The sequence below is a fragment of the Nocardiopsis xinjiangensis YIM 90004 genome, from assembly GCF_000341145.1.
Taxonomy (GTDB): Bacteria; Actinomycetota; Actinomycetes; order Streptosporangiales; family Streptosporangiaceae; genus Nocardiopsis; species Nocardiopsis xinjiangensis.
In genome coordinates, this window is sequence record NZ_ANBE01000043.1 from 1 (window position 1) to 57,671 (window position 57,671).

General features: G+C 70.1%; 45 protein-coding genes and 4 pseudogenes (1 of these 49 running past the window's edge). 14 read left to right on the plus strand and 35 right to left on the minus strand.

Translation table 11 applies throughout. The features are described from left to right. From D473_RS0118900 to D473_RS0118915, 4 genes are all read right to left on the minus strand, one after another. Positions 1–1,122, minus strand: a 1,122-nt coding sequence (locus D473_RS0118900) for a S8 family peptidase (RefSeq protein WP_017610614.1), incomplete at its 3' end; no start/stop codon positions are given. A gap of 388 nt (positions 1,123–1,510) precedes the next feature. Continuing rightward, positions 1,511–2,779 (minus strand): sulfate adenylyltransferase subunit CysN, encoded by a 1,269-nt coding sequence (gene cysN / locus D473_RS0118905; RefSeq protein WP_017610615.1) that lies wholly within the window; start codon positions 2,777–2,779, stop codon positions 1,511–1,513. Positions 2,780–3,000: 221 nt separating this feature from the next. Then, entirely contained in the window at positions 3,001–3,933 is a 933-nt protein-coding gene (gene cysD, locus D473_RS0118910; protein ID WP_017610616.1) for a sulfate adenylyltransferase subunit CysD, read from the minus strand. Between the two features lie 50 nt (positions 3,934–3,983). Further along, the gene (locus tag D473_RS0118915; RefSeq protein WP_026127100.1) at positions 3,984–4,775 is read right to left on the minus strand and encodes a 3'(2'),5'-bisphosphate nucleotidase CysQ; all 792 of its coding nucleotides are present in this window, start codon (positions 4,773–4,775) and stop codon (positions 3,984–3,986) included. A gap of 385 nt (positions 4,776–5,160) precedes the next feature. Here D473_RS0118915 and D473_RS25835 point away from each other — a divergent pair, with 385 nt between their 5' ends. Further along, positions 5,161–6,264 carry an endo-1,4-beta-xylanase gene (locus D473_RS25835; RefSeq protein ID WP_017610618.1) on the plus strand — a complete coding sequence of 368 codons (1,104 nt, stop codon included), beginning with the start codon at positions 5,161–5,163 and terminating at the stop codon, positions 6,262–6,264. Between the two features lie 51 nt (positions 6,265–6,315). Here the strand turns inward: D473_RS25835 and pth are convergent, their stop codons facing one another. From pth to glmU, 4 genes are all read right to left on the minus strand, one after another. Further along, a complete protein-coding gene (gene pth / locus D473_RS0118925; protein WP_017610619.1) occupies positions 6,316–6,936 on the minus strand; it encodes an aminoacyl-tRNA hydrolase in 621 nt (206 codons plus the stop codon). Positions 6,937–7,011: 75 nt separating this feature from the next. Then, positions 7,012–7,653 carry a 50S ribosomal protein L25/general stress protein Ctc gene (locus D473_RS0118930; protein WP_017610620.1) on the minus strand — a complete coding sequence of 214 codons (642 nt, stop codon included), beginning with the start codon at positions 7,651–7,653 and terminating at the stop codon, positions 7,012–7,014. 363 nt (positions 7,654–8,016) lie between these two features. Further along, positions 8,017–8,985, minus strand: coding sequence for a ribose-phosphate diphosphokinase (locus D473_RS0118935; protein WP_026127101.1), 969 nt, complete (start codon positions 8,983–8,985; stop codon positions 8,017–8,019). Positions 8,986–9,000: 15 nt separating this feature from the next. Beyond that, entirely contained in the window at positions 9,001–10,464 is a 1,464-nt protein-coding gene (gene glmU, locus D473_RS0118940; RefSeq protein ID WP_026127102.1) for a bifunctional UDP-N-acetylglucosamine diphosphorylase/glucosamine-1-phosphate N-acetyltransferase GlmU, read from the minus strand. Between the two features lie 532 nt (positions 10,465–10,996). Between glmU and D473_RS0118945 the strand changes: the two genes are divergently transcribed. The 4 genes from D473_RS0118945 to D473_RS0118960 all read left to right on the plus strand — a co-directional run bounded on the left by D473_RS0118945 (position 10,997) and on the right by D473_RS0118960 (position 14,269). Then, positions 10,997–11,959 carry an acyl-CoA desaturase gene (locus D473_RS0118945; protein WP_017610623.1) on the plus strand — a complete coding sequence of 321 codons (963 nt, stop codon included), beginning with the start codon at positions 10,997–10,999 and terminating at the stop codon, positions 11,957–11,959. Positions 11,960–11,973: 14 nt separating this feature from the next. Next, positions 11,974–12,633: a TetR/AcrR family transcriptional regulator gene (locus D473_RS0118950; protein ID WP_017610624.1), complete on the plus strand. Its 660-nt coding sequence runs from the start codon at positions 11,974–11,976 to the stop codon at positions 12,631–12,633. A gap of 86 nt (positions 12,634–12,719) precedes the next feature. Further along, positions 12,720–13,229, plus strand: coding sequence for a MarR family winged helix-turn-helix transcriptional regulator (locus D473_RS0118955; protein WP_026127103.1), 510 nt, complete (start codon positions 12,720–12,722; stop codon positions 13,227–13,229). Between the two features lie 89 nt (positions 13,230–13,318). After that, a complete protein-coding gene (locus tag D473_RS0118960; protein ID WP_017610626.1) occupies positions 13,319–14,269 on the plus strand; it encodes a GDSL-type esterase/lipase family protein in 951 nt (316 codons plus the stop codon). Between the two features lie 40 nt (positions 14,270–14,309). Here D473_RS0118960 and D473_RS0118965 read toward each other — a convergent pair whose 3' ends face one another. Continuing rightward, positions 14,310–15,275, minus strand: coding sequence for an NAD(P)/FAD-dependent oxidoreductase (locus tag D473_RS0118965; RefSeq protein WP_017610627.1), 966 nt, complete (start codon positions 15,273–15,275; stop codon positions 14,310–14,312). A gap of 80 nt (positions 15,276–15,355) precedes the next feature. Between D473_RS0118965 and D473_RS0118970 the strand changes: the two genes are divergently transcribed. Continuing rightward, positions 15,356–15,946 carry a helix-turn-helix domain-containing protein gene (locus D473_RS0118970; protein ID WP_017610628.1) on the plus strand — a complete coding sequence of 197 codons (591 nt, stop codon included), beginning with the start codon at positions 15,356–15,358 and terminating at the stop codon, positions 15,944–15,946. A 75-nt stretch (positions 15,947–16,021) separates the two neighbouring features. Here the strand turns inward: D473_RS0118970 and D473_RS26745 are convergent. From D473_RS26745 to D473_RS0118995, 6 genes and pseudogenes are all read right to left on the minus strand, one after another. Beyond that, positions 16,022–16,164 (minus strand): annotated as a pseudogene (locus tag D473_RS26745) (helix-turn-helix domain-containing protein); the annotation flags it as partial. Between the two features lie 139 nt (positions 16,165–16,303). After that, positions 16,304–18,067, minus strand: coding sequence for an ABC-F family ATP-binding cassette domain-containing protein (locus D473_RS0118975; RefSeq protein WP_017610629.1), 1,764 nt, complete (start codon positions 18,065–18,067; stop codon positions 16,304–16,306). Then, positions 18,067–18,849 carry a VanZ family protein gene (locus D473_RS0118980; protein ID WP_017610630.1) on the minus strand — a complete coding sequence of 261 codons (783 nt, stop codon included), beginning with the start codon at positions 18,847–18,849 and terminating at the stop codon, positions 18,067–18,069. Before D473_RS0118980 ends, D473_RS0118975 begins: the two co-directional genes overlap by 1 nt. A gap of 316 nt (positions 18,850–19,165) precedes the next feature. Beyond that, positions 19,166–20,065, minus strand: coding sequence for a transketolase family protein (locus tag D473_RS0118985; RefSeq protein ID WP_026127105.1), 900 nt, complete (start codon positions 20,063–20,065; stop codon positions 19,166–19,168). A 79-nt stretch (positions 20,066–20,144) separates the two neighbouring features. After that, a complete protein-coding gene (locus D473_RS0118990) occupies positions 20,145–20,855 on the minus strand; it encodes a thiamine pyrophosphate-dependent enzyme (RefSeq protein ID WP_017610632.1) in 711 nt (236 codons plus the stop codon). A gap of 47 nt (positions 20,856–20,902) precedes the next feature. Then, positions 20,903–21,895, minus strand: coding sequence for a sugar-binding transcriptional regulator (locus tag D473_RS0118995; protein ID WP_051043140.1), 993 nt, complete (start codon positions 21,893–21,895; stop codon positions 20,903–20,905). A 201-nt stretch (positions 21,896–22,096) separates the two neighbouring features. On the opposite strand from D473_RS0118995, the gene D473_RS0119000 reads away from it, so the two are divergent. The 4 genes from D473_RS0119000 to D473_RS0119015 are packed head-to-tail and all read left to right on the plus strand — an operon-like array spanning position 22,097 to position 26,332. Next, positions 22,097–23,107, plus strand: coding sequence for a zinc-dependent alcohol dehydrogenase family protein (locus D473_RS0119000; protein WP_017610634.1), 1,011 nt, complete (start codon positions 22,097–22,099; stop codon positions 23,105–23,107). A gap of 17 nt (positions 23,108–23,124) precedes the next feature. Continuing rightward, the gene (locus D473_RS0119005; RefSeq protein ID WP_026127106.1) at positions 23,125–24,483 is read left to right on the plus strand and encodes an ABC transporter substrate-binding protein; all 1,359 of its coding nucleotides are present in this window, start codon (positions 23,125–23,127) and stop codon (positions 24,481–24,483) included. Next, positions 24,480–25,442 carry a carbohydrate ABC transporter permease gene (locus tag D473_RS0119010; protein ID WP_017610636.1) on the plus strand — a complete coding sequence of 321 codons (963 nt, stop codon included), beginning with the start codon at positions 24,480–24,482 and terminating at the stop codon, positions 25,440–25,442. Before D473_RS0119005 ends, D473_RS0119010 begins: the two co-directional genes overlap by 4 nt. Next, on the plus strand, positions 25,439–26,332 hold the full coding sequence (locus tag D473_RS0119015) for a carbohydrate ABC transporter permease (protein ID WP_017610637.1): 894 nt from the start codon (positions 25,439–25,441) through the stop codon (positions 26,330–26,332). The genes D473_RS0119010 and D473_RS0119015 overlap by 4 nt, the downstream gene beginning before the upstream one ends. Before the next feature lie 64 nt (positions 26,333–26,396). Here the strand turns inward: D473_RS0119015 and D473_RS0119020 are convergent, their stop codons facing one another. Further along, on the minus strand, positions 26,397–27,347 hold the full coding sequence (locus D473_RS0119020; protein ID WP_083918037.1) for a 4-(cytidine 5'-diphospho)-2-C-methyl-D-erythritol kinase: 951 nt from the start codon (positions 27,345–27,347) through the stop codon (positions 26,397–26,399). 259 nt (positions 27,348–27,606) lie between these two features. On the opposite strand from D473_RS0119020, the gene D473_RS0119025 reads away from it, so the two are divergent. Next, positions 27,607–29,568, plus strand: coding sequence for a serine/threonine-protein kinase (locus tag D473_RS0119025; protein WP_017610639.1), 1,962 nt, complete (start codon positions 27,607–27,609; stop codon positions 29,566–29,568). A gap of 69 nt (positions 29,569–29,637) precedes the next feature. Here the strand turns inward: D473_RS0119025 and guaA are convergent, their stop codons facing one another. Then, a complete protein-coding gene (gene guaA, locus D473_RS0119030; protein WP_017610640.1) occupies positions 29,638–31,218 on the minus strand; it encodes a glutamine-hydrolyzing GMP synthase in 1,581 nt (526 codons plus the stop codon). Between the two features lie 92 nt (positions 31,219–31,310). Further along, positions 31,311–32,339: a UDP-glucose 4-epimerase GalE gene (gene galE, locus D473_RS0119035; protein WP_017610641.1), complete on the minus strand. Its 1,029-nt coding sequence runs from the start codon at positions 32,337–32,339 to the stop codon at positions 31,311–31,313. Positions 32,340–32,643: 304 nt separating this feature from the next. Between galE and D473_RS25840 the strand changes: the two are divergent. Beyond that, positions 32,644–33,335, plus strand: a pseudogene (locus D473_RS25840) (spermidine synthase). Positions 33,336–33,343: 8 nt separating this feature from the next. Here D473_RS25840 and D473_RS0119045 read toward each other — a convergent pair. The 8 genes and pseudogenes from D473_RS0119045 to D473_RS0119080 all read right to left on the minus strand — a co-directional run bounded on the left by D473_RS0119045 (position 33,344) and on the right by D473_RS0119080 (position 45,929). After that, on the minus strand, positions 33,344–35,245 hold the full coding sequence (locus D473_RS0119045; protein ID WP_017610644.1) for an endonuclease/exonuclease/phosphatase family protein: 1,902 nt from the start codon (positions 35,243–35,245) through the stop codon (positions 33,344–33,346). A 238-nt stretch (positions 35,246–35,483) separates the two neighbouring features. Further along, the gene (locus D473_RS0119050; RefSeq protein ID WP_017610645.1) at positions 35,484–36,269 is read right to left on the minus strand and encodes an SAM-dependent methyltransferase; all 786 of its coding nucleotides are present in this window, start codon (positions 36,267–36,269) and stop codon (positions 35,484–35,486) included. Positions 36,270–36,701: 432 nt separating this feature from the next. Further along, positions 36,702–39,247: pseudogene (locus tag D473_RS25845) on the minus strand (polynucleotide kinase-phosphatase). Beyond that, positions 39,244–40,662: a 3' terminal RNA ribose 2'-O-methyltransferase Hen1 gene (locus tag D473_RS0119060; protein ID WP_026127107.1), complete on the minus strand. Its 1,419-nt coding sequence runs from the start codon at positions 40,660–40,662 to the stop codon at positions 39,244–39,246. Before D473_RS0119060 ends, D473_RS25845 begins: the two are co-directional and overlap by 4 nt. A 93-nt stretch (positions 40,663–40,755) precedes the next feature. After that, positions 40,756–41,793 (minus strand): hypothetical protein, encoded by a 1,038-nt coding sequence (locus tag D473_RS26960; protein WP_051043138.1) that lies wholly within the window; start codon positions 41,791–41,793, stop codon positions 40,756–40,758. Positions 41,794–42,239: 446 nt separating this feature from the next. Continuing rightward, a complete protein-coding gene (locus tag D473_RS0119070) occupies positions 42,240–44,354 on the minus strand; it encodes a TRAP transporter permease (RefSeq protein WP_017610648.1) in 2,115 nt (704 codons plus the stop codon). Between the two features lie 43 nt (positions 44,355–44,397). After that, positions 44,398–44,928: a DUF1850 domain-containing protein gene (locus D473_RS0119075; protein ID WP_017610649.1), complete on the minus strand. Its 531-nt coding sequence runs from the start codon at positions 44,926–44,928 to the stop codon at positions 44,398–44,400. Beyond that, on the minus strand, positions 44,928–45,929 hold the full coding sequence (locus D473_RS0119080) for a TAXI family TRAP transporter solute-binding subunit (protein WP_017610650.1): 1,002 nt from the start codon (positions 45,927–45,929) through the stop codon (positions 44,928–44,930). The genes D473_RS0119075 and D473_RS0119080 overlap by 1 nt, the downstream gene beginning before the upstream one ends. A 199-nt stretch (positions 45,930–46,128) precedes the next feature. Here D473_RS0119080 and D473_RS28560 point away from each other — a divergent pair. Together D473_RS28560 and D473_RS25850 are read left to right on the plus strand one after the other, a co-directional pair. Then, positions 46,129–46,383 (plus strand): annotated as a pseudogene (locus tag D473_RS28560) (TAXI family TRAP transporter solute-binding subunit); the annotation flags it as partial. 79 nt (positions 46,384–46,462) lie between these two features. Continuing rightward, positions 46,463–47,101 (plus strand): TAXI family TRAP transporter solute-binding subunit, encoded by a 639-nt coding sequence (locus D473_RS25850; protein ID WP_017610652.1) that lies wholly within the window; start codon positions 46,463–46,465, stop codon positions 47,099–47,101. Here the strand turns inward: D473_RS25850 and D473_RS0119090 are convergent. The 9 genes from D473_RS0119090 to groES form a co-directional block, all read right to left on the minus strand. Next, the gene (locus tag D473_RS0119090; protein WP_033353634.1) at positions 47,052–48,455 is read right to left on the minus strand and encodes a sensor histidine kinase; all 1,404 of its coding nucleotides are present in this window, start codon (positions 48,453–48,455) and stop codon (positions 47,052–47,054) included. The two genes, D473_RS25850 and D473_RS0119090, sit on opposite strands and share 50 nt — an antisense overlap. A gap of 5 nt (positions 48,456–48,460) precedes the next feature. Beyond that, the gene (locus D473_RS0119095) at positions 48,461–49,147 is read right to left on the minus strand and encodes a response regulator transcription factor (protein WP_017610654.1); all 687 of its coding nucleotides are present in this window, start codon (positions 49,145–49,147) and stop codon (positions 48,461–48,463) included. 114 nt (positions 49,148–49,261) lie between these two features. Further along, the gene (locus tag D473_RS0119100) at positions 49,262–50,989 is read right to left on the minus strand and encodes a glycerol-3-phosphate dehydrogenase/oxidase (RefSeq protein WP_017610655.1); all 1,728 of its coding nucleotides are present in this window, start codon (positions 50,987–50,989) and stop codon (positions 49,262–49,264) included. Between the two features lie 222 nt (positions 50,990–51,211). Beyond that, entirely contained in the window at positions 51,212–52,060 is an 849-nt protein-coding gene (locus D473_RS0119105) for a lytic transglycosylase domain-containing protein (protein ID WP_017610656.1), read from the minus strand. 48 nt (positions 52,061–52,108) lie between these two features. Further along, entirely contained in the window at positions 52,109–53,215 is a 1,107-nt protein-coding gene (locus D473_RS0119110) for a GuaB3 family IMP dehydrogenase-related protein (protein ID WP_017610657.1), read from the minus strand. A gap of 117 nt (positions 53,216–53,332) precedes the next feature. Then, positions 53,333–54,823, minus strand: coding sequence for an IMP dehydrogenase (gene guaB / locus D473_RS0119115; protein ID WP_017610658.1), 1,491 nt, complete (start codon positions 54,821–54,823; stop codon positions 53,333–53,335). A 190-nt stretch (positions 54,824–55,013) separates the two neighbouring features. Continuing rightward, positions 55,014–55,568, minus strand: coding sequence for a sigma-70 family RNA polymerase sigma factor (locus tag D473_RS0119120; RefSeq protein WP_026127108.1), 555 nt, complete (start codon positions 55,566–55,568; stop codon positions 55,014–55,016). A 265-nt stretch (positions 55,569–55,833) separates the two neighbouring features. Beyond that, positions 55,834–57,429, minus strand: coding sequence for a chaperonin GroEL (groL, locus tag D473_RS0119125; protein WP_017610660.1), 1,596 nt, complete (start codon positions 57,427–57,429; stop codon positions 55,834–55,836). Positions 57,430–57,549: 120 nt separating this feature from the next. Next, positions 57,550–57,671, minus strand: partial view of a co-chaperone GroES gene (gene groES / locus D473_RS0119130; RefSeq protein ID WP_017610661.1) — the final stretch only. Its footprint extends 187 nt past the window's final position; the window shows 122 of its 309 coding nt (coding positions 188–309); the start codon falls outside the window, past its right edge — the gene reads right to left on this strand; it ends in the stop codon at positions 57,550–57,552.

Below are 57,671 nucleotides of genomic sequence, written 5' to 3' on the forward strand. Positions count from 1 at the left end.
GGCGGGAACGCTGCCGAGCTTGTCCGAACCGCCGTTCTCGAGGAGCCAGTTCAGGACGGTGTCCTGGTCGGCGGAGCCGTTGGCGTCCTGGTAGAGCGCCGCGGCACCGGCGACGTGCGGGCTGGCCATGGAGGTACCGGACAAGGTGTCGGTACCGCCGCCGGGCACGGTGGACTCGATGTCCTGGCCGGGTGCGTAGATGTCCACGGCGCTGCCGTAGTTGGTGAAGTAGGTCGAGGTGTCGCTCTCGTCGGAGGCGGCGACGGTCACGACGCCCTCGGCACCGCCCGGGGAGACGTTGTTGGCGTCCTGGCCCTCGTTGCCCGCGGCGACCGCGACGAACACGCCGGAGTCGGCGAGGGCGTTCACGGCCTCGTCCAGGGCGGGCGAGGCGGGGCCGCCGAGCGACATGTTGGCGACGGAGCCTCCGTCGGCGTTGTCGGCCACCCACTCGACACCGGCGATGATGTCGTCGTAGCTGCCCGAACCGGAGTCGTCGAGGACCTTCACGCCGACCAGATCGGTGCCGGGAGCGACACCGTAGCTGTCGGCACCGATGGTGCCGGCGACGTGGGTGCCGTGGCCCTGCACGTCCTCGCCGTCACCGCCGCCGGCGTCCCAGCCGGCCTCGGCACGGTCACCGAACTCGGGGTGATCGACGTCGATGCCGGTGTCCAGGATGTAGGACGTCGTCCCGGAACCGTCGGCCTGGGTGGAGTACTCACCGTCGAGCGGCAGGTCCTCCTGATCGATACGGTCCAGGCCCCACGGGGCCAGGGCCTCGGCCGCGCCGACCTGCTCGACGTAGGCGACACCGGAGTCCGCACGCAAGTCCTGCACCTCGGCCTCGTTCAGGGAGGCCGAGTAGCCGTTGAGCACTTCGTCGTAGGAGTGGTTGACCTGCTCCGCGGAGATCCCGAGGGAGGACGGGGTCACCGAGGAGGTGCTGACCACGTCCTCCAGGACCACGAAGTACTCACCGGCCACCGCGTCCGCACTCGTGTGCAGGGGTGCCATGTCGTCAGCGCCGGCGGCGGCAGCGCCCCCGAGGGCGAAGGGGACGGAGAGAGCGCCTGCCGCGACGAAACCGACCACGGCCTTGCGGGTTTGGTGCTTCTTCAAGGTGTTTCTCCTTGAGGGGGTTAGCGGGGATATAGCACACCTCCGGCACTACTGTGCGTATTCACACAGATGCACCTTTAGTGCAGTTCGACACTTTAGTAAGAAGGTCGGCAGATTGCCATAGTTTGGACAGCTTTTTTGATTCAAGATCGAACTGGGTGTTCAGCCCCGCGCCCTCGGAAGGCCGGTCACGCCTGGCACCCGCCCCCTCGCAGAGACCCTGTGAACACGTTTCGGGGCCGCCCGCGAACATGAACGTGCGAGCGACCCCGAAATGGAACAAGGTCCCACAACCAGAGGACTGTACCTATCAGAGAAATCCGCGATAAACACAACCCCGGAAGAAGCTATAATTTTCTCACGCGTGAGGATGTTTAGCGCGGCCTCATCATTCTGCGTTCACCACCATCCCCGCTCCGACCGTGGCATTGGTGGCTTCGTCGATGAGGATGAAGCCGCCGGTCTGCCGGTTCCGGGCGTACTCGTCCACGAACAGCGGCTGGGTCGAGCGCAGCCTCACCCGGCCGATCTCGTTCAACGCCAGGTCGTCGGCGCCCTCGTCCCGGTGCAGGGAGTTGACGTCCAACCGGTAGTAGAGGTCCTTGACCATCACCTTCGCCGTACGCGTCGTGTGCTTGACGAGGAGCCGCGAACGCGGAGTGAGCTTGCGGCTGTCGGTCATCCAGCACACCATCGCGTCGATGTCCTGGGCGGACTCTGGACGATTGTCCACCCGCGTGATCATGTCGCCGCGTGAGATGTCGATGTCGTCCTCCAGCAGGAGCGTCACCGACATCGGTGGGAAGGCCTCCTCGAGCTCACCGTCGGAGGTGAGGATCTTGGCCACCCGGCTCGTGTACCCGGACGGCAGGTGCACGACCTCGTCCCCGGGCCGGAACACACCGCCGGCCAGTTGCCCGGCGTAGCCCCGGTAGTCGTGCAGCTCCGGGTCGGCGGACTTCTGCGGACGGATCACGTACTGCACCGGGAAACGTGCGTCGGCGAGGTTGTCGTCGGAGGCGATGCGCACGTTCTCCAAGTGGTGCAGCAACGAGGAGCCCTCGTACCAGGGCATGTTCTCGGAGGTGGTGACCACGTTGTCGCCGTGCAGGGCAGAGACCGGCACGAACGTGATGTCGCGGGTGCCGAGCTCGGCGGCGAACTCGGAGAACTCCCGCCGGATCTCCTCGAACCGCTCCTCGGAGTAGTCGACCAGGTCCATCTTGTTGACCGCCAGGACCAGGTGCGGAACCTGGAGCAGGCTCGCCAGGAACGCGTGCCGGCGGCTCTGCTCCTGCAGGCCCTTGCGTGCGTCCACGAGGATGACCGCGAGGTCGGAGGTCGATGCGCCGGTGACCATGTTCCGGGTGTACTGCACATGCCCGGGGGTGTCGGCGATGATGAAGGTCCGTTCGGGGGTGGCGAAGTAGCGGTAGGCCACGTCGATGGTGATGCCCTGCTCCCGCTCGGCCCGCAGGCCGTCGGTGAGCAGCGCCAGGTTGGCCCGTTCCTCACCGCGTGCGGCGCTGGTGCGCTCCACCGCGTCGAGCTGGTCCTCGAAGATGGACTTGGAGTCGTACAGCAACCGCCCGATCAGGGTGCTCTTGCCATCGTCGACGGAGCCCGCCGTGGCGAACCTCAGAATGTCGTTGTTCATTGCTTGACCGGTCCTGTGTGCGAAGGGATCTGGTGGTGGGCCGCCCGAGGCGGGCCGGGCACTCGGGATACCGAGGGCCGGTAGAGCTCCTCCCGGACCCCACTCGCCCGAGGGGTCGCGTGCGGGCGCCGGCACCCGCACCGAAGGCGGCCGGTGAAGGCCGACTGCGGGTGGCGCGGGCTGAGCGGAGCAAGGCCCGGAGAGAGCGCAGTCAGGAGCAGCTAGAAGTAGCCCTCGCGCTTGCGGTCCTCCATGGCGGCCTCGCTCGCGCGGTCATCGGCCCTGGTCTGCCCGCGTTCGGTGAGGCGGGTCGCGGCGATCTCGGTGATGATGTCGTCCAGCTCCACCGCATGGGACTTGACCGCACCGGTGCAGGTGAGGTCGCCGACGGTGCGGTAGCGGACGGTCTCGGTGAACACGTCCTCGCCCTCGTCCCGGTTCATGACGGGCGAATCGGAGAGCAGGATGCCGTCGCGCTCGAAGACCTCGCGTTCGTGTGCGAAGTAGATGGAAGGCAGCTCCAGGCCTTCACGCTTGACGTAGGCCCACACGTCCAGCTCGGTCCAGTTGGAGATGGGGAAGACCCTGATGTGTTCGTCGCGCTCGATTCGGGTGTTGAACACGTTCCACAGCTCCGGGCGCTGGCTCTTGGGGTCCCACTGGCCGAACTCGTCCCGGAAGGAGAAGACCCGCTCCTTGGCGCGGGCCTTCTCCTCGTCGCGGCGCGCACCGCCGAACGCGGCGTCGAAGCCGTTCTCCTCGACCGCTTCCAGCAGCGCGGAGGTCTGGAGGCGGTTGCGGCCGGCCCAGCGGCCCTTGGGCTCGCTGACCTTGCCGGCATCGATCTGTTCCTGTACGGAGGCCACGACCAGGCGCACCCCCGCTTCCGCGACGCGGCGGTCGCGGAACTCGATGACCTCGGGGAAGTTGTGCCCGGTGTCGACGTGCATGACCGGGAACGGGACCGCCCCGGGCCAGAAGGCCTTCTCCGCGAGCCGGAGCATCACGACGGAGTCCTTGCCCCCGGAGAAGAGCAGCACGGGTCGCTCGAACTCGGCAGCGACCTCGCGCATGATGAAGATGGCTTCGGCTTCCAGGACGTCCAGTTGGGAGAGCTGGTGACGCCCAGGTGCCTGCTGACTCGCCTGACCCATGAAACCGCCTTCGTTGACCGACTCGGCCGACGGCGGTGGGGCGTACGGAGTCAACCCCCCGCGTGCGGCCCGGCATTGTCCAGATCCGCCCCGTCGCGGATGCTCGCCAACAACATACCCGACAATTCCGGTCGGGATACAAGGATATCGGGAAGACGGGGGTCGGCCTCGTTGTAACTCAGCTCGGAACCGTCGAGACGCGAGACATGCAGACCGGCCGCGCGGGCCACTGCCACGGGGGCAGCGCTGTCCCACTCGTACTGCCCGCCGGCATGCACGTAGATGTCGGCCACACCCAGCAGCACCGCGCAGATCTTGGCCCCCGCAGACCCCATCGGCACCACTTCGGCCCCCATCTGCGTGGCCATGCGCTGCACGAACTCCGGCGCCCGGGTCCGGCTCGCGGTGATACGCAGCCGCTGGTCGGAGGGGCGCTCCTCGGGCAGCCACGGCGGGTCGACCGTGGACAGCGTGCTGCCCTGCGCGGGCAGCGCGACCGCACCGGCGACCAGCTCGCCGTTCTCCCACAGGGCCACGTGCACGGCCCAGTCGGTGCGGCCCGGCTCGGCGAACTCACGGGTGCCGTCCAGCGGGTCGATGATCCACACCCGCCTGGCGTTCAACCGCGCCTGGTCGTCCACGCCCTCCTCCGACAGCACCGCATCGCTCGGGCGCAGTCGCCCGAGAGCGGAGAAGAGGAGCTCGTGCGATGTGCGGTCCCCCAGCGTCCGCAGCACCTCGGGCTCGTCGAAGCCGTGCCGAGCGCGCAGACGCAGCAACAACTGGCCTGTCTCGCCCGCGAGATCACGGGCCACCTCATGATCGTTCCGGATGCTCTTCACCGACTCGTATGCTCCCGCTTCACGGATCGTCGCCTCCGTCCACGTCATCCACTCGTGGAGGCCTGACGTCGGCGACCAGTTTTCCACGTACGCGGGCCGGGACGGCCCGGTTCCCCAACAGGGTCCGGAACCTCCGCCGGCCCACACGCACTCTGACGCGCCCGTTCCGGGCTCCATCGTACGGAACCCGCAGCCGGGCCACAGGGAGCAGCCCCAGGGCACGGCCCGACCCGAGCCGAAGAATAGTAACTGCAAGTAGTTGCAAAATCGCAGAAAGTTCCGGCCTGTTGATCGGACAGAACGTGCATCAGGGAGGAACGTGGCGAGATCGACATCTCAGGATCCGGCCGGTTCGACCGACGGACACACGATTCGGGAGGCATCCATGTCGATGCGACGCTTCTCCATCCCGCTCACCGCCGCCACCGCACTTGCGCTCGCACTGCTGCCCGGGGCCGCCGGGGCCGCAGGGGAGGCCGTCCTCCCCCTGACGGACAGCGCACCCGAGGGTTTCCTCATCGGGAGCTCGGTCGCCGGCGGCGGCCACCACGAGGCCGAGTCCTACCCCGATCCCTTCGCCGAGGACAGGGCCTACACCGCCCTCCTCGGTCAGGAGTTCGGCTCCCTCACCCCGGAGAACCGGATGAAGTGGGCCGACCTGCGCCCCTCCGAGGACACCTACGACTTCTCCATCGCCGACGAGATCGTCGACTTCGCCGAACGCAACGGCCAGGAGGTGCGCGGCCACGCCCTGCTCTGGCACGAGCAGAACCCGGACTGGCTCGAGGAGGGCGACCACAGCGCGGAGGAGCTCCGGGAGATCCTCCGCGAGCACGTCACCACGGTCGTGGGCCGCTACGAGGGGCGCATCCACCAGTGGGACGTGGCCAACGAAGTCATCGACGACGAGGGGCGCCTGCGCACCAAGGACAACTTCTGGCTGCGCGAGCTGGGCCCGGACGTGCTCCTCGACACCTTCCGGTGGGCGCACGAGGCCGATCCGAGGGCCGAGCTGTTCCTGAACGACTACAACATCGAGGAGATCAACGACAAGAGCGACGCCTACCTCGAACTCGTCGAACAGATGCTCGACGCCGGCGTACCGGTGCACGGGCTCGCCGCACAGGCCCATCTGAGCACCGCCGCGGGGTTCCCCGAGAGCCTGCAGGACAACCTCGACCGCTTCGGTGACCTGGGACTGCGCACCGCCCTCACCGAGGTGGACGTGCGTCTGGAGATACCCCGGAGCGATTCCGCACCCACGGACGGGCAGATCGCGGAGCAGGCCGACTTCTACTCACGCGCCCTGCAAGCATGCCTGAACGCCGAGAGCTGCACGTCCTTCACCATGTGGAGCTTCACCGACCGGTACTCGTGGGTCCCGATGACCTTCCCCGGCACGGGCGCGGCCACCGTCATGGACGGCGGCTTCAGCCGCAAGCCCGCCTACGACGCCCTCCAGGACACCCTCCTGGCCCATCCCCGATAGGACCGGTTCCCGAACCGCTGGGACCGGTCCGGGGCAAGCCCGAGAACACGGTCAAACCGCCGTGTGATAGATGTTCTGCGCCTTGCCCAGGCCCTCGGTGAGGATCGTGCGCACCGCGTCCGCGGCCCGATCGACGTTGAGATCGAGCTCGGCACGCTCGGGACCGGCGAAGTCCCGCAACACGTAGGCGGCAGGGTCCATCCGGCCGGGCGGGCGCCCCACGCCGAAACGCACACGCAAGTAACCGGGACCCGGCAGCGAGGCGGTGAGTGACTTGAGGCCGTTGTGGCCGCCCGCACCGCCGCCCTCCTTGAGTTTCAGGGCCCCGTAATCCACGTCCAACTCGTCGTGCACCACGACGATGCGTTCGGTCGGCACCTTGTAGAAACGCGCCAACGACGCCACGGGGCCGCCGGACAGGTTCATGAACGTGCGCGGCTTGACCAGGATCACCGGAACCCCGTCCAGGCGGGTCTCCGCGATCTCGGCGTTGGACCGGTGCGCCTTGAAACGCTCGTTCTCGGCGGCTGCCAGCGCGTCCACCACCATGAATCCGGCGTTGTGCCGGTTCCCGGCGTACTTGGGCCCGGGGTTGCCCAACCCCACCACCAGCCAGCGCTCGGTCATGTCCTCGGTCCTTCTGATCCCCAGTGCGTGCAGCAGGCGCTTCATTGCACCGACCCTACGACGAACGCGCGGTTCCGGAAGCCGGAACCGCGCGTTCGGTGAAGCGATGTGCGGGGACGCCTACTCGGCGGCCTCGGCCTTCCCGCCCTCGGCACCCTCATCGGCGGCCTCGGCCTGGCCCGAGGTGGTGGCCTCCCCGGCCTCCTCCTCGGCGGCCTCGTCCTCGGTCTGCGGCGTGTAGACCGTGGCGACCGTGGTCTCGGGGTCGGTCACCAGCGTGGTGCCCGCGGGCAGCTTGAGGTCACCTGCGGTCCGGTGCTCACCGGACTCCAAGCCCTCGACGTCGATCTCGACGCCCTCGGGGATATGGGTGGCCTCGGCCTCGACGGCCACGGCGACGAGCTCCTGATTGAGCACACCGGGGGTCTGGACCTCACCCGTCACGGTCACGGGGATCTCGACCTCGACCTTCTCGCCCTTGGCGACGACCAGGAGGTCGACGTGCTCCACGAAGCCCTTGATCGCGTCACGCTGAACGCTCTTGGGCAGGGCGAGGTTGTCCTTGCCCACACCGTCGACACGGATCAGGACGTTCGGGGTCTTCAGGGCGAGCATGAGCTCGTGGCCCGGCAGGTTCAGGTGGCGGGGCTCGGTGCCGTGGCCGTAGAGGACGGCCGGCACCTGACCCGCGCGGCGGACGCGACGAGCGGCGCCCTTGCCGAATTCCGTGCGGGGCTCGGCAGCGATACGTACCTCGGACACGACAAAACTCCTCGGGTTCAACCCCGCAGCACGGGGAACACGACTCCAGTAGTACGAACGAATCCCGCCGAGGCGGGGATGCGGCGGGGTCACCCCGTCGGGGGACACGACCACCCTGGTTCCAGGCGTGCCCGGCGAGCTGTCACCGGACCCGTCCGGCCCGGGAACGCTCGTCGCGCACCCCTGCCCGTTCTATCGCGCAGCCCGAACGGGCTCCGCTGGACACGGGGACACTCGGCCAAGTCTACTGGCTTCAGCGACGACTCCGTACACACCCACCGACGGGCTCCTGGAGAGGAGACGCCCGCCGGCGACCGTGTGTAGGCGCCTCTTCTCGGAGGGCTCGCGGCTCTCTCCGAGAGATTACTCGAACAGGCTCGTGACGGAGCCGTCGGTGAAGACCTCACGGACGGCGCGGGCCACCAGCGGAGCGATCGACAGCTGCGTGAGCTTTTCGAAGGAACGCTCCTCCGGGATCGGGAGGGAGTTGGTGACGATCACCTCGGAGATCGGCGAGTTCTGCAGGCGTTCGACGGCCGGACCGGAGAGCACCCCGTGGGTGGCTGCGGCCACGACCTTGGTGGCGCCCTGTTCGATGAGGGCCTCGGCGGCCTTGACCAGGGTGCCGCCGGTGTCGATCATGTCGTCGACCAGCACACAGGTACGGCCCTCGACCTCACCGACGACCTCGTGCACCTTGACCTGGTTGGCCACGTCCGGGTCGCGGCGCTTGTGGATGATCGCCAGCGGCGAGCCCAGGCGGTCGGCCCAGCGGTCGGCGGTGCGCACACGGCCGGCGTCCGGGGAGACCACGGTGATGTCGGACAGATCCAGCTCATCGGCCACGTAGTCGGCCAGGATCGGCAGGGCGAACAGGTGGTCGACCGGGCCGTCGAAGAAGCCCTGGATCTGGTCGGTGTGCAGGTCCACCGCCATCATCCGGTCCGCGCCCGCGGTCCGGAACAGGTCGGTCATCAGGCGGGCCGAGATGGGCTCGCGGCCACGGTGCTTCTTGTCCTGGCGCGCGTACCCGAGGAACGGAGAGACCACGGTGATGCGCTTGGCGGAGGCCCGCTTGAGCGCGTCCACCATGATCAGGTGCTCCATGGTCGACTCGTTGACCGGGTCCGCGTGGGTCTGGAGGACGAACGCGTCACTGCCGCGCACCGACTCCAGGTAACGGACGAAGATCTCACTGTTGGCGAAGGTGTCGAATCGGGTGGGAACCACCTCGATCCCCAGCTCCTTCGCCACTTCCTCGGCCAGGGCCGGGTGCGTACGCCCCGAGAAGAGCATCAATTGTTTCTGGCCGGTGGCCTTCATCCCGGTCACGTGTTTCCCCCACACTCACTGCTGATTGTCGTCGGCTCTGTGCCGCTCCGCGTTGTCGGCCGCCTCGGCGGCGGCTGTCCCGGGCCGCTTGCGCTGGGTCCATCCATCGATGGTGCGCTGGCGGTGCCCTTCGGAGACCGCGAGTGCCCCGGGCGGGACGTCCTCGCGGACGACACTCCCCGCACCGGAGTAGGCTCCGTCGCCCACCCGCACCGGGGCGACGATGGTGTTGTCGCTGCCGATACGCACGTGGTCGCCGATGGTGCTCCGGGACTTGCTGACCCCGTCGTAGTTGACGAACACCGAGGAACAGCCGATGTTGCTGCTCACACCGATGTCGGCGTCACCCACGTAGGTCAGGTGCGGAACCTTGGAGCCGGTACCCACGGTCGAGTTCTTCATCTCGACGAAGGCGCCGGCCTTGGTCCGCTCGGCCAGGCTGGTGCCCGGCCGCAGGTAGGTGTAGGGACCCACGCCGGCGTCGGGACCGATCTCGGCCCCTTCGGCTGTGGTCTCCCGGACCTCGGCCCTGTCGCCGACCGTGGTGTCGGTGAGCACGGCCCGGGGCCCGACGAGGGCGTCCTCACCGATGGCGGTCACGCCCGTGAGCCGGCAGCCCGGTTCGACCACGGTGTCGGCTCCGATGCGCACCTGCACGTCCACCCACGTGGTGGCGGGGTCCACCACGGTGACGCCGGAGCGCATGTGCTGCTCGACGACACGGTCGTTGAGGAGGCGGCGGGCCTCGGCGAGTTGGACCCGGTCGTTGACGCCCTGGACCTCGTGCCGGTCGCCGGCGGCCCAGGCGCCGACCCGGTGGCCGTCGCCCCGCAGGATCGACAGGGCGTCGGTGATGTACTCCTCGCCCTTGGCGTTGTCGGTGGACAGGCGCTGCACGACCTTGGCCAGCAGGGAACCGTCGAAGGCGTACATGCCGGAGTTGATCTCGTCGATCGCGCGCTCCTGTTCGGAGGCGTCGGAGTGCTCGACGATACCGGTCACGGAGCCGTCGGCCTCGCGCACGATACGGCCGTAGCCGTGTGCGTCGGGCACACGCGCCGACAGCACGGTCACGGCGTTGCCCTCGCTCTCGTGGGCGGAGACCAGCTCACCGAGCGTGTCACCGCGCAGGAGCGGAGTGTCCCCGCAGGCCAGGACGATGGTTCCGGAGAGGTCGGCGCCGGTGTCGGCAAGATGCTCGACCGCCATGCGCACCGCGTGGCCGGTGCCGTTCTGCTCCTCCTGGACAGCGGTGTCGACGCCGGGGGCGACCTCCGCCAGATGGGCACGGACCTGCTCACGGGCGTGGCCGACCACGACGACCGAGTGTCTCGGGTCGACCTCCCGGGCCGCCGCGACGACGTGGCCGAGCATGCTGCGGCCACCGATCTCGTGGAGGACCTTGGGAAGTTTCGACTTCATTCGAGTGCCCTCGCCCGCTGCGAGGACGATGACGGCAGCCGGTCGGTTCACGCTCACAGAAGGAGACCCCTCGTGATAGCTGACGGTTGAAGTGTCGGCTCACCCTCCGGCGGCGCGCGACCCGCGGGTGCCGCACGGGCGGCCGTCGAGACCTGCGGCCAACATGGGAAGGATACATGCGCCTCACATCCGCCTCAGCGGGCGTCACGCCCGGTGGCGGGGGGCGCGAGTCGGACCTCCCCGTCAGGAGGCGTTCAGCGCGCGTGTGTGAGATGGGCCGCGTACGCCCGCGTCGGGCCTGCGGCCTTCCCAGCTCCCGGACCAGGACTCGAACCTGGACGATAGGGACCAAAACCCCACATGCTGCCATTACATCATCCGGGACTGCGGGCGAGAACTCGTCGCGCCCGTCCGCTCCGGACCAAACATAGCGCGTTTCCAGGGGGGCTTGCCAAACCTACGGCTACGTAGGTTACGGTTACGTAGGTATAGGTCAGGTCGCCGCGAGGGGTCTGTCGCGTTCGACCCACACATGCCCTGACCAGCAACAGAACGCCGTTCGACCCCGCAGACCCGAGGTGTGAGTGCCATGACCGCTGCTCCAGACGCCCCCGTCACAGAACCCCGGAAGAAGCACGAACCGATCCCGGAGTACGAGCCCGAGCCCCGCGGCAAGGCCGAGCGCTACACGGTCTTCGGCTTCGTGTTCCTTCCGCTCCTCGCCCTTCTCGCCGCCGTCCCGTTCTTCTGGGGGTGGGGGCTCACTTTCGTCGACATCGCGATCGCCGCGGTCTTCTACCTGATCAGCGGCCTGGGCATCACGGTCGGCTTCCACCGCCTGTTCACGCACGGCTCCTACCGGCCCAAGCGGCCGCTCAAGATCGCGCTGGCGATCGCCGGCTCCATGGCCATCGAGGGAAGTGTCATCAAGTGGGTGGCCGACCACCGTCGCCACCACAAGTACGCCGACGCCGAGGGCGACCCGCACTCGCCGTGGCGTTTCGGCGAGGACTGGAAGTCGGTCGCCAAGGGCCTCTACTACGCCCACATGGCCTGGATGTACCTGGACGAGAAGAAGACGTCGCCGCGCAGGTTCGCCCCGGATCTGCTCAAGGACCGCGACATCGCGCTCATCGACAAGCTGTTCCTGCCGATCGTGCTGTTCTCCCTGTTCGCCCCGGCCCTCATCGGCGGCCTGATCACCATGTCCTTGTGGGGCGCCTTCACCGCGTTCTTCTGGGCGAGCCTGGTGCGCGTGGCTCTGCTGCACCACGTGACGTGGTCGGTCAACTCCATCTGCCACACCATCGGCGAGGAGAACTTCGAGGTCCGCGACCGCTCCCGCAACGTGTGGTGGCTGGCCGTTCCCTCCTTCGGTGAGTCCTGGCACAACCTGCACCACGCCGACCCCACCTGCGCCCGGCACGGTGTGCTCAAGGGCCAGATCGACATCTCCGCCCGCACCATCTGGGCCTTCGAGAAGCTCGGCTGGGCCACCAAGGTCCGCTGGCCCAACAGCGACCGACTCGCCGCCAAACGCGTGAAGGTCTAGGATCGGTAGCCATCATGGGAGTAGCCGACAGCGAGCAGAAGGTCCACGTGCGCCGCAAGCGCATGACGGGCAAGGAGCGTCGGCAACAGCTCGTCGAGATCGGCCGCGAGCTGTTTGCCGAGCGCGGGTACGACGCGGCTTCCGTGGAAGAGATCGCAGCACGGGCCGGTGTGTCCAAGCCCGTGGTCTACGAGCACTTCGGCGGCAAGGAAGGCATCTACGCGGTCGTCGTCGACCGTGAGATGCGCATGCTGCTGGACATGATGGGCGAGGCCCTGACCGCCGATCAGGCCCGCAGCAAGATCGAGAAGGCCGCGCTTGCTCTGCTGCGCTACGTCGAGGAGAACACGACGGGGTTCCGGGTCCTGACCCGCGACTCCCACGTGGCCTCGGGCACCGGCAGTTTCGCCGGCCTCATCAACGACATCGCCAGCCAGGTCGAGCACATCATGGTGGCCGAGTTCGAGGAGCACGGTTACGACCCCTCCCTGGCCCCCATGTACGCACAGGCGCTGGTGGGGATGTGGGCCCTGACCGGCCAGTGGTGGCTCGAGGTACGCAGGCCCCGCCGCGAGGTGGTGGCCGCTCACCTGGTGAATCTGGCCTGGAACGGTCTGTCCAGCCTGGAGGCCAAGCCGAAGCTGGCGGCCAAGGGTCGTCGTTCGGGACGCTGACCTCCCGGGTACAGAACTTCGTGGGGCGGGTGTGCACTTCGCATACCCGCCCCACTATCTTGATGTCAAGAGATAGACTGGGACCCATGCGCGATGAGGTGGATGGGTTGATCGAGGCGTGGCGGAGCCAGCGTCCGGACGTCGACGTGCGGCCGCTGGAGGTCTTCAGCCGCGTCTCCCGCCTGTCCCGACACCTGGACCGGGCCCGCAGGACGGTCTTCACCGAGCACGCCATCGAACCCTGGGAGTTCGACGTGCTCGCGGAACTGCGCCGCTCGGGCCCTCCCTACGAACTCAGTCCCGGTCGGCTCCTGCGTGCCACCCTCGTCACTTCCGGGACCATGACCAACCGGGTGGACCGCCTGGCCGCCGCCGGGCTCGTGCGCCGCCGGCCCGACCCGGCCGACAAGCGCGGTGTGCTCGTGCGGCTCACCGACAAGGGCGCCGGACACATCGACGACGCCCTCGCCTCCCTCCTGAGCTACGAGGAGGGCCTCCTCGCCCCCATGCAGGCCGAGGACCGCGAGCAGCTCGCATCGTTACTGAGGAGCCTTCTCGCGCCCCTCGACAAAGACTCCGAGGGCCCGCGGGGCTGATTAATCGCCGGTAAGGCGCTTCCTCACCGGCGCACGCCCCAGGTGCGACCCTTTCCCCCGAGCACGCCGGTTGGAGCTGCACAGTGAGAATGCGACGGGCGGCGCTGGCCGCCACGACCGCGACGGCCCTGCTCGCCACGGCCTGTGGCGGTGGCGACGGCGACGGATCCGCCGGCAACGGGCCCAGCCACTACCTGTCGCTGGGGGACTCCCTCACCGTCGGTGTGCAACCCGACGACAACGGGACCTTGCAGGAGACCCGGGACGGCTACACGGACGTGCTGTACCGGACCCTCCACGACTCCGACTCCACCCTCCGGCACGAGCGCATGGGATGCGGCGGCGAGGACACCACCTCCTTCCTGGAAGGGGGCAACGGCCAGTGCGAGGGCGAGTACGAAGGCATGTCCCAGATGGAGGCCGCCGAGAACTTCCTCGATGAACACGGTGAGGAGGTCGAGCTGGTCACCCTCACCATCGGCGGCAACAACTTCACCGGTTGCGTGGAGGAGCTCGGCCTCGAGGAGGAGGACGGGCCCGCCGTCGACGCCGACTGCGTCGAGGACGGCCTCGAACGCCTCAGGGCGGAGCTGCCCGAGATCACCGAGCGGCTGAGCACGGCCGCCGGCGAGGACACCCGGATCGTCGCGATGACCTACTACAACCCCTTCCTCGCCGCCCTGCTGCTGGAGGACGGGGAAGAGACCGCCGGCGAGGCCCCCGAGGGCACCGCGGAGGTCGAGGGCGGCCTTCCCGGCGACGCGAGTGTGGTCGAGTACGCCACCGGGGTCCTCGAAGAGATGAACGAGTCGATGCGCGGCACCTACGCCGACGCGGGCATCGACGTCGCCGACGTGGCCGACCTGTTCGACTCCTCCGACTTCGAGGTGCCCGAGGACAGCGAGACGGGCATGCCCGCGAACGTGCAGGCGGTCTGCGACTGGACCTGGATGTGCGACACGGCGGTCGGCCCGGACATCCACACGAACCGGGCCGGCGCCCAGGAGATCGCCGGGCTGTTCGAGGACCGGCTGCGCTGATCCGTGCGGGCCCGACCGGTCTCCCTCGGGCCCGCGCGTGTCAGACGGCGCGGGCGGAGACCGCGGCGGCGGTCTCGGCCTCCACGAGGTCGGCGTTGACGCCCGCGCCCGCCTTCGTGCCGGCCGCGGCGGCGGCCACGATCTGCCCCGCCGGGTCGGTGACGTTGCCCGCCGCGTACACGCCGGGTACCGACGTGGCGCCCATCGCGTCGACGGCGACCTTGCTGCCGAAGACCTCGCCGGCCGTCTCGAAGGGTTCGGCCGCCGCACCCAGCGACTCCAGGACCGTGGAACGGGCGGTCATCGTGGTCCCGACGACGACGGCTTCCAACGGGAACAGGCGCCCCTCGGCGGCGCGCACCCCGCACACCTTCCCGTCGGAGGACTCCACCGAGCGCACCCGCCCCTCGACGACCGTGACGCCGCGGGCGGCCAGACGCTCGTACTGCTCGTCGGTGGGTTCGGACGCGGTGTGCAGGAACAGCTTGACCTCCTCGCTCCACTGCCGCCACATGAGCGCCGAGTGCACGGCGAGCGGGTTGCTCGCGACCACACCGATCCGTCGACCTCGGACCTCCCACCCGTGGCAGTAGGGGCAGTGCAGCACACCTCTCCCCCAGTGCTCGGCCAGGCCGTCGACGTCGGGGAGCCCGTCGACCAGGCCGGTGGTGACCAGGAGGCGGCGGCCGCGCACCGTGCTCCCGTCGTCGAGCACCACCGTGAAGGTCTCACCGTCGCGCTCGGCGCGGACGGCCGTTCCGTGCCGGAAACGGGCGCCGTACCCCTCGGCCTCGGCACGGCCCAGGTCGAGGATCTCGCCGGGTGCGGCCCCCTCGCGCGTCAGGTAGGCGTGGGCGTGTTCGGCCGGAGCGTTGCGGGGCGTGCCGTCGTCGACCACCAGCACTGTCCGGCGGGCCCGGCCGAGCGTGACGGCGGCGCTGAGCCCAGCGGGGCCGCCACCCACGACCACCGTGTCGAAGAGTCCGGTTCTGTCCTGTGTCTGCATGTCATGACCTCCCTGGACATACAGGATCGGCCAGCGGCCCCGGCTTGACAAACTTTCTTGCCAGTGCGGCAATATCGGGTATGAACGACGACGACCTCGGCCGTGTCCTCGACGTGGTCGGCCCGCGACTGCGCGACCTGCGCAAGGTCCGCGAACTCACGCTGGCCCACGTCTCCGCCAGGACGGGCATCTCGACCAGCACGCTGTCCCGGCTGGAGTCCGGCGGACGGCGCCCCACCCTGGAACTGCTGCTGCCCTTGGCGCGGGTCTACGACGTACCGCTCGACGAGCTCGTGGACGCGCCCCGCACCGGCGATCCGCGCATCCACCCGCAGCCGGTGACGCGGGGCGGGCAGACGATCGTTCCGCTCACCAACGACCTGGGGAGCCTGCGCGCGTACAAGTTCGTCGTACCTCCGCCGGAGGGCCCGCTCCCGCCGGTCGATCTGCAGACGCACGAGGGCTACGACTGGCTGTACGTGCTCTCCGGGCAACTGCTGTTGCACCTGGGCGATCAGGAGACCCTGTTGAGGCCGGGAGAGGCCGCGGAGTTCGACACCCGCGTGCCGCACGCGATCCGCAACCCCGGACCGGCGACCACCGAGTTCCTGACCCTGTTCGGCCCTCAGGGCGAACGGGTGCACCTGCGGGCCCGCACCGTGCGCAATTGACTTCCTCCCCGCTGTGGAGAACGGGGATTCCGATACCCGCTCACGCGTGCACGGGCCTCACGGTCCGGCTCTTGGGGTCTTCTCCCCGCGCTGGCGGTAAGCGTCCCGGCGTGCGCTCAGGGTCTTGTTCCACACCAGGCGCACGCACCCGAACGTGCGGCCCAACCGGGCCGCTTGCTCGGGGCCGGGTGGGCCCGGCACCTGCACGCCGTCCGCATACACACAGTTCAAGGAAGGCTACGGTGTGCTTATGGCCGTTTCCGGATTCTTCCCCGGATTGAGGACCGGGGCATCCTCCGGAAGACAACGGGTGAGACCGGCGCGGGCCCGGGCGGGCCCGGGCGGGCCCGCAGTCCGTCAGTCTCCCGCGGTCTCGGCCTGTTCCAACCAGACCTGCTCGAGCTCCTCGCGCTCGGCGGTGAGGGCCCTGACCTCGGCGTCCAGCTCGGCGAGCTTGGCGTAGTCGTCGGCGGCAGCGGCCATGAGCTCGTGGAGTTCGCTCTCGCGCTTGGTGATGCGGTCCATGCGGCGCTCGGCCCGCTGCATCTCCTTCTGGGCCGCGCGGCGATCGGCGGCCGAGACCTTCGGCTGCTCCTTGGGGGCCTGCTCGGTCGTCCCGGGGATCTCCGCCGGACCGGCGGTCTCCTCGCGGCGCCGCAGGTACTCCTCCACTCCCCCGGGCAGGAACGCCAGGCTCCCGTCGCCCATGAGCGCGAGCACCCGGTCGGTGATGCGCTCCAGGAAGTACCGGTCGTGGGTGACCAGCACGAGCGAGCCCGGCCAGCCGTCGAGGAGGTCCTCGAGCTCGGTGAGGGTCTCGATGTCCAGGTCGTTGGTGGGCTCGTCCAGCAGCAGCACGTTCGGTTCGTCCATGAGCAGGCGCAGGAGCTGCAGCCGGCGCCGCTCCCCGCCGGACAGGTCGCCGATCGGGGTCCACTGGCGGTCGCCGCGGAACCCGAAACGCTCCAGCATCTGCCCGGCCGAGTAGTCGCGCTTGCCGATGGTGACGTGTTCGCGCACGTCCTTGACGGCCTGCAGCGGGCGCTGGGTGGGGTCGAGCTCGGTGACGTTCTGCGACAGGTGTGCGAGCTTGACCGTGCGGCCCACACGCACTGTTCCGGTGTCGGGATCGCGTTCCTGGGCGAGGAGCTTCAGCAGCGTGGACTTGCCGGAACCGTTGACGCCCACCAGGCCGACCCGCTCTCCCGGCCCCAGCTGCCAGGTCAGCTGGTCCAGCAGGGTGCGGTCGGGAACGGAGTAGGAGACGTTCTCGAGGTCGATGACGGACTTGCCCAGGCGGGAACTGGCGAAGCGCACCAACTCCACGCTGTCTCGCGCCGGCGGCTCGTCCGCGATGAGCTGGTTGGCGGCCTCCACCCGGAACTTCGGCTTGGACGTGCGGGCGGGGGCGCCTCGGCGCAGCCACGCGAGTTCCTTGCGCATGAGGTTCTGGCGGCGGTCCTCCGCCGCGGCGGCCTGGCGTTCACGTTCGGCCTTGGCGAGCACGTAGGCGGCGTAACCGCCCTCGTAGCGCTCGACGGTGCCGCGGCCGACCTCCCACGTGCGGGTGGTGACAGCGTCCAGGAACCAGCGGTCGTGGGTGACGACCACGATCGACTCGGAACGGCCGTTGAGGTGCTGGGCGAGCCAGGCGATGCCCTCGATGTCGAGGTGGTTGGTGGGCTCGTCGAGCGCGATGAGGTCGTGGTCGTCGACCAGGAGGCGGGCCAACCCGGTACGCCGACGCTCACCGCCGGAGAGTTCCGACAGGGGCAGGTCCAGGTCCCAGCCGCTGAACAGGCCCCGCAGGATGTCGCGGATCCGGGCGTCGCCTGCCCATTCGTGTTCGGCCCGGTCGCCCAGGACGAACTGGCCCACCGTGGCGTCGGGGAACTCGTCGCGTTGGTGCAGGAACCCGACCCTCAGGCCGCGGTTGTGCACCACTCGGCCGGAGTCGGGTTCGGTCAGGCCGGAGAGCACCGAGAGGAGCGTGGACTTGCCACCGCCGTTGCGGCCGACCACACCGATGCGTTCACCTGCCTCGATACCGAGCGAGACCTCGTCGAGGAGCACGAGCGGCCCATAGGCCAGGGACACGTCCTGAAGATTGACCAGATTCATCAGTACCCATTGTGGTCCCCTCTCCGCAGTGCCTGCGCCCCAGGAGGGACCGGGGCTCGCTCCACGGCCGGGTGCACCGGAGGCGGCGAACGGTCCGGGGTGTCCGTGTGGCTCCGGTGGGCTGCTCTCAGGCAGAGGACGGCGATGACCGTTCCGGCCAGGGAGCCCGCGGTGTTGAGCATCACGTCGGCGGTGTCGGCGGTGTGCCCCGCGGCCATGGCCCACTGGATGCTCTGGATGCCCACCGACAGTGCCGGCCCGAAGGACAGGCGCGCCCAGCACTGAGTGAAGGCGTAGTGGGCGAGAATTCCGACGGGGACGAACAGGAGAACCCTGAAGAGGTTATCGAAGGCATCGTTGCGTTCCGGATCGACGACCTCGATCTTTCCGGAGTCGCCGTGCAGGAAGAAGGCCGTTCCGTGGAGCCCGTGGAACTCCGCTCCCTCACCGGCTGGGGGTTTCTGGGAGGTGTACTGGTCGAGCCGGTCACCGTTGGGTCCCGCGGGGGAAGGTTCGTGTGGCCCCGGGGCGGCGAAGGCCGCACCGATGTCGGCCACCGGGTCCCAGTCGAGGTCGCGTGTGTGCGTTCCCACCTGGTCCCACTGCCCCAACGGAGCGGCGATGAACAGGAGGAAGAGGAGGGTGCACCCGGCGATCAGGCCCCGTGGCAGGCCGGTGGCCGAGCGCAGCTCGCTCCGTGCGAGGTAGAAGGCGCCGACCACGAGCGCCACGAGTACGAGCCCCACCGCCAGGGGGGTGACGTAGAAGAGCATCTGCCACATATGTCCTCCGTGTGCAGAAATCCGAGTTCCCGGACCGGACTCTGGAACTGTACACACAGAGAATCCCCGAACATGAAGGGTTCTTCACTTTCCCTGGGCAGAATGGTCGACTTCACACGACCGAATTGACGAGCAACACCCTCGCGAATGCGGAGAATATCCGCGCACGCGGCGTAATACTCGCAACGCACATAGGACAGAAATCGACACACACCCCCACGCGCATCGTGCGCCCGGGTCCGGGCCCCGAAGGACAGCCGGCGGCGCTCATCCCGGATGCGGGGTACCCGCCCCTGCGGGGTACCCCGCTCGGAGCTCACACCAGGAAGAAGTCCCGCGCGGCCTTGGCGATGCCCTCGGCATCGAGGCCGTGGGCGCGGGCGTGCTCCTCCGGGTCCCCGTAGGCCCGCAGCTCCGCGTCGCGGGTGACGCCGAGGCCGAGTTGGCGGTGGCGCCGGTCGGAGAGCGCGGCGGAGACCTCGTGCGCCGACGTTCCTTCCAGGTAGGGCTCCACGAAGAGCACGTCGGCGCTGCCCGCGGCGGCCGTGAGGTGGTTGAGGCCCTCGCGGTCGAAGGGCCGCACGGTCGAGGCGTAGGCGACGGTCACGTCGAGGCCGGCGGTGGCCTCCAGCGTCGGGTCCAGCATCGGACCCACGGCGACGACCACCCCGGCGGAACGCCCGGACCCCTGGCGTACGACGGTCAGACGCTCGGACACCGGTACCGGCGCCCGGTTGGCCTCCGAGGACAGCCGCAGGTAGACGGGCCGTTCCCGGGGGATCTCCCGCCGCAGCAGCTCCCGCACCTCGTCGGGGTGGCCGGGCACGTGCACGGCCCACCCGGGCAGGGTGTCCACGAGCGCCACGTCGCCGGGTGCCTGGTGGGTGCGGCCGGCGAAGGAGGCGTCGTAGGAACCGCCGATGCCGACGAGGATCGCACCCACGCCCTGGTGGGACAGGGAGATCTTGAGTTGTTCGAAGGGCCGCTCCACCAGGAACGGCGCGTAGCTGTGCACGATCGGCCGCATCCCGGTGAGCGCGAGCCCGCCGGCGACGCCGACGAGCGCCTGCTCGCGGATCCCCACGTCGATGACCCGTTCGGGATGCCGCGCGGCGGGCTCGCGGAACTTGTCCCCGGAGATGACGGCGAGCACGAGCGCGACCCGGGGGTCCTCGTGGATCGCCTCGCGCACGGTCTCGGCGAAGGTGTCGCGCATCGAGGCACCGGACGCCTTGTGGATGTCCATGGACCGGTCGGGCACGGTCGTTCGCACGGGTGTATTCATGGCCTCTCCCCTAGCTCTGCGACGGAACGGTGACGACGACGGCGAGCGGCCGGCCCGGGTGCGGTTCGGTGAGAGCGCGGTGGAGGGCGTCGTGATGGCGCCCGCGTGCGCTGCGTACCTTCCAGCCCTCGACCTCGAAGCGGGTCCCCACACCCCCGGTCCAGGGCGGTGTGGCCGAGTGGTTGTCGACGACGACGGCGGTGAGGTTGTCGGCCCCGAGGCGCGCCGCGGCGGCGATGGCCTCGTGGTTGCTGCCTTCCTGGAGCTCCCCGTCGCCGACGAGCACGACGACGCGGGGTTCGGTCCCGTCGTCGCGCCGGATCCCCTGGGCACGTAGCCCGAGGGCGCTGCCGAGAGCGAGGGGCAGCCCGTGTCCGAGTGAGCCGCTGCCGATCTCGACACCGGGAGCGAGGGTGCGGTCGGGATGGAACCCGAGCGGTGAGTCGTAGGTGCCCCATCCGCGCAGGGTGGGTACGTCGAGGAACCCCTTGGCGGCGAGTACGGCGTAGTAGGCGGCCGGGCCGTGCCCCTTGGAGAGCAGGAACCGGTCGCGGTCGGACGCGTCAGCGGTCTCGGGGCTCACCCGCAGGATGCGGTCGTAGAGCGTCCAGATGACGTCGAGTGTGGAGTGGGCGGCCTCGAAGTGTTTCTCGTCGCCCTCCATGAGGCCGACGAGCGAGGGCAGGTCGGCGTAACGGCTGAATGCGGCTGCGGTTGTCATACTCACCAGTGTTCGACCTCAAGCTTGGTTGAGGTCAACCACCGGCTTCAGTACTTCTCGGAGCCCGTGTTCGCCCGGCCCGCATCCGCCTCTCCCGCGCACTCCTCGGCCAGCAGCACACGCGCGACCTCGCTGTCGGTCACCAGCGTGGAGACCAATCCGCTGCGCAGGGCCGCACCCACCGCCCGCGCCTTGACCCGGTCCCCGGCCCCGGCCACCGCAACGACCTCGGGCACCCGCCGCAACTGCTCGGCCTGCACACTGATGATGCGCTCGGCCAGGTCACTGTGGATCTGGTTGCCGTCGGCGCCGAAGAGCTGCGCCGACATCTCCGCGCACACACCCAGCTCCGTGTACCGTTCCCGCGCCTCGGGCCCCAGCGCCTGGAACACGGTGGAGTTCTGCTCGTCCCAACCGCCGATGGCCACGACCGCGGTCGTGAGCCGGTCGTAGTGGGCGAAGGCGCTCGCGATCCCGGGGTCGGAACGCAGGGTGGCTGCGGTGGCGGCGTCCGGCAGGATCAACGGCGCGTAGATCGGGTAGGCGGGCCCGCCGCTCAGCGCAGCGGCCCGGCGCACGGTCTCCACCGATCCGCCGGCGCCGGCGTGCTCGGAGAGCACCCCGTTGAGCTGCACGACCGTGCACTCGGGCAGATCGACCAGGTCCGAACCCATGACCTGCAGCGCCCGGCTCCAGGCCAGGCCGAGCACCTCCCCGGACCGTACGATCTCGGTCAGCAGCCGGGCCGCGGCCGACCCGAGCACCCGCCGGGTCTCCTCGGGGTCGGCCGCGCCCTCCGCGCCGACGGGGGTGTCCACCACGAGGGCGCGGCGCAGGCCGTAGGCGGAGCGAAGCTCTTCCGACAGTTCCCCGTCGAGGCGGGCGGGCAACCGGATGTCGATGTGCACGATGCCGCGCTCCCGGGCGGCATCGAGGTCGCGGGCGATCTTGAACCGGCTGACCCCGAACTCCTCGGCGATCTCGACCTTGGAACGCCCGTCCAGGTAGAAGCGCCGCGCGACGGCGGCCAACCGCAGCATCTCCGCGGGCCCCAGGGGCGCGGCTTCGGGGTTCTGGGAACCGGTCTGCACTTCATACCCCCATTTGCTCATATGTGCGGAAGTCTACTCGGTTGAGCTCCACCCATTGACACCAGGTTTCACTCGGGCTTTCAATGATCCAAACAAATGTGACAAAGGTCGCTCATCTGAGCACCATGACAGTCCGGGAGTGCCCCAGCCGTGCGTGCCGCCATCATCAACGAGCCGGGTTCCCTCACCGTGGGGGACCGGCCCGAGCCCACCCCAGCACCCGACGGAGCGGTCGTCCGGGTCGGTGCCTGCGGGATCTGCGGAACCGACCTGCACATCGCCGACGGCGAGTTCCCGCCCAGCCCGTACCCGCTGGTCCCGGGCCACGAGTTCGCCGGCACCGTCACCGCCGTGGGCGACCGCGCCCCCGGCGGCCTGCAACCGGGCGACCGCGTGGCCGTGGATCCCTCGCTCTTCTGCGGCCACTGCGAGTACTGCCGGGCCGGACGCGGCAACCTGTGCGCGAACTGGGGCGCGATCGGCGACACCGTCGACGGCGCCTTCGCCGAGTACGCGGCCGTGCCCGCGGCCAACTGCTACCGGCTCCCCGACTCGGTGAGCATGCGCGAGGGCGCACTGGTCGAGCCGCTCTCCTGCGCCGTGCACGGCATGCGCCGCATCGGTGTGGAGACCGGCGAGGAGTTTCTCGTCGTGGGCGCCGGAACCATGGGCCTGCTCCTGCAGCAGCTCCTGCAGAACTCCGGCGCGCGCGTGACGGTCGTGGACCGCAACAGCGAACGCCTGCGCCTGGCCGCAGATCTGGGCGCGGCCGCCACCGTCACCGACACCGCCGGCCTCGTACCGGGCACCTTCGACGCCGCCGTCGACGTCACCGGCGCTCCCTCGGCGATCGAGGCGGCCGTCGACGCGCTCGGCAAGGGCGGACGGCTCCTCGTCTTCGGGGTCGCCGACGAGGACGCCCGGGTGTCGCTGTCGCCGTTCCGCATCTACAACGAGGAGATCACCGTCGTGGGCTCCATGGCGGTACTGAACAGCTTCGGCGCGGCCGTCGGCCTCATCGCCTCCGGAAGCATCGAGACGGCCCCGCTGCTCACCCACGCGCTGCCGTTGGAGGAGTTCCCCGAGGCCCTGGCGATGATGCGCGCCGGAACCGGCGTCAAGGTCCAGGTCGTCCCCGACACCGCCGACGCGGCCACCTGAACCCGGGAGGGACTGGCATGCGCAGTACACCAGGCATACCGGCGTTGGCCACGGCCGCGGCGGGGCTCCTGCTGACCGGGTGCGCCGGGGCGGGCGCCACCGCCTCGGACGACGGCACCGTACGGCTGACCGTGGCGATCGTGTCCAACCCGCAGATGCAGGACGCGATCTCCCTGGAGTCGGAGTTCCGCGAGCAGAACCCCGGTATCGAGATCGACTTCGTGTCCCTGCCCGAGAACGAGGCCCGCGCCAAGATCACCACCTCGGTGGCCACGGGCGGAGGCGAGTTCGACGCCGTCATGATCAGCAACTACGAGACCCGGCAGTGGGCCGAGTACGGGTGGTTGGCGAACCTGCAGCCCCACATCGACGGCGCCGAGGGTTACGACCCCGACGACTTCATCCCCTCGATCCGCGACGACCTCTCCCACGAGGGCGACATGTACTCGGTGCCCTTCTACGGGGAGTCCTCGTTCGTGGCCTACCGCGAGGACCTCTTCGAGGAGGCCGGGGTCGAGATGCCCGAGGAACCCACCTGGGAGGAGATCGCCGGGCTCGCGGCCGAGATGGACGGTGTCGAACCCGGGGTGTCGGGCATCTGCATGCGCGGCCTCGCCGGTTGGGGCGAGGTGCTCAGCCCGTTCAACAGCGTCCTCAACACCTTCGGCGGACGCTGGTACGACGAGGACTGGAACGCCGAGCTCGACTCGCCCGAGTTCCGCGAGACCACCGAGTTCTACGTCGACCTGGTACGCGAACACGGCCAACCCGGCGCCGCCAACAGCGGGTTCGGCGACTGCCTCAACCAGTACGCGCAGGGCCGCTCGGCGATGTTCTACGACTCCACGTCCATGGTCAGCACCATCGAGGACGAGAGCGCCGGGACGGTCGCCGGGCTCAACGGGTACGCGCCCGCGCCCGTGAACGAGAGCGACTACGGCGGCTGGCTGTACACCTGGTCCCTGGGCATCCCCTCCACCTCCGAGCACGAGGAGGAGGCCTGGACGTTCCTGGAGTGGATGACCGACAAGGACTACGTACGCACGGTCGCCGAGGAGTACGGCTGGCAGCGCGTCCCGCCCGGCAACCGCCTCTCCACCTTCGAGGAGCCCGCCTACCAGGAGGCCGCCGGCGCCTACGCGGAGCCGATGCTGTCCGGGATCGAGGACGCCGATCCGTCCGACCCCGGAACCCGTCCGGTCCCCTACGAGGGCATCGGGTTCCTGGCCATCCCCGAGTTCCAGGACCTGGGTACCCGGGTGAGCCAACAGCTCAGCGCGGCCGTGGCCGGGCGCGTCACCGTCGACGAGGCACTGGAACAGAGCCAGGAGTACGCCGAGACCGTCGGCGAGACCTACAGGGAGGACGACCGATGAGCGCCCCGACCGCCCCCGAGCGCGAGGAGGCCGCGGCGCGTCCGGCCCGGGACCGTCGGCGCCCTTCCCCCTCGGCCCGCCGCCAGGGGTGGGTGCGGCGCGCACCGCTGCTGCCCGCCCTGGTGTTCATGCTGGTCGTGACCCAGCTGCCGTTCCTGGCCACGATCGTGTACTCGTTGCGGTCGTGGAACCTGCTGCGCCCCGATTCCCAGGCGTGGGTGGGCCTGGCCAACTACGCGGCCGTGTTCACCGACCGCCAGTTCCTTGCCGCGGCTGCGAACACGGTCCTCATCACCGCCTCGTGCGTGATCGTGGCGATGCTGCTGGGCGTCGGGCTGGCGCTGTTGTTGGACCGCAAGTTCTGGGGGCGGGGGGTGGTGCGCACGCTCATCATCACCCCGTTCCTGATCCTGCCGGTGGCCACGGCGCTGTTGTGGAAACACATCATGCTCGAGCCGGTCTTCGGACTGATCAACTTCGTGCTGACCCCGTTCGGGTTCGCCGACTTCGACTGGGTCTCGCAGGCTCCGGTGCTGTCGGTGGTCATCGCCCTGGTGTGGCAGTGGACCCCGTTCATGGCGCTGCTGGTGCTCGCGGGGTTGCAGAGCCAGAACACGGACGTGTTGGAGGCCGGTCAGGTCGACGGCGCCTCGAAGTGGCAGATGTTCACCTGGATCACCCTGCCGCACCTGCGCCGCTACATCGAGCTGGGCGTGCTGCTGGGGTCGATCTACGTGGTCAACACCTTCGACACGATCTACATGATGACGCAGGGCGGGCCGGGTACCGCCAGCTCCAACCTGCCCTTCTACATCTACCAGCGGACCTTCCTCGGGTTCGACATCGGACAGTCCGCGGCCATGGGCGTCGTGGTGGTGGTAGGCACCATCCTCGTGGCGTTGCTGGCCCTGCGGCTGATCTTCCGCACGTTCATGGACGCACAGGAGGCCCGATCGTGACCGCCCCAGCCGCCGAACGACCCGCGCGGCCCGGTGCCGGGTCCGCCACCCCGGAACCGGGCCGCCGGCTCCCGAATGCCGCGAGCGTGCGCGGTGGCGCCCTGACGGTGTTCACCTGGGCCGTGGGCCTGCTCTTCGTCTCCCCGGCGCTGTGGCTGGTCCTGACGGCCTTCAAGGAGGAGAACCAGGCCGCCACCGACCCGCCCACGCTGTTCTTCACTCCGACCCTGGAGCGGTTCTCGGCCGTGCTGGAGTCGGACTTCGCGCCCTACCTCGGCAACTCGCTGATCGCGACACTGGCGTCCACGCTGCTGGTACTGGTCCTGGGGATCCCGGCCGCCTACGCACTGTCGGTGGCGCCGGTCAAACGCACCAAGGACGTGCTGTTCTTCTTCATCTCCACGAAGATGCTGCCGGTGGTGGCGGTCGTGGTGCCGATCTACGTCGCCGCCGCCCACCTGTCGGTCCTGGACAACGTGTGGACCCTGGTGGTGCTCTACACGGCGATGAACCTGCCCATCGCGGTATGGATGCTGCGGTCGTTCTTCCTGGAGGTGCCGACCGCGATCGTGGAGGCCGCCAGGGTCGAGGGCGCGGGGCTGCCCAGGGTCCTGTGGTCGGTGATGCTGCCGGTGATGGCTCCGGGAATCGCGGCCACGGCGCTGATCTGCATGATCTTCGCCTGGAACGAGTTCTTCTTCGCGGTGAACCTGACCGCGGCCCAGGCGGCGACGGTTCCGGTTTTCCTGACCGGTTTCGTCACCAGCGAGGGATTGTTCGTGGCCCAGCTGTCGGCCGCAGTGGTGATGGCCTCGCTGCCGATCGTGATCGTGGGCTGGACCGCCCAGCGCCAGCTCGTGCGCGGACTCTCGATGGGCGCGGTGAAGTGATCGGCGGGCCGTGCGCAGGCGGTCTCCGAGAGCTCCCGGCGCCCGGCCCGGACCATGACCTCGCTCACACCGGGGTGGCCCCGGGGACATCGCCCTCGGCGGTGACGACCGACTCGCACAGACCGCTGCTCTCCAGGGCCGCCACGACCTCGCGGCGGCGCGCCCGGACGGTCCCGGGGTCCTCGTCGGCGCCGCCCACCAGGAAGGCGCACGTGGGGCCCGAACCCGACACCAGGGCCCCGACCGCACCGGCCGCGCGGCCGGTGTCCAGGGTGCGTTCCAGTTCCGGCAGCAGCGAGAGCGCGGCGGGCTGCAGGTCGTTGTCGAGGGCGCGGCCCAGGGCAGCGGTGTCGGCCTCTGCCAGGGCTGCACGCAGGGCGGGGCTCTCGCGGGGCTCGGGTGCGTCCGGGAACAGCCGGTCGTACTCGCCGAAGACCGCGGGGGTGGAGAGGCCGTGCGGGGACAACGCGAACACCCAGTGGAACCGCCCGGGGCTGTCCATGGGGGTGAGGATCTCACCACGCCCGGTACCGACCGCCGTGCCGCCCACGAGCCCGAAGGCGACGTCGCTGCCCAGGCGGGCCGCGAGCCCGGCCAGGCCCTCCTGGGCCGTGCCGCTGCCCCAGAGCCGGTCACAGGCCACCAGGGCGGCCGCGGCGTCGGCGCTGCCGCCCGCCATGCCGCCCGCGACGGGGATCTGCTTGAGCAGATCCAGATCGACCGGCGTACCCTTCCCCGTGGTCTCGGCGAGGAGACCGGCCGCCCGGGCAGCAAGATTCGACGAGTCGAGGGGAACCCGTGCAAGGTGGGAACCCGTCCCACCATCGGCTGTGAGCTCTGTGAGGGGCCGCGAACGACGCGCCGACGCGTCCCGGGCGGTAACCTCGTCGAACAGCGAGACGGCGTGGAACACGTTGACGAGGTCGTGGAACCCGTCCTCACGTCCGGGCCCCACCGCCAACTGGAGGTTCACCTTCGCGGGGACCCGCACGGTTACGGTGGTATTAACGGTCACGAGTCCCCAATCGTAAAGGACCCCCCACCTTGCGTGAACACGAGCCCCCTCAGGGGCACACACGTGTTCACCGCCTCCCAGCGGCGGTGACACCGCCGCACGGGAATCCGGGGCCCCTCGCACCGGGGACCGTCACCACTGTCATGTCAGTCAACGCCCGTTCCCTGAGGGGCCCGATCCGGCCTCCGAGTGGGAATCCGGGCACAAACACCGCTACCTTGGGGCAAGGCGGAGTTTGGACACCGTCGGGGAGGGTCGCTTGCCGTCGGATGGGCTCCCGAAGAACCTGGAACCGCTGGCTGCCGGAGATCCGGCCACCATCGGCCCGTACGTGCTGTCCGGAAAACTGGGCAGTGGCGGCATGGGAACCGTCTATCTCGGCAGCATGCCGGACCGGGGCAACCAGGTAGCCATCAAGGTCATCCGCCCGGAGCTCGCCTTCGACGAGCAGACCCGGGCCCGGTTCCGCGACGAGATGGAGAACGCCCGCAAGGTCGCCTCCTTCTGCACCGCGAAGGTCCTGGACCACGGGACCTTCGAGAACCGGCCGTACATGGTCACCGAATACATCGCCGGGACCGCGCTGGCCGAGCACGTCTCGGAGAACGGTCCGCTGGACTCCTCGACACTGCACGGGTTCGCTCTGGGCGTGGCCGCGGCGCTGGCCGCCATCCACCGCACCGGGCTGGTCCACCGCGACCTCAAGCCCGCGAACGTGCTGCTGTCGCTGTCCGGTCCGCGGGTGATCGACTTCGGTATCGCGCGCGCGATGAACACCGCCACGAGCCACACCCAGACCGGTATCGTCATGGGCAGCCCGGGATGGATGGCGCCCGAGCAGTTGCTGGAGGAACAGGTCACCACCTCCGCGGACATCTTCGCGTGGGGCTGCCTGGTGGCCTTCGCCGGCAACGGCACGCACCCGTTCGGCAACGGCGACGCCATGACGCTGGGCAAGCGCGTGCTGTTCGCCGAGCCTCAGCTGGGCAACCTCGCCAGCCCCCTGGACCGGCTGGTCACCCAGGCACTGGCCAAGGAACCGGGCCGCCGCCCCACCGCGCAGGACCTGCTGCTGGAGCTCACCGGCGGTGAGGACAACAGCAACGACATGGTCTCCGACGCGCTGCACCATTCGTGGCACCCGAAGCTGCCGCCCATCCCGCCCGGACCCGGCGCACCGCCCCAGCCTCCGCAGGGCGCGCCCCAGACCGGGAGCGGGCTGCGCCGTCCTCCTCCTGGCCAGTTCCAACAGGCCGGTCCGCCGGTGCCTCCGGGCAACCAGACCGGCAACTTCGCGCACCCGCAGCAGGGGCCGCCGCCCGTGGGACCGCAGCCCGCCGCGCACCCTTCCGGTGCCCCGCAGTCGGCACCACAGCACCGAGGCGGCCCGCCGCCCGCGCAGCATCCGGCCTCCACGGGACCGATCCCGATGGTGGCTCCGATCGACCAGCAGAACCCACAGGCACAACACCACGCCCAAGCACAACACCCTCAGCACCAGCACGCGCAACAACAGCAGGCCCGACCGGCCTCGCGTCCGTACGTGCCCCCGGTACCGCCCCCACCGCACCGTCCGACCGAACCCGGGCGCCGCAGAGGGCTGTTCCTGGCGTTGGGACTGGGCGGGGTCGCGCTCGTGGCAGCAATCCTGTTCCTGCTGTTCAGTGTGCTCAACCCGGGATCGGGCCCGTTGTGGTTCGGTTCCGACGAACCCGAGGGCGAAGAGTCCGGTTCCGGTGATTCCGCCGATGAGGCGGCCCCCAGCGGTTCTCAGGAGCAGGCCGGGGACGGGCCGGTCGACTTCGAGGTCATGGCCGTCATCTGCGGTATGGACCAGGTCGGTCTGCACTCGGCGGTACGGATCGATGCGGGTGAGTACTGCGTTGTCGAGCTGGCCGTGACCAACAACAGTGACGAGACCGTACGCCTGCAGTACGAGAACCAGGTCATGCACACCGACAAGGCCGAAGAGACGGCGCGCGCGCCCTCCGACGCCGAAGCGGACGCGCCCTTGTGGGGTCCCGCCATCCAGCCCGGTGAAGAGGTCACAGGGCCGGTGGTCTTCATCATCCGCAGCGACCAGACCCCCGAACGGCTCCTGCTGTCCGCCGAGGACCTTGCCGAGGACGAGCTCCCGGGCGAGAACCCCGAGCGCTACGAGGAGGTACCCATCGGCGACCTCGTGGAGCACTCCGAGGAGTACGAGTTCGGCGGGTACTGAGGGACCCTCGTCCCTACGGGAACGGGGCCCGGCCGCCGATGCGACCGGACCCCGTCCGTGTGCGGGAGCCTACTCCCACTCGATGGTGCCCGGGGGCTTGCTCGTGACGTCGAGTGTGACGCGGTTGATCTCCCGGACCTCGTTGGTGATCCGGTTGGAGATCTGCGCCAGGACGTCGTAGGGCACCCGCGACCAGTCCGCGGTCATGGCGTCCTCGCTGCTGACGGGGCGCAGCACGACCGGGTGTCCGTAGGTACGGCCGTCGCCCTGCACACCGACCGAGCGCACGTCGGCCAGCAGCACGACCGGGCACTGCCAGATGTCGCGGTCCAGGCCGGCGCGGGTGAGCTCCTCGCGGGCGATGGCGTCGGCCTCGCGCAGGATCTCCAGGCGCTCACGGGTGACGTCACCAATGATGCGGATGCCCAGGCCGGGACCGGGGAAAGGCTGGCGCCACACCATCTCGGAGGGCAGCCCGAGCTCCTCGCCGACCTTGCGGACCTCGTCCTTGAACAGCTCGCGCAGCGGTTCGACGAGGGTGAACTGCAGGTCCTCGGGCAGACCGCCGACGTTGTGGTGCGACTTGATGTTCGCGGTGCCGCTGCCGCCGCCGGACTCCACGACGTCGGGGTAGAGGGTCCCCTGGACCAGGAACTCGACCGGGCTGCTCCCCTCCCCGCTCTCGGCGACGACCTCGCGGGCGGCCTGCTCGAAGACGCGGATGAACTCGCGGCCGATGATCTTGCGCTTCTCCTCGGGATCGCTCACATCCGCCAGCGCGGAGAGGAAGCGCTCCTGGGCGTCGACCACCTTGAGCTTGGCGCCGGTGACGGCCACGTAGTCCTTCTCGACCTGCTCGGCCTCACCCTTGCGCAGCAGGCCGTGGTCGACGAAGACGCAGGTGAGCTGCTCGCCGACGGCGCGCTGGACCAGGGCGCCGGCGACCGCGGAGTCCACGCCGCCGCTCAGGGCGCAGATGACGCGCTTGTCGCCGATCTGGCCGCGGATGCGCTCGACCTGCTCGTCGACGATGTTGACCATGGTCCAGGTGGGACGGCACCCGGCGCCCTCGTACAGGAAGCGGCGCAGCATCTGCCGGCCGTGCTCGGTGTGCAGCACCTCGGGATGGAACTGGACACCGAACAGACCCCGGTCGGCGTCCTCGAAGGCGGCGACGGGGGCGCCTGCGGTCCGTGCGGTGGTGACGAACCCTGCGGGGGCCTCGACGACGGAGTCACCGTGCGACATCCACACGAGCTGCTCGGACGGGGTGCCCTCGAAGAGCACCGAACCGGACTCGACGGTGAGCTCGGTGCGGCCGAACTCGCTGAGGTCGGTGCGGGCGACCGTCCCGCCCAAGGCGCGGGTCATCGCCTGGAAGCCGTAGCAGATACCGAAGGTCGGGACCCCGGTCTCGAACAACTCGGCACCGACGTCGGGGGCATCATCGGCGTAGACCGAGGAAGGCCCGCCGGAGAGGACGATGGCCTTGGGTTTCTTGGCGAGCATCTCCTCGACCGGCATGGTCGAGGGGACGATCTCGCTGTGCACGTGCGCTTCCCGCACCCGCCGCGCGATCAGCTGCGCGTACTGCGCGCCGAAGTCGACGACGAGGACGGTGTCGAACGTGGTGTCAGCACCAACGGACACGACGGAGGACCTTCCGCAGGAGTAAAAGGATCTCCCCCGATTCTAGGGTGTGCGACGTGCTCAGGGGTTCACTCGCGGATGTGCGCTCCGGCTCAACCCTGGCCGGGTCCTCCGGCGAAGCCGTGGGGGTTGGTGGACTGCCAGCGCCAGCTGTCGGCGCAGGCGTCGGCGACCGTGAACCGGGCCTTCCACCCGAGGTCGTGACCGGCGGCGGCGGGGTCGGCGTAACAGACGGCGATGTCGCCGGGACGGCGCTCGGTGACGCGGTAGGGCACGTGGACCCCGGTGGCCTCCTCGAACAGGCGCACGCACTCCAGCACGGAAGTGCCGCGCCCGGTACCGAGGTTGTAGACCCGGTGCCCGGCACGGTCGGCGAGGTGGTCCAGGGCCGCCACGTGGCCGCGGGCGAGGTCGACCACGTGCAGGTAGTCGCGCACCCCGGTGCCGTCGGGGGTGTCGTAGTCGTCGCCGAACACGTTGAGGTGCTCGCGGCGCCCGGCGGCGACCTGCGCGATGTAGGGGAAGAGGTTGTTGGGCACACCCTGGGGGTCCTCGCCGATGAGACCGCTGGGGTGCGCGCCGATGGGGTTGAAGTAACGCAGGGAGATGATGCGCAGCGACGGGTCGGCCGCGGCCAGGTCGCGCAGCATCTGCTCGATGAAGAGCTTGGTGTTGCCGTAGGGGTTGGTGCTCTCCAGCCCGGCGCTCTCGGGGATCGGCACCGTGTCGGGGTCGCCGTAGACGGTCGCCGAGGAGCTGAAGACCAGGTCGCGCAGTCCGAACTCGCCCATGACCTCGGCGAGGGTGAGGAGCGCGTCGAGGTTGTTGCGGTAGTAGCGCAACGGCTGGGCGACCGACTCCCCCACCGCCTTGAGCCCGGCCAGATGGACGACGGCGCCGACCTCGTGGGCGGAGAGCACTCGGCGCAGGGAGTCGGGGTCGGTGCAGTCCGCGTGGTGGAAGGCCACGGTACGGCCGGTGATGCGCTCGACGCGGCGCAGGGCCTCCTCGTGGCTGTTGACGAGGGAGTCGGCGACGACGACGTCGTGCCCGGCCTCGAGAAGCTCGACGGCCGTGTGGGTGCCGATGTATCCGGCACCGCCGGTGAGCAGCACGTGCATCGTTGGGTCCCCTCGCTCGTGGCCGGGTGGTGGCCTTGTCGGGTGTCCGGCGGCCCGCGGACGCCCCCAGCATAGGACGCGCCCCGACCGGGCCAGGGGTGAGCCCCGCCACCGGCCCCTCGGGGCACGGGCGCGGTCTCGTACCGGGTACGGGACCGCACGGGCGGCGGAGGCGGGAACGAAGCCGTACCGGCCTCCGGCGGCGGGAACCGGCCCGGTCGTGTCCGCCCGGTCACCCCGGTTCCCGCGTTACGGTCGGTCGGGGCCGGAGCGGTCCTTCGGCCACGACCACCAGGAGACGACGATGAGCGCCCGGTTCCAGGAACTCGACTGGCGTCCGACCCCCATGGGAGAACTCAGCCTGCGCCGCCGCTACGACCCGCTCTTCCGGGCCGAGGTGCACGAGATCAAGCTCGGGGAGGAGTTCCTGATGTCGAGCCTGTTCACCGTGGCCGAGATCGAGATGGCCCGGTCGGCCCTGGCCGAGGCCCAAGGCACGGACCTGCGGGTGGCCGTGGGCGGCCTGGGTCTGGGATACACCGCGCAGGCCGTGTTGGAGTCCGAGGCGGTCGGCTCCCTCGTCGTGGTGGAGGCCTTGGCCGAGGTCATCGACTGGCACCGTCAGGGACTGATCCCCCTCGGCCCCGAACTGGTGCGGGATCCCCGCTGCCAACTGGTGCACGGGGACTTCTTCGCCATGGTGGGGGCGGGGTGNTGGACATCGACCACTCACCGAGCCACGTGCTCCACCCCGACCATTCCTCTCTCTACGGCCCCGAAGGGCTGCGGCACCTCAGGGACGAGCTCCTGCTGCCCGGCGGTGTCTTCGCCCTGTGGTCCAACGAGGCACCGGACGAGGGTTTCACCGACCTGCTGCGGACCGTGTTCGACCGGGCGAGGGCCGAGGTGGTCAGCTTCCCCAACCCGATCCAGGAACGCGATTCCAGCAACACCGTCTACCTCGCGGTGGCCCCTGGCGCCGGGGCCGGTGACTGAGCGGGACCTCAGCGGCGGGTGTCCAACCACAGCACCTGCGGGTCGTGGTCGCTGACCTGGTCGTGGAACTCGGAGTTGATCCGCGCGATGCCGTAGTCGACGCGGTCGGCCAGTCCGTCGGACACCAGGATGTGGTCGAGGGCCTGCGAGTTGCCGTCGAACACATAGTTGTACTGCTCGTCGGCGTCGAGGCCGGTCATCGGGTTGTACAGCGGGCCGTCCCCGGTGAGCACCTCCAGCGTGCGGGAGAACTGGAAGTCGTTGAGGTCGCCCATGACGACGAGGTGCGCCTCCGGGTCCACCGACAACAGCTCGTCGGCGAACGACCGCACGACCTCGGCCTGGTCGTTGCGCTGTGGTTCGGTGACCCGCTCCGGAGGCTGGTTCACGCCGTGCAGTGCCTCGTCGGAGCCCTTGGAGCTGAAGTGGTTGGTGACCACGTACAGGTCGCGGTCCTGCGCGCGGAAGTGGCCCACGAGCGGCTTGCGGGTCTCCTTCCACGCCTCGTGCTGCGGGTCGATACGGCCCGGGGACACACTCAGCTCGGCACCGCTCGCGCCCTCCTCGACCTCGACTGCGGTCGTGGCGTCACCGCCCCCGACGTCGACGAAGTCGGCCTGCTCGGGGTCGAACAGGAACGCGTTGCGGATGTTGCCGCCGGGCACACCGCCGTCAGCGTTGTCCTCCGGGCTGATCTGGCGCCACTCGTACTCGGGGCCGCCCCGGGCGGCGATGGCCTCCACCAGACGGTCCAGCGTGGCGTCGGCATCGACCGTCCCGTCGTCGGTCTCGCTGCTGTTGTCCTGGATCTCCTCCAGGCCGACGATGCCGGGGTTGCCGAGCGAGGCCACGAAACCCTCGGCGATGCGGTCGAAGGCTTCCTGTTCGTCCGCGGCGCCGAGGTTCTCGACGTTGTAGGTGGCCACGGAGACCTCGTGCGGTTCGGCCTCGCGTACCGGTTCGCGTTCCAGGTCGCCCGGTACGTGCTCACCCATCTCGGTGGCGCGGACCAGGTACCCGCCGAACCGGCCGTAGTAGACCGGCCCCTCGATCGCGCCGGACATCGTGTCGCCGACGTTCACCTTCGGGAAGGGTTCCTCGTCGTGGTCCACGAGCGACTCGACCTTCACCCGTCCGGCGTTGGGGTCGTCGTAGGAGGAGTAGACCGTGCCGCCGTTGGCCGACGGGTTGTGCTCGGGGCGGGTGGTGACCCAGAACGCATCGTGGGCGTCGGTGGGGGCGACCACGGGGGCGTCCTCCACGCGCACGCGCATGTGTTCGTGGGCGGCCCAGAAGTCGAGAGCGTAGGTGTGGGGCTCGAGTTCGCGGTCGGTGATGTCGCCGCCGGGTTCGGGCGCGTACCCCTCGGGGATGGTGTCCTCCGCCAACAGGACCGCCTCGGGCAGGTCGTTGCCCTCCGAGACGATGGCCCAGCTGCCCTGATCGAGCTGGGTGATGGTCTGCGCGTTCTCCTCCGGGCGGTATTCGCTCACCCGCCCGGACGCGAGGATCTCGTCCCCGACGCGCACCTCGGGGGTGTCCTCGCCGGTGAAGACGAACAGGCCCTCGCTCGTGCGCGGGTCGCCGTCGCCCCCGGTGTCCTGGAACCAGAAGCCCCGCGCGCTGCCGGACCCGGCGACCGCGGTGACCACACCGGGGACACCGTCGACGAGCTCACCCACGAGCGGGGACCGACGGGTGGTGCCCTGGACGTCGTGGATACGCACGCCGCCGGGCTCGATGGGATCGGACGAGGCCCCGTAGACGCCGCCGACCTCAGGGGCGGGGGCGTGGCCGTTGTCGGCGGAGGCGGGCAGGGCCGAGGCGAGGCCGGCTCCGAGGGCGAGCGCCGCGGCGGCCGACAGGGGGACGGTCAGCGGTCTTCGGGGGGTGGGGAATGTTCGTGGCACGCCTTCGTCACTTCCCAGTGCGTGGGGACAGCGGGCCCGCACATCATGCCTTTCCCCGGTGTCCGGGGGAAGGCCCCGAAGTGAAGAACCGGGGCCGTGTGCCGGTGTCGGCGTGATGCGCCGAGGGGCGGGCGGGCTCCGGTTCACGGGTTCGCGCCAGGAGTTCCGGGGGCCGGCCGTCATCCGGCGGAGGCACCGGTCCCGATGATGGATCTCCGCCCGCCCCGCTCGGCCCGCCTCAGGGCTTGCGTGCCACTCCGCAGTACTGGTCCATCCCGCGGTGGCTGCCGACCTCGACGGGACGGGGCCGCCACAGAGGGCAGGGGACGACGCCGGGGTCGAGGAGCTCCAGGCCCTCGAAACGTGCCGCGATGTCCTCCGGGCTGCGCAGCAGGTAGGGCACGTCGCCCTGCTTGTTGCCGACCTCGATGGCCTGGTTGTAGGCCTCGCTCGTGTTGCTGCCGTCGTAGCTGGCCAGGTAACTCCCCGAGGGCAGTGCATCCATGAGCCGGCGCACGACCGGCAGGACCTCGTCGTCCGGGACGTGGCCCAGGATCCCCATGAGCATGAGCGCCACCGGCTGGTCGAGATCGAGGGTCTGGGCGGCGCTCTCGATGATCTTGCCGGGGTCGCGGAGGTCGGCGTCGATGTAGTCTGTGGCGCCTTCCTCGGTCCCGACGAGGAGCGCGCGGGCATGGGTGAGGACGAGCGGATCGTTGTCCACGTAGACCACACGGCTCTCGGGGGCGACGGCCTGGGCCACCTCGTGGGTGTTGTTGGCCGTGGGCATGCCGGTCCCGATGTCGAGGAACTGGCGGATGCCGGCCTCCTCCGTCAGGTGGGTGACGGCACGGATCAGGAACTCGCGGCCACCGCGGGCCAGGTCCGTGATCTCGGGAAAGTGCTCGGCCACCTGGTCACCAGCGGCGCGGTCGACGGGGTAGTGGTCCTTGCCGCCCAACCAGTAGTTCCAGATGCGGGCCGAGTGGGTGCGGGTGGTGTCGATCTGCGGGCCGTCGGGCATGGGAGGTGCCTCGTTTCATGGGGGTGGGCGGGATCAACGTGGTGGGGACGAACGCGTCGTCGGGAGAGGACCACGCGCCACGCATAGTAGTGCTCCCGGGTAGGACCTGGCACCCGGGCCCGCCTCCGAAACCCCTGTGTTCTCGGGGGTTCCCCTCCTGCATCCCCGGACGGTCGGCGCTGACAACCGTCGCCAGGGGTACGTCCGGGGCTACAGCAGATCGGTTGGTCGAGCCCGGCACTGGTGGCGAGATCGGCCATGCTTGGGCTTTTCCCGAGCCGCGCACACGCCGGCCTGCCCCGGCCGGGCTGGGCTCGGCGCTCCGACGAACACCCACCGCACCAACCACACGGCCCCATACCCTCACGTGAACCTCGGCACCACTCGCGACCCATCCCTCACAAGGTTCTCCCACCAGGCCACCCCGCGCGGTCACAACCGCGGGTCCACAGGCTCACTCTCCAACGCCAGCGCCGCGAACACCGGCTGGGGGACCCGCCNCCGAGCTTGTGCTCGCGCATCGCCATGCTGTTCTTACGGTCCAGGTTCCGGTGCTTCTTCAGCACCTCCAACCGCTCGGGATCGGTGTAGTCCGAGCCGTAGATGATGCGCAGGTACTCCGGGCCACGCACCTTGAGTCCGGGCTGGGCCAGACCCTTGCGCCCACGCGCGCGGGCGCCCAAGACGGGTTTGACGACCGCGCCCTCTCTCCCGGCGGCGACCAGGTCGGTCCACCACACGGCCGCGGCGTCGCAGTCCTGCGGGTCGGTGGTGTCCACGACACGGTAGCGGGTGGGGCGCACCATGTCGCCGGACTCGGCCAGTTTCTCGGCCATGGCCATGTGCCAGAGGTGATCGGCGTCGGTGTACTCGCGGCCCTCGGAGGCCAGCACCATGAACGGCGCGTACTGGATCCCGGCGGCACCGTCGGTGTCCCAGGTGTAGCGGCGGTAGACGCGGCTGAAGGCCTCCATCTGGTCGATACGCCGGTCCACCGTGTCCTCGAGGCCGCCGACGTCCACGCCGCGCGCGGCGGCCGCGGCGAGGGCGTCGCGGGCGGCGGGCAGTGACGCGCGGGCGGCCGCGCCCACGGAGGCGTACTGGTCGCGGATCAACCCGCGGGCCTTGGCCGACCAGGGCAGCATCTCCCCGTCCAGGGCGATCCAGTCGGTGCCGAGGAGGTCCCACAGGCCGGCATCGGTGACGGCCTGCCGCAGCCGGTCTACGATCTCGCGACTCACCTCGGGGTCGGAGAAGAACGGTCGGCCGGTGCGGGTGTGGACCACGCCGAGCTCCCCAGGAACGAATCGGCGTTCCGCGGCGGCCTGGTCCCGGCACAGCACGGCCACGGCTCGGGAGCCCGTGTGTTGCTCCTGGCACACGACCTGGTCGACGCCGGAGCCGCGGTAGGACGCGAACGCCTCGGCCGGGTGTTCCAGGAGCGCGGGCGAGGCCGCGGTGGGCGCGGGCGCCGTGGTCGGCGGCAGGTACAGCAGCCACCGCGGGTCGGCGGCGAAGCGGCTCATGGCCTCGAGCGCGGCCAGGGTGCTGCCCTCGTCGGTGCGCACGGTGCCGTCGGGGGTCTCCACGTGCAGGCCGGGCCGGGAGCCACCCAGCCCCAGGTCGCCCGCGTCGACCACCGGGGACGCCGACTCGTCGGTGGCGGTCTCGAGCATGGCGGGGCGCACCGGCTCGAACCAGGTCTGTCCAGCCGGCACGGCGACGGTCTCCCGTTCCGGCCAGCGCAGGGCAGTGAGTTCTCCGCCGAACACACACCCGGTGTCGATGCACAGCGTGTTGTTGAGCCATTCTGCGCGGGGCACGACGGTGTGCCCGTAGACGACGGCGGCCCGCCCCCGGTAGTCGCGTGCCCATGGCAGGCGCACGGGCAGGCCGTACTCGTCGCTCTCACCGGTGGTGTCGCCGTACAGCGCGAAGGACCGCACCCGCCCGGAGACACGCATGTGGTAGGTCTCTTTGAGCCCGGCGTGGGCGATCACGAGCTTGCCGCGGTCCAGGACCAGGTGGCTGGCGAGGCCGTCGCAGAAGGACAGCACCCGCTCGCGGAACTCGGGGGCCTCCTTCTCCAACTGCTCCATGGTGCGGTCGAGCCCGTGGGTGAGCCGGGCGGTGCGGCCTTCGAGGACCCGCACGAGCTTGTTCTCGTGGTTGCCGGGCACACACAGGGCGTCCCCGTCGTCGACCATGTTCATGGCCAGTCGCAGGACCCCCGGGCTGTCAGGGCCTCGGTCGACGAGGTCACCGACGAACACGGCGGTGCGGCCCTCGGGGTGATGGGCACCGACGGGGCGGCCGTCGGTGCCATGGGTGAGTTCGTAGCCGAGGCGCCGGAGCAGGGCCTCGAGTTCCTCCCGGCATCCGTGCACGTCACCGATGACGTCGAAGGGCCCGGTGAGCTCGCGGCGGTCGGGCCGGGCCCGTTCGAGGCCGATGCGCACGTCGTCGATCTCCTCGGGGCCGCGCAACACGTGGACCTTGCGGACACCTTCTCGGCCGAGCCGTTCGAGGCTGCCCTTGAGGTCGCGCCGCTGGCGGCGGATCACGTGCGCCCCGAAGTCCCGTCCGGGCCGTTCCTCGTTGCGCTCGCGGGCGAGGCCCTCGGACACGTCCAGCACGATCGCCGTGGTGAGGACGTCGTGGGCCTTGGCGATACGGACCAGCTCGGCGCGGGCGTGGCGCTGCACGTTGGTGGCGTCGACGACGGTGAGCAGGCCACGACGCAGCCGGATGTCGACGATGGTGTTCAGCAGGGCGAACGCGTCGGCGGTCGCGGACTGGTCGTCGGGGTCGTCGCCGACCCGGGCCCGGCAGTCGTCGGAGCTGACGACCTGGGTGGGCAGGAAGTGCCGGGCCGCGAAGGTCGACTTGCCCGATCCGGAGACACCCACGAGGAGGACGAGCCCCATGGCGGGCACCCCGAGCACGCGCGGCTCGGTGCCGGTGGTGTCGGTGGTCATGTGCCTGCTTCCTCCCGTGGGGTGGCGCGGATGAACACGGCCATCTGGGTTGGGGCCCCGGTTTCGGGGTGCTGCGGGCCGACGGGCAGCCGTCGGACCGTGTACCCGTAGGTGTCGGCGACCCGGTCGGACCAGGCGGCGAACTCGGCGCGGCTCCACTCGAAGCGGTGGTCGCCGTGGCGGAAGGCGCCCTCGCCCAGACTCTCGTCATGGGTGTTGTACTCGGCGTTGGGGGTGGTCACGACGACGACCCGGGGTGCGGCTCCGCCGAGGACGACCTCCTCCATGGCGGGCAGGCGGGAAGTGTCCAGGTGCTCGATGACCTCCATGAGCACTGCGGCGTCGTACCCGTGGAACCGGCGGTCGCGGTAGAGCACCGAACCCACGAGCAGTTCCGCTCGGCTCTCCTCCACGCGTGCGAGGGCGTCGGCGCTGACGTCCACACCGGTGACGCGGCGCAGCGCGGATTCGCGGGTGAGCTGTGTGAGGAGCCTGCCGCTGCCGCAGCCGAGGTCGATGACGCTCTCGGCCTGCTCGGCCCGCAGGACGGCCAGCACCGCGCCGGCGCGCTGTTCGGCCGGGTCGGGACCTCGCTCCTCGACTGCCGGGTCGTCCTCGGCCCGGGTACCGGGGGATTCCTCGGCCTCGCACAGGCGTCCCAGCGCGGTGCGGACGTAGCGCTCACGGCGATCGAGGAGGCGGCGGGTGATCCAGGAACGCTCGGGGTGCGTGGCCAGCCATCCGGGCTCTTCGGCGTCGTCGCCGGCGGCTCCGCCGGCGCGCAGGAGTTCCTCCACCTCGCTCTCGTCGACCCAGTAGTGCTTGCGGCCGCCGTCCATGGCGGGCAGCAGCACGTACAAGTGGTTGAGGGCCTCCGACAGGCGGAGGGTGCCGGTGAGGGTGAGCGACAGGTGGTGGGAGTCGCCCCAGCCGGGCAGGCCGGGGTCGAGCGGGACGGGTTCGGCCTCCACCGACCACCCGAGCGGCTCGAACAGGGCGCGGGCGCGCTCGGGCCCGGGACGGCACGGCACCGCGGGTAGGTGCAGCTCCAACGGGACGGGGGTGCGGGCGAGCTCGGGGCGCTGCTCGCAGTGACCGCGCAGCGCCGTGCGCATCACCCGGCCGAGCGCGACCGTGAACAGCGAGGACGCGGCGTAGGGCCGGTCGTTGACGTACTGGGCCGGCGCGGAGTCGGGTGCGCTCACGGACGTACGGGTACGCAGCAGCGCCTGCGGGTCGACCTCGAGGAGGAGCGCGGCGGTACAGCGTTCCGCCCCGGCCTCGGGGTAGAACACGTGCGCGGTCCCGAAGGACTGATCGAAGCGCTGCGCCCGCTCCGGATGCTTGTGCAGCAGGAAGCCGAGGTCGCTCGCGGGTGCGGTCGGGGTCTGCGTGGTCGTGATCGTGAGCAGCACATCGGCATTCTCACGGAGATCCACGCTCGGACACCAGTGCTTTTCCTTCCCCTGTGGACGGGGTCGGCGGGCCGACGCGGCTGAGGCCCTGCTCTAGAGCTCGTGGCGCGGGTCCTCGCCGACGGTGTCGTGGGCGGCGGGGTCGACACCGAGCTCGGCCATGGCACGGGCGGTCTCGGCGCGGGGCGCGCCGAAGAAGGACCACGGCAGGTCGCAGGCGTATCGGCCGACGGAACCCAGGTGCCAGCGGGCGGGCTCGGACATGCCGGCGCGGTGGAAGGCCCAGCCGAACAGGTGGTGGGCCTGCGCGTCGTAGACGTGGGGGACGGCGTGCTCGGCCCAGGACCGGGCGAGGTCGAAGAGCTCCTGCAGGGGCTCGCCGTGCAGGCGGCCCAGGCCCAGATGGGCGATCTCGGGGCTCTTGCCCTCGGCGACCAGGCGTTTCTCTTCCCCTCGCAGGTGTTCGGCGTGGGCCAGGGCGAGCACGGAGGGCAGCGGGTCGCCCCCGGGTGCGACGTCGGCGGAGGCTCCGGCGCTCGCGAACATCTCCTCGGTGGTGCCGCCGCGGGTGGGCGAGAGAGTGCGCACGCGGGTCATGTGTGCGGGGAGGAGCGCGGGGGCGCGGTCGGTGATCTCGCGCCAGAGACGGTCCTTCTCGTCACGGTCCGCGCTCAGCCCCATGGCGACCGTCTGCAGCGCCGCCCAGGGTGCGGCGTCGTCGGGGCGCAGTTCGGCGGAGGTCTTCAGGGGGATCCGTACCTCCTGGAGGGCGGCCTCCAGGCCCTTGCGGTCGGCACGGGAGGAACCGGGGCGGCGTTGGGCGCCGGCGAGCAGGGTCTGGCCCACCCACAGGAGCACGTCGGCCTGGTCGGCACCGTCCTCGGCGAGTTCGGCGACGTCGCCGAGGTGCTGCACCGCGGCGCGGCCGAGCGCCTCGGCTGCGTGGACCCGGGTGTGGGGATCGTCGCGGGTGTCGGCGAGCAGCGTGAGGCCGGGGGCCAGATCGCCTTCGAGGACGGCTTCGCAGACGGCGCGTACGGCCGGATCGGTCCCGTACCCAGCAGACACCAGGAGCTCATCGATGTCGGTGCCGCGCAGCACCCTCTTCCGATTCCAACCGAAACGCCACATGTCACCGAGCTTAGGGGGTGGAGGGGAAGGCCCGACCAGGCCTCGGTCGAAGGGGTACCGAACAACAGCCTTCTCTCCGGTGGCTTCCGGTGGACGCGCCGATACACCAGGAGTTGACACCGGTGTCGGGGGAAGGTCGGAACGGAGGCCTCTCGTACGGATCGGGGAGCTCGCGAAACGGACCGGGGCCGGGGGAACGCTGCCCGCCGGCCTTACTACGCCGGCTCACCGCGGAACGCGACCGCATCGACGCCCAGGCGGAGGAGCTCGCCCGCGTACGCCAGACCCTGGACGGTCTGATCAACGCCACGCAGGAGGCCATGCGTGGCACCCGCCCCGCACCTGAACAGCTGATATGTGTTCGGCCCCGGTGGGCGGCCCGGAGCAGGAGCCCCGCGGCCGCCCTGCCCGGTGCGCACAGGACGGGCGCGCGCACCGGGGGCCGGTCAGCCGGTGTGGGCACCGGCCTCGGTCCCGATCCGTTCCTCGGGGGTACCGGAACGCTGGGCCACGCGGTGGTTGACCACGTGCAGGACCAGCAGCACCGCACCGAGCGCGGTCCCGGCGAGCACGAACCAGTAGTGGTGCACGTCCAGGGACAGCGCGGCCTGGAGGAGTCCGGCCCACTCGGGGGCGATCATCACCAGCAACGCGGCCAGGATCAGGGCGAGGCGTTCGAGGACCATGACCTTGCGCAGGAAGAACCCCTCGATCGCGACCGCCGATGCCGCCAGGGCCACACACCCGGTCACCACGGCGATGACCACGTCGATGACGGGGCCGTCCAGAGCCATGAGCGCCGAGTAGGCCATGAGGATCGGGATGAGGTAGAGGCCCTTGGCGACCTTCCACGCGGACGCACCCGAGCGCATGGGCTTGGACTCGGCGATCCCGGCGGCGGCGAAGGCGGCGAAGGCGACCGGCGGGGTGACGTTGGAGTCCTGGCTGTACCAGTACACGATCATGTGCGCGACGATCAGGGCCAGTCCGAGCTCCTCCAGGGCGGGCCCGGCCAGGATCACCAGCACCACGTAGGAGGCGGTCACCGGCAGGCCGATACCGAGGACGAGCGAGGCCAGGGCGACCATGACCAGGGTCAGCAGCAGGCTCCCCGCGAACGCGGTGACGAGCACGTTGGAGAAGACCAGGCCGAGTCCGGTGAGGCCGACCATGCCGACGATGATGCCGGCCACGGCGCAGGCCACCGACACCGCGAGGGTGTTGCGGGCGGCGATGACGAAGACCTCGAGGAAGTCGCGCGTTCCCAGGCGGCTGCCGGCCCTCAGCATCGCGACCACGAGCAGGGCGCCGCAGGCGTAGAGGCCGGCCTGGGCGGGGTGCACGTAATTGAGCAGGAGCACGATGAGCAGCACGAGCGGGGCGAGGAAGTGCCAGCCGGCCTTCATGACGCTCCGGAACCGGGGGATCTCGTCGGCGCGTAGGGCATCGACCCCGTGCTTGCGGGCGAGGATGTCCACGAACAGGAACATCACGCCGAAGTACATGAGGGCGGGGACGATGGCGACCTTGACGATGTCGGCGTAGGGGATACCGAGCCGGTCGGCCATGATGAAGGCGCCCGCACCCATGATGGGCGGCAGGATCTGGCCACCGGTGGACGAGGCGGCCTCCACGCCCGCCGCGTCGTGTTTTCTGTACCCGACCTTCTTCATGAGAGGGATGGTGAAGGGCCCGGTGGTGACGACGTTGGCGATGGCGCTGCCGTTGATCGACCCCATCATGGCGCTGCCGAGCACCGCGCCCTTGGCAGGTCCGCCGACCATGCGTCCGGTGAGCACGTAGGCGAGGCCGACGAAGAAGTTGCCGCCGCCGGTCTTGGACAGGATCGCGCCGAAGAGGATGAACACGAACACGAACGTGACGACCACGCCGAGGGTCATCCCGTAGATACCGTCGTTGCCCAGATAACTGTGGGTGGCGATGCGCTGGAGGGTGGCGCCCGTGTGCGCGAAGTCGCCGGGGATCAGGGGCCCGAGCCAGGCGTAGTACATGAACAGCGACACGAGGACGACCATGATCCATCCGACGGCGCGGCGGGTGGCCTCGAGCAGCACGAGGATCCCGAGCAGGCCCATGATCCAGTCGATGTCCTCGTAGCCGCCGGCGCGGGAGGCCAGCTCGGCCTGGAAGACGATCGGGTAGAGGCTGGTGACCACGGCCAGGCCGATGGCGGTGAGGTCGATGCCGACACCGAGGATCTTGCGCGTGCGGTTGCCGGCAGTGTCGAGGGTGTTCCCGTCCTCGTCCTTGGCCGTCTTCAGCGGCGGCATGATCAGGAACACCAGCAACATCACGAACATCAGGTGCACGAGCCGTTGCTGGCGTGCGTCGACACCGGCCGCCAACGACACGTAGAGCTGGAAGGCGGTCAGGGCCGTGGCCAGCACGAGCACGAGCAGGCCCACGGTGTCGGCGGTGCGGCCGCTCCCCCAGCGTTCGGAGGCGATGCGGCGCCAGAGGGGCGGGAGTTCGGCGTCGCGCCCCTCGACCTCGGGGAGTGCGGATGTCTCGCCCTGGTCCTGTCTCGGACTGTCGATCATGGTCCACCTCGAGTGGTCGGGCAGGGTTCGGGGTCGTTCGGGGTCAGCAATCGGGTTGGGGGCCGCCGTCGAGCCACAGGTGCAGGGCGGAGACACGGACCGGTTCGACAGTGACGGGGGGGCCCCNGGCCCCTGCCAGACACGGGGACAGTTCCACCTCGGTGCCGGGGACCCGCAGCCGGTGGTCGACCTCTGCGGAGCCGACCCGTAGGACCATCTCGGTGCCGATGTCGCGGTCGAGGTCCTCCACGACCCACCACTGCCCGTCGGCGCGGCCGGTGCCCTCGCCGGGAATCTGCCCCATACCTGCACCGAACTGGCGCAGCCGGGTGGCGTCGACGACGAGCCTGCCGTCCTCGACGAGGAGGTCCTCCTCGATGGGCAACCCGTCGATGGAGTGGGTGTAGGCCACGGTCAGCGCCTCCCCCTCGGCCAACGGCAGGTGCCCCAGGGTCCGATCCTCGTCACTGACACGCAACGCGGTCCGGGCGGGCCAGAGCAGGGTGGCCAGAGCGGCGACGGCCAGGACGGAGGCCGCCACCGCCCCTGTCCGCATCCACGGCGACCGGAGCATCAGCCCTGGATGTCCTCGGAGAGCTCGACGCCCTGCTCCTCGTAGAAGCGCTGGGCGCCGGGGTGCACGGGGACGGGCGCGTTCTGCACGGTCTCGGGCACCATGTACTCCTCGCCTGGAGCGTAGGCACCGACGACGTCGTCGATGTTGTCGAACACGGCTTCGGTGATGTCGTAGGCCTGGTCGTCGTCGAAGTCCTCCGAGACCACGAGGGCGTTCCATGTGGCGACGGTGGTGACGTCCTCGTCGACGCCGGGGTAGGTACCGGCCTCGATGGTGTGCTCGGTGTAGTCGCCCTCGCCCTCGACGATCTGGTCGAGCTCCTCCTCGCACATGGAGATCATCGCGATGTCGTCGGTGGTGCCGAGCTCGACGATGCCGGAATGGCCCTCACCGACGACCCAGGATCCGGCGTCGAGTCGGCCGTTCTGCAGGGCGGTCGCGGTCTCGGAGTAGCCGAGCTGGTCGATCTCGACGTCGCTCTCGTCGATGCCGAGGCTCTCGAAGACCTGGTTGGTGGTGGTCTCGTTGCCGCTGCCGATGTCGCCGACGGAGTAGCGGGTCCCCACCACGTCGGAGAAGCACTCGTAGCCCTCGGACTCGGCGGTGGAGTCCAGGGTGACGGCGTGGAAGACGTTGGGGTAGAGCACCGCGAGAGTGCGGGTCCGGATCTCCTCGCCCTCGAAGTCGGCTCTACCGGTGATGGCCTGGTGGGCGGAGTCGCCTTGGACCAGGGCCAGGTGGGAGTCGCCGGAGTCGATGAGGCGGATGTTCTCCACGGAGGCGCCGGTGGCCTCGACCGAGGCCTGGTGGCCCTCGGACTCACTCTCGATGATGCCGGCCAGGACCCCTCCGATGGGGTAATAGACACCGCTGGTGCCGCCGGTGGCGATGCTCAGGTTCTCGACGGGTCCGTCGGTGTCCTCGGCAGGTTGTGAACAGGCGGACAGCAGGAGGATGCCGGCGGGGATCGCGGCGGCCTTCAACACGGAGCGACGCATGGTCTGGAGTCCTCTCGGAGGGGCGGACGTTCGACGGGGGTGTGGCGGGTACCACTCCGTAGTCGGGAACCTAACCGCCATACCCCGGCATCCGTGGGCCCAGCACCAGGATTTGAGCCTCTTCTGAGGTCGTGGCCCAGCGGTCAGGGCATGTCCGGTGGATGCCGAGTGCCTTCCGGGCATGTCCTAGGGTGGCGCCATGCAACGGGCCCCCTCCCCGCGCCCCGACAGAGCGCTCCTGCCGGTCTGCGCCGCGCTGGTGCTCACTCTGGCACTGACGCTCTCCCACCCGGGGGGCGCACGTGTGCTGCGGGTGACGGTCGGCACGGGCGGCCCCGGCGGGGTCTACCAGGTCTACGGCGACGGGTTGGCCCAGGTCACGACCGCCTCTCCGAACACCGAGATCTCCACGCGTGTGACCGGCGCGAGTGTGGAGAACCTGGAACTGGTGGCGCGGGGCGAGCTCGACGCGGCCTTCACCCTGGCCGACGTGGCGGCGCTGGCGGGGGGGGGGCNACGACAACCACACCCACGTGGTCGTGCACCGGGACGCGCCCCACGAGGAGGTCGCCGACCTGGAGGGGACGACGGTGTCGGTGGGCGCGCCCGGTTCGGGCACCGAGATGATGGCCGAACGCCTGCTCGGGTCGGCCGGGCTCGGCGAGGACGCCGACGGCCCCGGGGTGGACCGGCGACGGCTGGCGATCGAGGACTCCGCCGGCGCCCTGGCCGCGGGTGAGATCGATGCGTTCGTGTGGTCGGGCGGGTTGCCCACCCGCGCCGTGGCCGAACTGGCCGGGCAGACGCCGATCCGGCTGCTGGACCTGTCGCAGCACGTGCCCGAGCTCGTGGAAGGCTACGGCGAGTACTTCTCCGAACTGCCCGTGCCCGCCCGCACCTATCCGGGGGTTCCGGCAGTGCGCACGATCGGGGTGCCGAGCATGCTCGTCGTCTCCGCGCACATGCCGGACGAGGACGCCCGGGACCTGACCCGGGTGCTGTTCGAATCACGGGCGGACATGAGCCTCATCCACCCGGTGGCACTGCACCTGGATTCGCGTTCGGCGATCGCGACACGGCCTGTTCCACTGCATCCGGGGGCGGCCGGTTACTACCGTTCGATCAAGTACGCGCACGACTCGTGGACGGTCCCCGCATCGTCGGAAAACTGACGCGCGCATCGATACCGTGCGGGTCCGCGGGGCCGAGCGTGAGGCTCCCGCCCTGCATCTCCAGCAGAGTGACCACGATCGACAGCCCCAGCCCGGAACCGCCCCGGCCGCCGTCGCGCCAGAACGGCCGGGTGGCCCCGGCCAGCTGTTCGGCCGGGAGCCCGGGGCCGTCGTCGACCACCCGGACCGTGGCCGGCGCCTCCACCAGGACCCGGATGTGCGCCCCGGTGCCGCCGTACTTGAGGGCGTTGTCGATGAGGGCGTCCAGGGCCTGGTCGAGGGTGCCCTCCACGCAGTGGACCGTGGCCGTACCGTCGCCCCCGCACTCCAGACGGGCCCCGGCGCGTTCGGCGATGGGCTGCCAGGCGGCGACCCGGTCCTCGGCGACCCCGCGCACGTCCTCCTCCACCAGCGAGTGGTCGGTGTCCTCGGTACGGGCGAGGGTGAGCAGGCTGTCGCAGATACGGGTGAGGCGGTCGACCTCGTCCAGAGCGAGGCGGTGTTCACGGGTTCCGGCCTCGGGCAGGTGGCGGCCCAGGGACTCCACCCGCAGACGCAGCGCTGCGAGGGGATTGCGGACCTGGTGGCCGGCGTAGGCGACGAAGGTGCGCTGGCTCTCCAGCATCGAGGTGATGGTGTCGGCCATCCGGTTGAAGGACTCCCCCAGGCGGCGCAGCTCCAGGGGCCCGTCGCCCACGGGTACACGTGCGTCGAGGCTGCCCTCGCTGACGGCACGGGTGGCCTCGTCGAGGTCGTCGATGGGCCGCAGGACCCACCGGGTCAACGGGCCGGCCGCGATGATCACCACGGCCAGCACGGACAGGGCCACCACCCACACCCCGAGCCACCGGAGCAGGATCGCCCGGCGCAGCCCTCCCGTGGGCGAGGCGGTCACGACCACACCCACGATCTCCCCGGAGCCGACCGGCTCGGCGACCACGAGCGGGTCGGTGCTCCAGGGCCACACGACGGTGTCCGCCCCCGACCGGCCCCCGGCCAGCGCGGTGCGCACCTCGGCGGGCAGGTCCGCGGGTGCCCCGCCGACGACCTCCTCCAGTCCGGTTCCGCCCAGTCCGGATCGGGAGGAGGCCACGACGCCGCCGTCGCGGTCCAGGACCACACCGGCGACCCCGTAGAGCTCGTCGTAGGCGGCCAGTTCCCCGGACAACGTGCCGGCCGAGCCGGTGAGCACACTCGGTTCGGCCAGACCGGACAGGCGGGCGGTGTCGTTGATGCGGTCGAGGAGCATCTCGGAGGTGCCGCGCGCCGCGATGCTCCCGCACAGGGGCAGAGCCAGGCTCAGGCAGGTGACCACGAGCAGGGTCACGTACACCGTCCTCACACGCCGGCGCATGCGGGTCAGGAGCGTCCGGTCGCGGCGGCCCCGGTCGGGGAGAGCCGGTAACCGACCCCGCGCACCGTCTCGATGAGGCCCGCCACCCCGAGCTTGGAACGCAGGGTCCCCACGTGCACCTCGAGGGTGCGCAGCGTGCCCGGCCAGCTGGTGCGCCACACGCGCAGCAGGAGTTGTTCACGGGTGACCACCGCGCCCTCCTCCCGGGCCAGTACCGCCAGCAGGTCGAACTCCTTGCGGGTGAGTTCGATGGGCCCGTCGGCATCGGCGACGGTGCGTGCGTCCAGGTCCACGCGGAGAGGCCCTACCCGCAGGGCCGGGTCGTGGCGGCGCCGGGTGCGGCGCAGCACTGCCTCCATGCGGGCGCACAGCTCCTCGACGGCCAGGGGTTTGGCCACGTAGTCGTCGGCCCCGGAACGCAGGCCCCGGACCCGTTCGCTTCGGCGGCCGCGCGCGCTGACCATGATGATCGCGGTTTCCCCGAAGTCGTGCCGCTCGCGCAGGAGCGCGCACAGTTCGAGGCCGTCCATGTCGGGCAACCCGAGGTCGAGCAGGACCACGTCGGCCGGGGCGGCCTCGAGGGCATCGGCCGCGGTGCGCACTTGCGCGACCTCGAATCCGTTGCTCTCCAGGGCCCCGGCGAGAGCGTCAGCGAGGCGGACGTCGTCCTCGACGAGCAGCACCTTGATCATGGCGTCCGGGCCCTCCGGGTGCGGGGCGCGGTGTGTCGCTACCGCGCCCCCGGGTGGTGTTCCCTGCACACCCTAGAGGTGGTGCTGTGGCGCGGGCCACAGCGGGCCGCCGACTCAGCCCCGGCGCACTTCGGCCTCCGGAACGATCTCCGGAGCACCGTGCTGCACGGCGTCGGCCTCCTGGTCGGTGTCCTGCTCCTGCGCAGCGCGTTCGGCCTCGATACCCTTGCGGTAGTACTCGACCTCGCGCTCGACCTGCTCGTCGGACCATCCCAGCGGTTCGGCCATGAGCCGGGCGGCCTCCTCGGCGGCGGCGATCCCGCGGTCCCAGGTCTCGAACGTGATGCGGGTGCGGCGCGTGAGCACGTCGTCGAGGTGACGGGCGCCCTCGGCCTCGACCGCGTAGACGACCTCGGCACGCAGGTAGTCCTCGGACCCCTCCAGCGGGTACCCCAGATCGGGCCGCTCCTTCACCAGGGCGAGCAGGTCGCGGGTGTCGGTGCCGTAGCGGCGCAGCAGGTGGGAGATGCGCGAGACGTGCAGCCCCGAGTCGTGGGCGAGGGTGTGGCGCTGGTTGACCAGGGCCTGGTAGCCGGAGGCACCCGCGAGCGGCAGCTTGTCGGTCACCGAAGGCGGCAGAGCACCGCCCAGGCCGTGCGCGACGGCGTCCACCGCGTCCTTGGCCATGACGCGGTAGGTCGTGTACTTTCCGCCGGCGATGAGCACGAGACCGGGCACCGGGTGGGCGACGGTGTGCTCGCGGGAGAGCTTGGAGGTCTCGTCCGATTCCCCCGACAGCAGAGGCCGCAGCCCCGCGTAGACCCCTTCGACGTCGTCGTGGGTCAACGGGGTGCGCAGGACCTTGTTGAGCTCGTCGAGCACGTAGTCGATGTCGGTGCGGCTGGCGGCCGGGTGGGCCTTGTCGAGGTCCCAGGGGGTGTCGGTGGTGCCGATGATCCAGTGGCGGCCCCACGGGATCACGAACAGCACGCTCTTCTCGGTGCGCAGGATCATCCCGGAGGAGGCCTGGACGCGGTCGCGCGGCACGACCAGGTGGACGCCCTTGGAGGCGCTGACGTGGACCTGCCCGCGTCCGCCGACCATCTCCTGGATCTCGTCGGTCCACACACCCGCGGCATTGACGACCTGGCGGGCGCGGATCTGCTTCTCCCCGCCCTTCTCCAGGTCGGTGACGGTCGCGCCGACCACGTGCTCGCCCTCGCGCAGGAACCCGACGGCCTGCACCCGCGAGGCGATGTGCGCGCCCAGACCCGCGGCGGTGCGCAGGACCGTGGTGACGTAGCGGGCGTCGTCGACCTGTGCGTCCCAGTACTGGACGGCACCGGCCACGGAGTCGCGCTTGAGCGCGGGGAACACGCGCAGCGCTCCGGACTGGGAAAGGTGCCGGTGCGTGGGCAGCCCGCGGTTGTTGCGCGAGGTCTGCGCGAGCGTGTCGTAGAGCGTCACACCCGCACCGATGTAGAAGCGTTCCCAGTGCTTGCTGAAGGGGAAGAGGAACGGCACCGGGCGGACCAGGTGCGGCGCGATGGTGCTCAGCAGCAACCCGCGCTCGTGGAGGGCCTCTCGGACGAGCTCGAAGTCGAACTGCTCCAGGTAGCGCAGACCGCCGTGAACGAGCTTGCTGGATTTGCTGGAGGTACCGGAGGCGAAGTCGCGTGCTTCGATCAGCCCGGTCGAAAGACCGCGCGATACAGCGTCCAGTGCGATACCCGCACCGACGATGCCCCCTCCGACGACGAGGACGTCCAATTCTTCTTCCTCGTCGGCCATGGACGCGAGTGCTGCGTCCCGGCCCTTGGGCCCCAGCCACGTGGTCGCCATGAGGTAGTCCCTTCGACTCGACAGGTGTTTTGAGGGGCGCCTACCCACCCCGCGTCCCGTCCACCGGACTGTGCTGGATCAGGCTACCCACGCCACATGGGGCACTTCAGACACACACGCCGCTGACCTGCGCCGATACGCCTCGTCTGTGTCTTACCCCACCCGAAATCGGCACTTTCGGGCTTCGAGGTCGAAAAACGACCCCCTGAACCCGCCCTCATCTCAAGAGGCGTCCGCGTAGGCGTGTGCGTAGGCGAGCACGTCGGTCACGTACTCACCGGAGCGGTTGTATTCCAGCACCGCGGCCTCCCAGTCCTCGCCGGTGGTGAGGTCGCGCTGGTCGGCGCACAGGTAACGCGCCGCCGCCAGGGAGGCGTCGTCGATGCTGTGCGGGTCGGCTTCGCCCTCCTCCGACGGCTCGGCCCAGCGCTCCCAGGTCTCGGGGACGAACTGCATGGGACCCACGGCACGGTCCCACTCGGTGTCGCCGTCGTACTCCCCTCCGTCGGTGTCGGGGATCGCCTCGGTGCCGCCGGTGCCGTCGAGGGGGATCCCGATGACGTCGACGGTCGTGGTGCCGTCCTCACCGATCTCCCCTCCCGCGAACGTGCCGTGCCGGGTCTCGATGAACCCGATCCCGGCCAGAGTGGGCCAGGAGAGTTCACAAGCGGGGATCTCCCGATTGACCACGAGCTGGGCGCCGGCGTACCCCTCCAGGGCGCGGGGCGGGATCCCGGTGTCGTCGGCGACCTGTTCGAGCCAGGCGCCGTCGGGCCGGGTCGAGGCCTCCTCGGGGGCTGACCTCTCGTCCGCGGTGGCCTCGTTCTCCCCCATGACCTCCGCACGTTCGGGCGGACCGTCGAGTTCGCTGTGCGGCGGGGTCTCGATGGTGCCGTCCGAGGGCTCCACGGGCGCGCCCACGGGCGGCTCCCACTCACCCAGGGCGGTGGAGACGCGGTCGGCCACGTAGAGCACGCCCCCGGTGAGCACCAAGCACACCACCAGGGCCACACAGGCCGTGATGACCGGCCCCCGTCTCTTGCGAGCGGTTCCGGATGTGCTGCCACCCATGCATGTCCTCCATCGGGGGTCGAGCCCTCGGCCGGGATCGGAGGCGGATCAGCCGTGGGGGTTGACCACGACCTCGACTCGCTGGAACTCCTTGAGGTCGCTGTAGCCGGAGGTGGCCATCGTGCGACGCAGGGCACCCATGAGGTTCATGGAACCGTCGCTGCTGGAGGCGGGCCCGTGCAGGATCGACTCCAGGCTGCCGACGGTGCCCACCTCGACGCGGTGGCCGCGGGGCAGCTCGTTGTGGTGGGCCTCGCTGCCCCAGTGGAAGCCGCCGCCGGGCGCCTCGGTGGCGCGTGCGAGCGGGGAACCGACCATGACGGCGTCGGAGCCGCAGGCCAAGGCCTTGGCGATGTCGCCGCTGCCGCTCATGCCGCCGTCGGCGATGACGTGCACGTAGCGGCCACCGGACTCGTCGAGGTAGTCGCGGCGGGCTGCGGCGACGTCACCGATGGAGCTGGCCATGGGCACTGCCACGCCGAGCACCGAGCGGGTGGTGTGGCCGGAACCGCCACCGAAGCCCACGAGCACACCCGCGGCGCCGGTGCGCATCAGGTGCAGGGCTGCGGTGTAGGTCGCGCAGCCGCCGACGACCACGGGCACGTCCAGGTCGTGGATGAACTGCTTGAGGTTGAGCGGCTCGGCCCGCCCGGACACGTGCTCGGCCGAGACGGTGGTGCCGCGGATCACGAAGATGTCCACCCCGGCGTCGACGACGGCGCGGTGGTACTGGGCGGTGCGCTGCGGCGACAGGCGGGCAGCCGTGACCAGGCCGGTGCTGCGGATCTCCTCGATCCGGCGACCGATGAGCTCCTCCTGGATCGGTGCGGCGTAGATGTCCTGGAGGCGCGCGGTGGCGGCCTCCTCATCGAGCTCGCGGATCTCCTGGAGCAACGGGGTGGGATCCTCGTAACGGGTCCAGAGCCCCTCGAGGTCGAGAACACCGAGGCCGCCCTGCCGGCCGACCGCCGTCACCGTCTCGGGTGAGGCGACGCTGTCCATGGGGCTGACGACCAGCGGCGTATCGAACCTGTAGGCGTCGATCTGCCAGGTGAGCGACACCTCTTCCGGGTCACGGGTCCGTCGGGCGGGCACGATCCCGATCTCATCGAGCTCGTAGGCCCGGCGCCCGTTCTTACCCAGCCCGATCTCCACCTGAGCCAACGCTTCGATCCCCTCTGACGTGTGTCACCGGTCCTGCAGGACCGGCGCAGTATTGCGCAGGTGAGTCTATCGGTCCGGCGCCGGGGACGACGCCGGGGTGCGCGGCTCTCAGCGTGCGTTGTAGTTGGGCGCCTCGACGGTCATCTTGATGTCGTGCGGGTGGCTCTCGCGCAGGCCCGCACTGGTGATGCGCATCAGTTGGCCGCGCTCGGTCAGCTCGGGCACGGTGCGGGTGCCCGCGTACCACATGGACTGGTGCAGACCGCCGGTGAGCTGGTGGGCGACGGCGGAGAGCCGGCCGCGGTAGGGCACCTGGCCCTCGATGCCCTCGGGGATGAGCTTGTCCTCGGAGGAGACCTCGGCCTGGGCGTAGCGGTCCTTGGAGAAGGAGCGGCCGCGCATGGCCCCGAGCGAGCCCATGCCCCGGTAGGCCTTGAACTGCTTGCCGTTGATGAAGATGAGCTCGCCGGGGCTCTCCTCCACGCCGGCGAGGAGGCTGCCGAGCATCACACTGCTCGCGCCGGCCACGAGGGCCTTGGCGATCTCACCGGAGTACTGCAGTCCGCCGTCGGCGATGAGCGGCACACCGGCGGGCCCGCAGGCCCGAGAGGACTCCAGGATCGCGGTGAGCTGCGGGGCGCCCACACCGGCGACCACACGGGTGGTGCAGATGGAGCCGGGGCCCACACCCACCTTGACGGCGTCGGCACCGGCGTCGACGAGGAGCTGGGCGCCGGCGCGCGTGGCGACGTTGCCGGCCACGACGTCGGCGTCGGAGTTGGCCTTGAGCTTGGCGATCATGTCGGCCAGGCCGCTGGAGTGGCCGTGGGCGGTGTCGACGACGACGAAGTCGGCGCCGGCCTCCACCAGGAGCCTCGCGCGCTGTTCGGCCTCCTCGCCCACCCCGACGGCGCCGCCGACGACGAGGCGGCCGTCGGAGTCCTTGGTCGCCTCGGGGAACTGCTCGCTCTTGATGAAGTCCTTGACGGTGATGAGTCCGCGCAGGCGGTTGTCGGGGTCCACGAGGGGAAGCTTCTCGACCTTGTACTTGCGCAGGAGCTCGAAGGCCTGTTCACGGGCGACACCGACCGGCGCGGTGACGAGGTCCTCGGTGGTCATGACGTCGCGGGCCAGGCGGTCGCGGTCGTCCTCGAAACGCATGTCGCGGTTGGTGACGATGCCGACGAGCTTGCCGGCGGCGTCGGTGACCGGGACACCGGAGATGCGGTAGTGGGCGCACAGGCCTTCCACATCGGCGAGGGTGTCCTCGGGCCGGCAGGTGACCGGGGCGGTGACCATGCCGGCCTCGGAACGCTTGACGAGGTCGACCTGGCTGGCCTGTTCCTCGGCGGAGAGATTGCGGTGGAGCACGCCGGCGCCGCCCTGGCGGGCCATGGCCACGGCCATGCGCGCCTCGGTGACGGTGTCCATGGCGGCCGACAGCAGCGGCATGCGGATCTGGATGTTGCGCGAGAGGGCGGTGGTGGTGTCCACGTCCCCGGGCTGCAGATCGGAGTACCCGGGTACAAGGAGCACGTCGTCGTAGGTCAGCCCCGGAGGGAGCACTTTGTCCCCGTAATCGCTGTACTCCTGGCCCATGACACAACCTCCGCTGTCCTGAACGATCAAGGCGGCAGCCCCGCGTGTCGTCTCATCCTAGGACGTTCGTCCGCCCGCCCCAGGTGAAACAGGATGTTCGACCGGTCACTTCGCCGGGAGCCGGCAGTAACCGCTGCGCAGGACGGGACGCGAGGGGCAGATCCGGCGGGAACGTGTGCGCCGGGGCGGTTCATGGGAGGAGGCGTTGCGCCACGGCCACCTTCCGAAGCCGAGCAATAGCCCTGTGCTGGGCAACCCGTACCGCTCCTGCCGACATTCCAAGGACATGTCCCGTCTCATCCGCTGTCAGACCGACGATCACCCGCATGACGAGCAGTCTGCGCTGCTGTTCGGGCAGCTCGTCGAGTAGTTCTCTGGCCTTCTGGGCCTCGATGACCCGGACCGCTGCCTCCTCCGGGCCGGGACCGTCGTCCGCGCGCTCGGGGAGCGTGTCGGTGGGCACTGTCTCCACCCGGCCCGCCACACGGAGGGTGTCGGCGACCTTGTGGGCCGCGATCCCGTAGACGAAGGAGGCGAAGGGGCGCCCCCTGTCCTCGTACCGGGGCAGAGCCGAGAGCAACGCGACGCAGACCTCCTGCGCGACGTCGTCGGAGTAGTGGGCGAGTCCGGAGACCCGGGCCAGTCTGGCACGACAGTAGCGGACCACCATCGGGCGGACCTCCCGAAGGAGGGAGTCCATGGCCCCGTCCTCACCCTGCACAGCACGAGTTCCCAGGTGGTTCAGGCCCTGATCGGGCGCAGAGGCCTCCCCGGCCCCGTGCGCTCCTGGCCGCTGCGCGGCAACGCCTCCGTGGGCGCCTGCATCCGTCACGTCAGAAATGATGCCCCGCACACGGGACCCGACCGCTCCAACAGGACGCTACGGAATGGTCACATTTTGCAAAAATAACCCGAAACCGCCCAATGAGTCCCTGTATGTGGGGTGCCTCTCATGGTAGTGGGCGGGGCACCCGAGGGTACCCCGCCCACCGAACCACTCGGGAATACTGCTAGTGGCTGTGGCCCTCTTCGTCCTCCTCGGGCTTGTCCACGACCAGCGCCTCGGTGGTCAGGAGCATGCCCGCGATGGACGCGGCGTTCTGCACGGCCGAACGGGTGACCTTGACCGGGTCGAGGATGCCCTGCGCGGTGAGGTCCTCGTAGTCTCCGGTCGTGGCGTTGTAGCCGTGGCCGACCTCCAGCTCGGAGATGCGGTGCGTGACGACGTAGCCCTCCGCGCCGGCGTTCTCGGCGATCCAGCGGGCGGGCTCGGCCAGGGAGCGGCGCACGATGTCGGCACCGGTCCGGGCGTCGTCCTCCAGCCCCAGGTCGTCCAGGGCCTTGGCCGCGTGCACCAGGGAGGCGCCGCCGCCGGCGACGATGCCCTCCTCGATGGCCGCACGGGTCGCCGAGATGGCGTCCTCGAGGCGGTGCTTCCTCTCCTTGAGCTCGACCTCGGTGGCCGCGCCGACCCGCAGGACGGAGACGCCGCCGGCCAGCTTCGCGAGGCGCTCCTGGAGCTTCTCGCGGTCCCAGTCGGAGTCGCTGTTCTCGATCTCACTGCGGATCTGGCGGACGCGGTCGTCGACCTCGCTCTGCTCACCTGCACCGTCGACGATGGTGGTGTCGTCCTTGGTGACGGTGACCCGACGGGCGCTGCCGAGGGTCTCCATGCCGGCGTTCTGCAGGGTCAGGCCGACCTCTTCGGCGATGACCTGTCCGCCGGTGAGGACGGCGATGTCCTGCAGCATGGCCTTGCGGCGCTCACCGAAGCCGGGCGCCTTGACCGCGGCGACGTCGAGCGTGCCGCGCATCTTGTTCAGCACCAGGGCACCCAGGGCGTCGCCCTCGATGTCCTCGGCGATGATCAGCAGCGGCTTCTTGTTCTGCAGGACCTGCTCCAGCAGCGGGAGGAGGTCGTTGAGGTTGCTGATCTTGCCCTGGTGGATGAGGACCAGCGCGTCGTCCAGCACCGCCTCTTGGCGGTCGTTGTCGGTGACGAAGTAGGGAGAGACGTATCCCTTGTCGAACTGGAGGCCCTCGGTGAAGTCGAGGTCGAGCCCGAAGGTCGGGGCCTCTTCGACGGTGATGACGCCGTCCTTGCCGACCTTGTCGAAGGCCTCGGCGATGAGCTCACCGATCTGGGCGTCCTGGGCGGAGTTGGTCGCCACGTAGGCGATGTCCTCGCGCTCCTCGATCGGCACCGCGCGCTCGACCAGCGTCTTGGCGATGTGCTCGGCCGCGGCGTCGATGCCCTGCTTCAGAGACATCGGGGAAGCACCGGCTGCAACGCTGCGCAGGCCTTCGCGAACCAGGGCACGGGCCAGCACGGTGGCGGTGGTGGTGCCGTCGCCGGCGGCGTCGTTGGTCTTGGTGGCCACCTCCTTGACCAGCTGGGCCCCGAGGTCCTCGTAGGGGTCGTCCAGCTCGATCTCACGGGCGACGGTCACACCGTCGTTCGTGATGGTGGGGGCACCGAACTTCTTGTCGATGACGACGTTGCGGCCGCGCGGGCCGAGCGTCACCTTGACCGCGTCGGCGAGGCGGTCGACACCGCGCTCGAGCGCGCGGCGGGCGTCGTCCTCGAATTCCAGGATCTTGGGCATGTGGCTGACTCCCTCGTCGGTCCGGTGTTGAGAAGAAAGAAAAGCATCCCGCCCCGCCCGGCAGAGGGCCGACCGGATGCGGGATGCGTGGTCCTTGGTGCAGCGCGGGGCCGCAGGGACCTACTTCTCGACGACCGCGAGGATGTCGCGAGCGGAGAGGACCAGGTACTCCTCGCCCTCGTACTTGACCTCCGTGCCGCCGAACTTGCTGTAGAGGACGACGTCACCGATCTTGACGTCGG

What these genes read in the sequence shown, in the direction of transcription:
- pth (WP_017610619.1), bottom strand. Translation starts at nt 6,936, where the DNA reads ATGAAGCGCCTGCTGCACGCACTGGGGATCAGAAGGACCGAGGACATG.
- D473_RS0118945 (WP_017610623.1), top strand. Translation starts at nt 10,997, where the DNA reads ATGACCGCTGCTCCAGACGCCCCCGTCACAGAACCCCGGAAGAAGCAC.
- D473_RS0119100 (WP_017610655.1), bottom strand. Translation starts at nt 50,989, where the DNA reads ATGGCGACCACGTGGCTGGGGCCCAAGGGCCGGGACGCAGCACTCGCG.
- D473_RS0118995 (WP_051043140.1), bottom strand. Translation starts at nt 21,895, where the DNA reads ATGCTGCGGTTGGCCGCCGTCGCGCGGCGCTTCTACCTGGACGGGCGT.
- D473_RS0118960 (WP_017610626.1), top strand. Translation starts at nt 13,319, where the DNA reads ATGCGACGGGCGGCGCTGGCCGCCACGACCGCGACGGCCCTGCTCGCC.
- galE (WP_017610641.1), bottom strand. Translation starts at nt 32,339, where the DNA reads ATGCACGTGCTGCTCACCGGCGGTGCCGGATACATCGGCACCCACACG.
- D473_RS0118970 (WP_017610628.1), top strand. Translation starts at nt 15,356, where the DNA reads ATGAACGACGACGACCTCGGCCGTGTCCTCGACGTGGTCGGCCCGCGA.
- D473_RS0119070 (WP_017610648.1), bottom strand. Translation starts at nt 44,354, where the DNA reads ATGATCGACAGTCCGAGACAGGACCAGGGCGAGACATCCGCACTCCCC.
- D473_RS0118985 (WP_026127105.1), bottom strand. Translation starts at nt 20,065, where the DNA reads ATGCGCGACACCTTCGCCGAGACCGTGCGCGAGGCGATCCACGAGGAC.
- cysD (WP_017610616.1), bottom strand. Translation starts at nt 3,933, where the DNA reads ATGGGTCAGGCGAGTCAGCAGGCACCTGGGCGTCACCAGCTCTCCCAA.
- D473_RS0118965 (WP_017610627.1), bottom strand. Translation starts at nt 15,275, where the DNA reads ATGCAGACACAGGACAGAACCGGACTCTTCGACACGGTGGTCGTGGGT.
- D473_RS0118990 (WP_017610632.1), bottom strand. Translation starts at nt 20,855, where the DNA reads ATGACAACCGCAGCCGCATTCAGCCGTTACGCCGACCTGCCCTCGCTC.
- D473_RS26960 (WP_051043138.1), bottom strand. Translation starts at nt 41,793, where the DNA reads ATGTGGCGTTTCGGTTGGAATCGGAAGAGGGTGCTGCGCGGCACCGAC.
- D473_RS0119090 (WP_033353634.1), bottom strand. Translation starts at nt 48,455, where the DNA reads ATGCGCCGGCGTGTGAGGACGGTGTACGTGACCCTGCTCGTGGTCACC.
- guaB (WP_017610658.1), bottom strand. Translation starts at nt 54,823, where the DNA reads ATGGGCCAGGAGTACAGCGATTACGGGGACAAAGTGCTCCCTCCGGGG.
- D473_RS0119010 (WP_017610636.1), top strand. Translation starts at nt 24,480, where the DNA reads ATGAGCGCCCCGACCGCCCCCGAGCGCGAGGAGGCCGCGGCGCGTCCG.
- D473_RS0118975 (WP_017610629.1), bottom strand. Translation starts at nt 18,067, where the DNA reads ATGAATCTGGTCAATCTTCAGGACGTGTCCCTGGCCTATGGGCCGCTC.
- D473_RS0119095 (WP_017610654.1), bottom strand. Translation starts at nt 49,147, where the DNA reads ATGATCAAGGTGCTGCTCGTCGAGGACGACGTCCGCCTCGCTGACGCT.
- D473_RS0119005 (WP_026127106.1), top strand. Translation starts at nt 23,125, where the DNA reads ATGCGCAGTACACCAGGCATACCGGCGTTGGCCACGGCCGCGGCGGGG.
- D473_RS0119050 (WP_017610645.1), bottom strand. Translation starts at nt 36,269, where the DNA reads ATGCCCGACGGCCCGCAGATCGACACCACCCGCACCCACTCGGCCCGC.
- D473_RS0119105 (WP_017610656.1), bottom strand. Translation starts at nt 52,060, where the DNA reads ATGGGTGGCAGCACATCCGGAACCGCTCGCAAGAGACGGGGGCCGGTC.
- D473_RS0119080 (WP_017610650.1), bottom strand. Translation starts at nt 45,929, where the DNA reads ATGCGTCGCTCCGTGTTGAAGGCCGCCGCGATCCCCGCCGGCATCCTC.
- cysN (WP_017610615.1), bottom strand. Translation starts at nt 2,779, where the DNA reads ATGAACAACGACATTCTGAGGTTCGCCACGGCGGGCTCCGTCGACGAT.
- D473_RS25835 (WP_017610618.1), top strand. Translation starts at nt 5,161, where the DNA reads ATGTCGATGCGACGCTTCTCCATCCCGCTCACCGCCGCCACCGCACTT.
- groL (WP_017610660.1), bottom strand. Translation starts at nt 57,429, where the DNA reads ATGCCCAAGATCCTGGAATTCGAGGACGACGCCCGCCGCGCGCTCGAG.
- D473_RS0118950 (WP_017610624.1), top strand. Translation starts at nt 11,974, where the DNA reads ATGGGAGTAGCCGACAGCGAGCAGAAGGTCCACGTGCGCCGCAAGCGC.
- D473_RS0118980 (WP_017610630.1), bottom strand. Translation starts at nt 18,849, where the DNA reads ATGTGGCAGATGCTCTTCTACGTCACCCCCCTGGCGGTGGGGCTCGTA.
- D473_RS0118955 (WP_026127103.1), top strand. Translation starts at nt 12,720, where the DNA reads ATGCGCGATGAGGTGGATGGGTTGATCGAGGCGTGGCGGAGCCAGCGT.